The sequence below is a fragment of the Gracilibacillus sp. JCM 18966 genome (assembly GCF_055392695.1).
Window position 1 is genome coordinate 3,402,620 of record NZ_AP043883.1, and the last position, 57,671, is coordinate 3,460,290.

The 57,671-nt window shown below is 36.5% G+C and carries 61 protein-coding genes (2 of these 61 running past the window's edge); 1 reads left to right on the forward strand and 60 read right to left on the reverse strand.

Translation table 11 applies throughout. The features are described from left to right. The 35 genes from ACZ5N5_RS16525 to flhA form a co-directional block, all read right to left on the reverse strand. On the reverse strand, nt 1-91 hold the start of the coding sequence (locus tag ACZ5N5_RS16525) for a YlmC/YmxH family sporulation protein (RefSeq protein WP_109984404.1). It extends 143 nt beyond the left edge of the window; 91 of the gene's 234 nt are visible here — the first part of the coding sequence; its start codon is at nt 89-91; the stop codon falls past the left edge of the window. Nucleotides 92-118: 27 nt separating this feature from the next. Further along, a complete protein-coding gene (locus ACZ5N5_RS16530; RefSeq protein WP_464367997.1) occupies nt 119-1,333 on the reverse strand; it encodes a M16 family metallopeptidase in 1,215 nt (404 codons plus the stop codon). A gap of 147 nt (nt 1,334-1,480) precedes the next feature. After that, complete coding sequence (pnp, locus tag ACZ5N5_RS16535; RefSeq protein ID WP_277677864.1) at nt 1,481-3,589, reverse strand: polyribonucleotide nucleotidyltransferase; 2,109 nt, start codon at nt 3,587-3,589, stop codon at nt 1,481-1,483. A 341-nt stretch (nt 3,590-3,930) separates the two neighbouring features. Continuing rightward, entirely contained in the window at nt 3,931-4,200 is a 270-nt protein-coding gene (rpsO, locus tag ACZ5N5_RS16540; RefSeq protein ID WP_054788862.1) for a 30S ribosomal protein S15, read from the reverse strand. Between the two features lie 123 nt (nt 4,201-4,323). Next, complete coding sequence (ribF, locus tag ACZ5N5_RS16545; RefSeq protein WP_464372793.1) at nt 4,324-5,268, reverse strand: riboflavin biosynthesis protein RibF; 945 nt, start codon at nt 5,266-5,268, stop codon at nt 4,324-4,326. 133 nt (nt 5,269-5,401) lie between these two features. Next, complete coding sequence (gene truB, locus ACZ5N5_RS16550) at nt 5,402-6,295, reverse strand: tRNA pseudouridine(55) synthase TruB (RefSeq protein ID WP_277677862.1); 894 nt, start codon at nt 6,293-6,295, stop codon at nt 5,402-5,404. Between the two features lie 132 nt (nt 6,296-6,427). Continuing rightward, on the reverse strand, nt 6,428-6,781 hold the full coding sequence (rbfA, locus tag ACZ5N5_RS16555) for a 30S ribosome-binding factor RbfA (protein ID WP_054788996.1): 354 nt from the start codon (nt 6,779-6,781) through the stop codon (nt 6,428-6,430). A 69-nt stretch (nt 6,782-6,850) separates the two neighbouring features. Next, the gene (locus ACZ5N5_RS16560; RefSeq protein ID WP_054859471.1) at nt 6,851-7,129 is read right to left on the reverse strand and encodes a DUF503 domain-containing protein; all 279 of its coding nucleotides are present in this window, start codon (nt 7,127-7,129) and stop codon (nt 6,851-6,853) included. Beyond that, nucleotides 7,129-9,240: a translation initiation factor IF-2 gene (infB, locus tag ACZ5N5_RS16565; protein ID WP_109984409.1), complete on the reverse strand. Its 2,112-nt coding sequence runs from the start codon at nt 9,238-9,240 to the stop codon at nt 7,129-7,131. The genes ACZ5N5_RS16560 and infB overlap by 1 nt, the downstream gene beginning before the upstream one ends. Before the next feature lie 4 nt (nt 9,241-9,244). Further along, nucleotides 9,245-9,565 carry a YlxQ family RNA-binding protein gene (locus tag ACZ5N5_RS16570; RefSeq protein WP_464367995.1) on the reverse strand — a complete coding sequence of 107 codons (321 nt, stop codon included), beginning with the start codon at nt 9,563-9,565 and terminating at the stop codon, nt 9,245-9,247. A 1-nt stretch (nt 9,566) separates the two neighbouring features. Continuing rightward, nucleotides 9,567-9,836: an RNase P modulator RnpM gene (rnpM, locus tag ACZ5N5_RS16575; protein ID WP_464367994.1), complete on the reverse strand. Its 270-nt coding sequence runs from the start codon at nt 9,834-9,836 to the stop codon at nt 9,567-9,569. A gap of 12 nt (nt 9,837-9,848) precedes the next feature. Continuing rightward, the gene (gene nusA, locus ACZ5N5_RS16580; protein ID WP_109984412.1) at nt 9,849-10,997 is read right to left on the reverse strand and encodes a transcription termination factor NusA; all 1,149 of its coding nucleotides are present in this window, start codon (nt 10,995-10,997) and stop codon (nt 9,849-9,851) included. Nucleotides 10,998-11,017: 20 nt separating this feature from the next. Further along, nucleotides 11,018-11,488: a ribosome maturation factor RimP gene (gene rimP / locus ACZ5N5_RS16585; protein WP_054859473.1), complete on the reverse strand. Its 471-nt coding sequence runs from the start codon at nt 11,486-11,488 to the stop codon at nt 11,018-11,020. A 303-nt stretch (nt 11,489-11,791) separates the two neighbouring features. Then, nucleotides 11,792-16,081 (reverse strand): PolC-type DNA polymerase III, encoded by a 4,290-nt coding sequence (locus tag ACZ5N5_RS16590; RefSeq protein ID WP_464372794.1) that lies wholly within the window; start codon nt 16,079-16,081, stop codon nt 11,792-11,794. A gap of 89 nt (nt 16,082-16,170) precedes the next feature. Further along, on the reverse strand, nt 16,171-17,868 hold the full coding sequence (locus ACZ5N5_RS16595; RefSeq protein WP_464372795.1) for a proline--tRNA ligase: 1,698 nt from the start codon (nt 17,866-17,868) through the stop codon (nt 16,171-16,173). A 118-nt stretch (nt 17,869-17,986) separates the two neighbouring features. Beyond that, nucleotides 17,987-19,243 (reverse strand): RIP metalloprotease RseP, encoded by a 1,257-nt coding sequence (gene rseP, locus ACZ5N5_RS16600; RefSeq protein WP_109984415.1) that lies wholly within the window; start codon nt 19,241-19,243, stop codon nt 17,987-17,989. Between the two features lie 52 nt (nt 19,244-19,295). After that, nucleotides 19,296-20,447 carry a 1-deoxy-D-xylulose-5-phosphate reductoisomerase gene (locus ACZ5N5_RS16605; RefSeq protein WP_277677857.1) on the reverse strand — a complete coding sequence of 384 codons (1,152 nt, stop codon included), beginning with the start codon at nt 20,445-20,447 and terminating at the stop codon, nt 19,296-19,298. 24 nt (nt 20,448-20,471) lie between these two features. Next, nucleotides 20,472-21,257 (reverse strand): phosphatidate cytidylyltransferase, encoded by a 786-nt coding sequence (locus tag ACZ5N5_RS16610; protein ID WP_109984416.1) that lies wholly within the window; start codon nt 21,255-21,257, stop codon nt 20,472-20,474. A gap of 13 nt (nt 21,258-21,270) precedes the next feature. Further along, nucleotides 21,271-22,035, reverse strand: a complete 765-nt coding sequence (locus ACZ5N5_RS16615) for an isoprenyl transferase (protein ID WP_109984417.1) — start codon at nt 22,033-22,035, stop codon at nt 21,271-21,273. A 223-nt stretch (nt 22,036-22,258) separates the two neighbouring features. Then, complete coding sequence (gene frr, locus ACZ5N5_RS16620) at nt 22,259-22,816, reverse strand: ribosome recycling factor (RefSeq protein ID WP_109984418.1); 558 nt, start codon at nt 22,814-22,816, stop codon at nt 22,259-22,261. After that, nucleotides 22,816-23,541 carry a UMP kinase gene (gene pyrH, locus ACZ5N5_RS16625; protein WP_109984419.1) on the reverse strand — a complete coding sequence of 242 codons (726 nt, stop codon included), beginning with the start codon at nt 23,539-23,541 and terminating at the stop codon, nt 22,816-22,818. The genes frr and pyrH overlap by 1 nt, the downstream gene beginning before the upstream one ends. Before the next feature lie 129 nt (nt 23,542-23,670). Then, nucleotides 23,671-24,558 carry a translation elongation factor Ts gene (tsf, locus tag ACZ5N5_RS16630; protein WP_054859479.1) on the reverse strand — a complete coding sequence of 296 codons (888 nt, stop codon included), beginning with the start codon at nt 24,556-24,558 and terminating at the stop codon, nt 23,671-23,673. Between the two features lie 217 nt (nt 24,559-24,775). Beyond that, on the reverse strand, nt 24,776-25,540 hold the full coding sequence (gene rpsB, locus ACZ5N5_RS16635) for a 30S ribosomal protein S2 (protein WP_464372796.1): 765 nt from the start codon (nt 25,538-25,540) through the stop codon (nt 24,776-24,778). A gap of 151 nt (nt 25,541-25,691) precedes the next feature. Then, nucleotides 25,692-26,204 (reverse strand): DUF6115 domain-containing protein, encoded by a 513-nt coding sequence (locus tag ACZ5N5_RS16640; RefSeq protein WP_054859481.1) that lies wholly within the window; start codon nt 26,202-26,204, stop codon nt 25,692-25,694. Between the two features lie 11 nt (nt 26,205-26,215). Beyond that, nucleotides 26,216-26,521, reverse strand: a complete 306-nt coding sequence (locus ACZ5N5_RS16645; protein ID WP_054789001.1) for a hypothetical protein — start codon at nt 26,519-26,521, stop codon at nt 26,216-26,218. 26 nt (nt 26,522-26,547) lie between these two features. Beyond that, a complete protein-coding gene (locus tag ACZ5N5_RS16650; RefSeq protein ID WP_464372797.1) occupies nt 26,548-27,918 on the reverse strand; it encodes a DUF342 domain-containing protein in 1,371 nt (456 codons plus the stop codon). A gap of 24 nt (nt 27,919-27,942) precedes the next feature. After that, nucleotides 27,943-28,695, reverse strand: a complete 753-nt coding sequence (locus ACZ5N5_RS16655; RefSeq protein WP_109984423.1) for a FliA/WhiG family RNA polymerase sigma factor — start codon at nt 28,693-28,695, stop codon at nt 27,943-27,945. Nucleotides 28,696-28,726: 31 nt separating this feature from the next. Then, the gene (locus ACZ5N5_RS16660; RefSeq protein ID WP_054789004.1) at nt 28,727-29,221 is read right to left on the reverse strand and encodes a chemotaxis protein CheD; all 495 of its coding nucleotides are present in this window, start codon (nt 29,219-29,221) and stop codon (nt 28,727-28,729) included. After that, a complete protein-coding gene (locus ACZ5N5_RS16665) occupies nt 29,218-29,853 on the reverse strand; it encodes a chemotaxis protein CheC (RefSeq protein ID WP_109984424.1) in 636 nt (211 codons plus the stop codon). The genes ACZ5N5_RS16660 and ACZ5N5_RS16665 overlap by 4 nt, the downstream gene beginning before the upstream one ends. Then, a complete protein-coding gene (locus ACZ5N5_RS16670; RefSeq protein ID WP_054789005.1) occupies nt 29,853-30,326 on the reverse strand; it encodes a chemotaxis protein CheW in 474 nt (157 codons plus the stop codon). The genes ACZ5N5_RS16665 and ACZ5N5_RS16670 overlap by 1 nt, the downstream gene beginning before the upstream one ends. 11 nt (nt 30,327-30,337) lie before the next feature. Continuing rightward, nucleotides 30,338-32,341, reverse strand: coding sequence for a chemotaxis protein CheA (locus tag ACZ5N5_RS16675; RefSeq protein WP_109984425.1), 2,004 nt, complete (start codon nt 32,339-32,341; stop codon nt 30,338-30,340). A 19-nt stretch (nt 32,342-32,360) separates the two neighbouring features. Then, on the reverse strand, nt 32,361-33,419 hold the full coding sequence (locus ACZ5N5_RS16680) for a protein-glutamate methylesterase/protein-glutamine glutaminase (protein WP_464372798.1): 1,059 nt from the start codon (nt 33,417-33,419) through the stop codon (nt 32,361-32,363). A 29-nt stretch (nt 33,420-33,448) separates the two neighbouring features. Beyond that, complete coding sequence (locus tag ACZ5N5_RS16685) at nt 33,449-34,309, reverse strand: MinD/ParA family protein (RefSeq protein WP_464372799.1); 861 nt, start codon at nt 34,307-34,309, stop codon at nt 33,449-33,451. After that, nucleotides 34,310-35,398 (reverse strand): flagellar biosynthesis protein FlhF, encoded by a 1,089-nt coding sequence (gene flhF, locus ACZ5N5_RS16690; RefSeq protein WP_054859488.1) that lies wholly within the window; start codon nt 35,396-35,398, stop codon nt 34,310-34,312. Then, a complete protein-coding gene (flhA, locus tag ACZ5N5_RS16695; protein WP_054789006.1) occupies nt 35,395-37,428 on the reverse strand; it encodes a flagellar biosynthesis protein FlhA in 2,034 nt (677 codons plus the stop codon). The genes flhF and flhA overlap by 4 nt, the downstream gene beginning before the upstream one ends. A 383-nt stretch (nt 37,429-37,811) precedes the next feature. Between flhA and ACZ5N5_RS16700 the strand changes: the two genes are divergently transcribed. After that, on the forward strand, nt 37,812-39,047 hold the full coding sequence (locus tag ACZ5N5_RS16700; RefSeq protein ID WP_464372800.1) for an IS110 family RNA-guided transposase: 1,236 nt from the start codon (nt 37,812-37,814) through the stop codon (nt 39,045-39,047). 168 nt (nt 39,048-39,215) lie between these two features. Here the strand turns inward: ACZ5N5_RS16700 and flhB are convergent, their stop codons facing one another. From flhB to hslU, 25 genes are all read right to left on the reverse strand, one after another. Further along, entirely contained in the window at nt 39,216-40,292 is a 1,077-nt protein-coding gene (gene flhB / locus ACZ5N5_RS16705) for a flagellar biosynthesis protein FlhB (RefSeq protein ID WP_464372801.1), read from the reverse strand. Nucleotides 40,293-40,296: 4 nt separating this feature from the next. Further along, a complete protein-coding gene (fliR, locus tag ACZ5N5_RS16710; RefSeq protein WP_277677850.1) occupies nt 40,297-41,067 on the reverse strand; it encodes a flagellar biosynthetic protein FliR in 771 nt (256 codons plus the stop codon). Between the two features lie 3 nt (nt 41,068-41,070). Next, nucleotides 41,071-41,340 carry a flagellar biosynthesis protein FliQ gene (gene fliQ, locus ACZ5N5_RS16715; protein WP_054787554.1) on the reverse strand — a complete coding sequence of 90 codons (270 nt, stop codon included), beginning with the start codon at nt 41,338-41,340 and terminating at the stop codon, nt 41,071-41,073. Nucleotides 41,341-41,358: 18 nt separating this feature from the next. Continuing rightward, nucleotides 41,359-42,036 (reverse strand): flagellar type III secretion system pore protein FliP, encoded by a 678-nt coding sequence (fliP, locus tag ACZ5N5_RS16720; protein WP_181397502.1) that lies wholly within the window; start codon nt 42,034-42,036, stop codon nt 41,359-41,361. Beyond that, nucleotides 42,026-42,691, reverse strand: a complete 666-nt coding sequence (locus ACZ5N5_RS16725) for a flagellar biosynthetic protein FliO (protein ID WP_464372802.1) — start codon at nt 42,689-42,691, stop codon at nt 42,026-42,028. Before ACZ5N5_RS16725 ends, fliP begins: the two co-directional genes overlap by 11 nt. Before the next feature lie 4 nt (nt 42,692-42,695). Continuing rightward, nucleotides 42,696-43,058, reverse strand: coding sequence for a response regulator (locus tag ACZ5N5_RS16730; RefSeq protein WP_054787556.1), 363 nt, complete (start codon nt 43,056-43,058; stop codon nt 42,696-42,698). Between the two features lie 26 nt (nt 43,059-43,084). Beyond that, the gene (fliY, locus tag ACZ5N5_RS16735; protein WP_464372803.1) at nt 43,085-44,242 is read right to left on the reverse strand and encodes a flagellar motor switch phosphatase FliY; all 1,158 of its coding nucleotides are present in this window, start codon (nt 44,240-44,242) and stop codon (nt 43,085-43,087) included. Continuing rightward, nucleotides 44,232-45,233, reverse strand: a complete 1,002-nt coding sequence (gene fliM / locus ACZ5N5_RS16740; protein WP_109984433.1) for a flagellar motor switch protein FliM — start codon at nt 45,231-45,233, stop codon at nt 44,232-44,234. Before fliM ends, fliY begins: the two co-directional genes overlap by 11 nt. A 27-nt stretch (nt 45,234-45,260) precedes the next feature. Then, nucleotides 45,261-45,674 (reverse strand): flagellar basal body-associated FliL family protein, encoded by a 414-nt coding sequence (locus ACZ5N5_RS16745; RefSeq protein ID WP_054787621.1) that lies wholly within the window; start codon nt 45,672-45,674, stop codon nt 45,261-45,263. After that, complete coding sequence (locus ACZ5N5_RS16750) at nt 45,664-45,885, reverse strand: flagellar FlbD family protein (protein WP_054859496.1); 222 nt, start codon at nt 45,883-45,885, stop codon at nt 45,664-45,666. Before ACZ5N5_RS16750 ends, ACZ5N5_RS16745 begins: the two co-directional genes overlap by 11 nt. A 48-nt stretch (nt 45,886-45,933) precedes the next feature. After that, complete coding sequence (gene flgG / locus ACZ5N5_RS16755; protein ID WP_054787557.1) at nt 45,934-46,821, reverse strand: flagellar basal body rod protein FlgG; 888 nt, start codon at nt 46,819-46,821, stop codon at nt 45,934-45,936. 82 nt (nt 46,822-46,903) lie between these two features. Next, nucleotides 46,904-47,263 (reverse strand): TIGR02530 family flagellar biosynthesis protein, encoded by a 360-nt coding sequence (locus ACZ5N5_RS16760; protein ID WP_054859497.1) that lies wholly within the window; start codon nt 47,261-47,263, stop codon nt 46,904-46,906. A gap of 12 nt (nt 47,264-47,275) precedes the next feature. Beyond that, on the reverse strand, nt 47,276-47,770 hold the full coding sequence (gene flgD, locus ACZ5N5_RS16765; protein ID WP_054787558.1) for a flagellar hook assembly protein FlgD: 495 nt from the start codon (nt 47,768-47,770) through the stop codon (nt 47,276-47,278). A gap of 9 nt (nt 47,771-47,779) precedes the next feature. Continuing rightward, nucleotides 47,780-49,123, reverse strand: a complete 1,344-nt coding sequence (locus tag ACZ5N5_RS16770) for a flagellar hook-length control protein FliK (protein ID WP_464372804.1) — start codon at nt 49,121-49,123, stop codon at nt 47,780-47,782. 26 nt (nt 49,124-49,149) lie between these two features. Next, on the reverse strand, nt 49,150-49,731 hold the full coding sequence (locus tag ACZ5N5_RS16775) for a MotE family protein (protein ID WP_464372805.1): 582 nt from the start codon (nt 49,729-49,731) through the stop codon (nt 49,150-49,152). 4 nt (nt 49,732-49,735) lie between these two features. Beyond that, the gene (gene fliJ, locus ACZ5N5_RS16780) at nt 49,736-50,182 is read right to left on the reverse strand and encodes a flagellar export protein FliJ (RefSeq protein WP_464372806.1); all 447 of its coding nucleotides are present in this window, start codon (nt 50,180-50,182) and stop codon (nt 49,736-49,738) included. After that, on the reverse strand, nt 50,179-51,498 hold the full coding sequence (gene fliI, locus ACZ5N5_RS16785) for a flagellar protein export ATPase FliI (protein WP_109984437.1): 1,320 nt from the start codon (nt 51,496-51,498) through the stop codon (nt 50,179-50,181). The genes fliJ and fliI overlap by 4 nt, the downstream gene beginning before the upstream one ends. Continuing rightward, entirely contained in the window at nt 51,476-52,228 is a 753-nt protein-coding gene (gene fliH / locus ACZ5N5_RS16790) for a flagellar assembly protein FliH (protein ID WP_464372807.1), read from the reverse strand. Before fliH ends, fliI begins: the two co-directional genes overlap by 23 nt. Continuing rightward, nucleotides 52,221-53,234, reverse strand: a complete 1,014-nt coding sequence (fliG, locus tag ACZ5N5_RS16795) for a flagellar motor switch protein FliG (protein ID WP_054787564.1) — start codon at nt 53,232-53,234, stop codon at nt 52,221-52,223. Before fliG ends, fliH begins: the two co-directional genes overlap by 8 nt. A gap of 17 nt (nt 53,235-53,251) precedes the next feature. After that, nucleotides 53,252-54,841, reverse strand: coding sequence for a flagellar basal-body MS-ring/collar protein FliF (gene fliF / locus ACZ5N5_RS16800; protein WP_464372808.1), 1,590 nt, complete (start codon nt 54,839-54,841; stop codon nt 53,252-53,254). Nucleotides 54,842-54,883: 42 nt separating this feature from the next. Further along, complete coding sequence (gene fliE / locus ACZ5N5_RS16805; protein ID WP_464373793.1) at nt 54,884-55,159, reverse strand: flagellar hook-basal body complex protein FliE; 276 nt, start codon at nt 55,157-55,159, stop codon at nt 54,884-54,886. A gap of 62 nt (nt 55,160-55,221) precedes the next feature. Further along, on the reverse strand, nt 55,222-55,680 hold the full coding sequence (flgC, locus tag ACZ5N5_RS16810) for a flagellar basal body rod protein FlgC (protein WP_464372809.1): 459 nt from the start codon (nt 55,678-55,680) through the stop codon (nt 55,222-55,224). Nucleotides 55,681-55,682: 2 nt separating this feature from the next. Further along, nucleotides 55,683-56,078: a flagellar basal body rod protein FlgB gene (gene flgB, locus ACZ5N5_RS16815; protein WP_054859504.1), complete on the reverse strand. Its 396-nt coding sequence runs from the start codon at nt 56,076-56,078 to the stop codon at nt 55,683-55,685. Nucleotides 56,079-56,372: 294 nt separating this feature from the next. Beyond that, on the reverse strand, nt 56,373-57,140 hold the full coding sequence (gene codY, locus ACZ5N5_RS16820) for a GTP-sensing pleiotropic transcriptional regulator CodY (protein ID WP_054787566.1): 768 nt from the start codon (nt 57,138-57,140) through the stop codon (nt 56,373-56,375). A 16-nt stretch (nt 57,141-57,156) separates the two neighbouring features. Then, nucleotides 57,157-57,671, reverse strand: the 3' portion of a protein-coding gene (gene hslU, locus ACZ5N5_RS16825; RefSeq protein ID WP_464372810.1) for an ATP-dependent protease ATPase subunit HslU. The gene runs 886 nt beyond the window's last position; 515 of the gene's 1,401 nt are visible here — the last part of the coding sequence; its start codon lies off the right edge, out of view; it ends in the stop codon at nt 57,157-57,159.

A 57,671-nucleotide genomic window follows, 5' to 3' on the forward strand; every position in this document is an offset into this window, starting at 1 on the left:
CAATTTCAAGATCTGTTTGACCTAGCACTCCCAATCTAGTTCCTGTTGACAGATCGATCAATTCCTTATTACTCAAATCATGAAATCGCATCAACTCACCTCATATTGTTGATTTTATTTATTTCGGTATTATAACAGCACTGCTCGGCCTTGATAATGATAGACGATCAATTAAGTCAACTATTTCCGTAATCTCGACTTGATCGATGTCTTGTATAACATCCTCCATCGTATCGTGATTTTTTAACAGAAGTTCATTTCTTGCATTTCGACTCATCTTACTATTGGTGCTCTCCAAGCTCATCAAATACATACCTTTTAATTGCTGCTTACTATTGGTGAATTCTTTATTCGTTATACCATTTGCCATAATATCTTCTAATATTCTATTGATCATTTCACGAACCATTTCTAATTGATTAGGGGAAGTCCCTGCATATATTGTTAGAAGACCTGAATCAATAAATGCGCTATGAAAGGAATAGATAGTATAGGCCATGCCATGCTCTTCCCTAATTTCCTGAAAAAGCCGTGAACTCATACTCCCACCCAAAATATTATTAAAGATTAACAGAGGATAAATCTGGTCACTTTTGGCATTAACTCCTTCAAAGCCTAAACATAAATGGCTCTGCTCCGTGTCTTTTCTTTTAGAAACCGTTTCTGGAAAAAAGATTGGCTTTGTAACATTCTGGCTAGTTGACTCTACTTCGTTAAAAGTGAATAATTTCTCGATTTCGTAAATGAAGGATGCCTCTATATTGCCAACAATGGAAATAACCATATTCTCTGGTTGATAATGCTGCTTGTAGAACGCAAATAAATCATTTTGAGAAAAATGTGTGATCGTGTCCTTTGTTCCTAGAATTGGATAGGATAATGGATGGTGCTGATAAGTGGATGTCGCTAAGTAATCATGTATAATATCGTCCGGAGTGTCTTCTGTCATACTGATTTCTTCTAAAATCACTTTCTTTTCGCGCATAATTTCGTTTTCATCAAACACGGAATGCATCACCATATCAGCTAAAATATCCATAGCAACATCGATATGCTCATCGAGAACTTTTGCATATAGACAGGTATATTCTTTGGAGGTAAATGCATTAATTTCGCCTCCAATTGCATCAAAGGCTTCTGCAATATATTTTGCATGATATTTTTTTGTACCTTTAAATAACATATGCTCAATAAAGTGTGATATACCATTCATTTGTTTACTTTCATTTCTTGATCCCGTTTTAATCCATATTCCAATCGTGATGGACCTTACTGTATTCATTGGCTCTAATACAATTCTTAAGCCATTATTACATGTATGTCGATATAACAATCCCTAATCCCCCTGACTACTTCACCTCTTGGTTGGCAACTGCTCGGACATATTTAAAGCCATAGTAGTTTTTCTCATCGATATCTCATTTGCTAAAATATATCCTTCATAATGAAAAAAGAAACTGGTTTGCCAGCTTCTTCTTTCCTATTGATTCTTTTCTTTTTGTTCCATTAACACGGCTTTGCGAGATAAATTAATTCTTCCCTGACGATCAATTTCTTTCACTTTTACCATAATCTGATCACCAATAGCGACAACATCTTCCACTTTTCCAATTCTCTCCTCAGCAAGCTCTGAAATGTGAACAAGTCCTTCTTTGCCTTTAAATAGCTCAACAAATGCTCCGAACTTTTCAATACGTTTGACTGTTCCTAAGTACATTTGGCCAACTTCTACTTCTCTCACAATATCTTCGATAATTTTCTGTGCTTTTTTATTCATTTCCGTGTCAGCAGAAGAAATGAAAATGTGACCATCCTGCTCAATATCGATTTTAACGCCTGTTTCTTCAATGATTTGATTAATTTGTTTTCCACTTGGCCCTATGACATCTCGAATCTTGTCTGGATTAATATCCATCGTTAGGATCTTTGGAGCATAGTTAGATAGCTCATTCTTCGGTTCACTGATTGTTTCTAGCATATGGGATAAAATATGCATGCGTCCTTTTTTCGCTTGAGTTAGGGCTTCCTCTAGAATTTCTTTTGATAACCCTTCAATTTTGATATCCATTTGTAAGGCTGTAACACCTTTTTCCGTACCAGCTACTTTAAAGTCCATATCGCCCAAAAAGTCTTCCATCCCTTGAATATCTGTTAAGATCGTATAATCATCTCCCGACTTTACAAGTCCCATTGCAATACCAGCAACAGGGGCTTTGATCGGTACTCCTGCATCCATCATGGCTAGTGTACTAGCACAAATACTTGCCTGAGAAGTGGAGCCATTAGATTCTAAGACCTCAGATACGAGACGAATCGTATATGGGAAATCTTTTTCATCTGGTACAACGACTTCCAGTGCCCTTTCTCCTAATGCACCATGTCCGATTTCACGACGCCCTGGTCCACGAATCGGTCCTGTTTCACCGACACTAAATGAAGGGAAATTATAATGATGCATAAACCGCTTGGACTCTTCTGCATCCAGTCCATCTAAGATTTGAACATCTCCAAGTGCCCCTAGTGTACAAATGCTGAGAGCTTGTGTTTGTCCTCTTGTAAATAATCCAGAACCATGCGTCCTTGGTAATACACCAATGCGGGAGGATAATGGACGAATTTCGTCAATCTTACGACCATCTGGTCTCACTTTTTCTTTTGTAATAAGACGACGTACTTCTTCTTTTACAATTTTATCTAAAACATTGGATACTTGCTTTAATTTTTCATCATCTGCCTCTTCTTCTTGATAGGAAGCAGTGATTTTTCCCTTCACTTGATTAATGGCCTCTTCACGCGCATGTTTCTCCTGCACTTGAATAGCTTCAAGTAGAGGTTTTTTGGCTTTCTCTTCTACTTCAGACACCACCGCTTGGTCTAGCTCAAATAAAGTAACTTCCATTTTTTCTACAGCCATTGCTTGAATAATTTCTTCTTGAAAAGCTACTAGTCGTTTAATTTCTTCATGCCCAAACATAATTGCTTCTAACATAATTTCTTCTGGTACTTCATCAGCACCAGCTTCTACCATGTTAATCGCATCTTTTGTCCCAGCTACGGTTAAATCAATATCACTTTTTTCTCTTTCTTCTAATGTTGGATTGATGACGAATTCACCATCGACTCGACCAATTACTACTCCTGCAATTGGGCCTCCGAATGGAATATCAGAAATTCCAAGTGCTAAGGATGAACCAATCATTGCAGCCATCTCAGATGGTAAGTTTTGATCCACACTCATTACTGTACTAATTACTTGTACTTCATTTCGAAAACCATCAGGAAAAAGTGGTCGAATGGGACGGTCAATTAGCCTTGAAGCTAAAATAGCTTTTTCACTAGGTCTACCTTCTCTTTTAATAAATCCACCAGGAATCTTTCCAACAGCATATAATCGTTCTTCATAATTAACGGTTAAAGGAAAGAAAGGTAAATCCTTCGGTTCCTTCGAAGCGGTAGCTGTAGCTAATACAGCTGTATCACCATAGTGAACCATACAAGCACCATTAGCTTGTTTAGCGAGTTCACCAATTTCTACTCGAAAGCTTTGACCAGCAATCTCTGTAGTAAATACTCTTTTTTCATCTACCATTATGTATCGTACTCCTCTCAAAAAAGCATGAAGCTTTTTCAGACTATCAAAATTAGATAAGAACTATAATCAATATCCATTTTAACACTTCGTCCACCATCCGTGTAGTTTGATCTACGAATCCAGTAATATTTTAGACGATAAGGTGTGCTATTAATATAATCGACCAAAAATCGTTTTTTTATTAGTAAGTCGTCCAAATATACTCAATGAATGCAGTGCATGTAGCCTAAAATAGATAACTAAAACCATAAAGGCGCTTTGGATGTTCTATTAGCATCTCTAATCAATTCTATTTTTACATACAGAAAAAGCGGGATAAATCCCGCTTCTTAACCGGCTTATCGACGTAAGCCTAACTTTTGAATTAAATCACGGTAACGAGAAACATCTTTGTTACGTAAGTAGTTTAATAAATTACGGCGTTTCCCTACCATTTTCAATAGACCACGACGAGAGTGGTGATCTTTCTTATGAATTCGTAAATGATTATTCAAATTATTAATTTCCTCTGTAAGGACAGCAATTTGAACTTCTGGAGAACCTGTGTCGCTCTCATGTGTTTTAAATTCATTAATTAGTTCATTTTTACGTTCTTGAGTGATAGCCATCCTATTCACCTCCTATAATGTAATGAAACCCCAATCCCCTAGCAATCGTCGGAGAATTCGAGTTGCCAAGTGGATGGTTCCGTAATTAAGAGTACAACTTTTTAAGCTCAAATGCAAGTATTTTCAGTCATTTAATGAAAAAAAATGACGAACGTTTTTTTCATCTTGACGTATTTGTTCGACAAGCTCTTCTATAGATGAGAACTTAACCTCATCACGAATATAGCTTTTCCAATTCACCTGCAAAATTTCACCATACAAATTCTGATTTAGATCAAATATATTAACTTCTAGTTTTGGATCAACGATCTGATCCGTAAAGGTAGGATTGTAACCTAAATTTGCCATACCGTAAAAAACGTTGTTCTCCATTATCACTTCTACTGCATACACACCAACGCGGGGTAAAAAGTAGGGTTCAGTGATTTTGAAATTAGCAGTTGGAAAACCAATCGTTCGCCCTCTTTGTTCTCCCCTTACTACTTCACCCACTACAGAGTATGGTCTTCCAAGTAATTTTTCTGTTAATTCAAGATTTCCTTCTTTTAGAAGGGAACGAATTCTTGTCGAGCTTACCTTTTGATCATGATAGCTTATTTTCTCCACCTTTGTAATTGCTAGAGGCTTGTCTATAAAAGTTTGAATATTAGACATGTTCCCTGCCCCTTTAAAACCAAAAGAGAAGTCGTATCCAGCAACAAGATGATCAATATTTAGCCCCACTATAAAATGCTCTAAAAATTCCTTTGGTGATAGTTGAGATAAGGTTTTATCAAACCTAATAATATAAAGATAATCAACATCTAGTTGTTCCATCAAGCTCTTTTTTACCGTTAATGGTGTCAAATATTGTACATCTGTCTTTTCTTTTTTTAAGACAACAGATGGATGTGGATCAAAGGTAATAACGGCCGATTTCATGTCTTGTTCCTTCGCTAGTAATTTAGCTTGATCGATTACCTTTTGATGGCCAATATGAATCCCATCAAAAAAACCAATCGCAGCAACGGTATTCGGAATCGATTCTTTTTTTAACTTATGTGGATAGGTTAAAGATATGAGTTCCATATCAATCACCTGCTTTCTAATTTTATTTCACTCGACCATTATATTACAGGTTTAGGAGATTGAAAAACCATATGAACTTGGAAAAACTTTTTTATGTACATAGAGTAGCTTTTCTGCAAACAACAATCCGAATTTATTTATTCGAAAATACTCGAGCAGGTTTTATCTCTTTTTGATTCTCATGGATATGATAAATAGCAAGAAGCATCCCTTTGTGTTCGATCCGGAAATACTTAGTTTTTGGTGTAGTGGATGGTAACGATAGCTTTTGTCCATTTTTCACCTTTTTCATTGTCTGCTCATCAACCTCTATAGCATCTAAATGAGCCAACCCGTGTTTTAAAGGAAGTAGCACCGTTTCATTCGTGTCATTTTCTAATTCCTCGAAAGTCCATGTATCTCCACTAGTAAAATGCCCGCTTCTTGATCGAATTAGGTTGGACATATGTGCAGGGAATTGTAGTTTTTTTCCTAAATCTAGGCAAAGGGTACGGATATAGGTCCCTTTTGAACAGGTAACCTCGAATTGTATCGACTGGAACTGTCCTTTTTCATCATAGGAAGTAGTTATCAATCTTATATCCTCAATACAGACAGAACGAATAGGCCTTTCCACTCGTTCATTGTTTCTGGCATATTCATAAAGTTTTTTGCCATTTACTTTAACAGCTGAGTAATAAGGTACTTGTTGCTGAATTTTCCCTTGAAAAGAGTCGAGTGTCTCTTCTATCATCGTTGAGGAAAGCTTACTACTAACAGGCTTTCGTTCGATTATTTCTCCCGTATGGTCCTCCGTTGTTGTGGAGGTTCCTATCGTTGCCGTTGCGATGTATGTTTTAACGGTATCTGTTAAAAATGGAACAATCTTCGTGGCCTCTCCGACACAAATCGGTAAAACACCTTCTACCTCTGGGTCTAGTGTCCCGGTATGACCTACCTTTTTCGTTTTAAAAAGCTTTCTAATTTTTATAACACAGTCATGGGAAGTCATTCCCTTAGGTTTCCATAATGGTAATATCCCGTTCATTCATACACCTCCGTCTTTTATAAATTAGAGAAAACCCTTGTTGATCGACAAGGGTTTTCTAAAATTGAAAGAACGGTAAAAAGTAAAAAGTGGAGTGTTTCGTTTTCTATGCACTCTCTATTTTTTAGATAATTATTGTTCATCTGGATCATTGATTTTTCTCAATAGATCCTCAATTCGATTACCTCGTTCAATGGTATCATCAAAATCAAAAGACAACTCAGGAGTTTTGCGAAGGCGAATTCTTCGCCCTATCTCGGAGCGAATAAAGCCTTTTGCTTTTGCCAAACCGATCAAGGTTTCCTGACGTTTCTTTTCGTCTCCAAATACAGAGATAAATACCTTAGCTTGTTGCAAATCACCTGTTACTTCCACATCTGTTATTGTTACAAATCCTACTCGCGGATCCTTTATCTTTCGTGAAACGATATCTCCGAGTTCTTTTTTCATTTGTTCTGCTACACGATTTGCTCGTAATTCATTCATGACTGTCACCTCTTCCTACAGTGAAACATCATCTTTACTATCTGTCATAAAATATGCGACAGAGCATTATTATCGTTCTTCTACATCTGTTGTTGTTCTTTCTATTTCAGGAAAGGAATCCATCAAAGCAAGTGCTTGCTGGATCACTTTTTCATTGATTACTTTGGCATCTGAGACCGTTACAATAGCAAAGGCTGCTCTTTGCCATTGATTTTGATGGTCTATTTCTGCAATTGCTAAGTTTAAGTTCTTATTGAGACGATTTTTTAATCGTAATAATATAGATCTTTTTTCTTTTAGTGAATGGCAATCATATAAAATAAACTCAATCTCAGCATAAAGGAGCATTAGACTTCAATTTCCTCCATAACATAGGCCTCAATGACATCGCCCTCTTTTATATCATTGTAATTCTTGATCGTTATCCCACATTCATAATTCTGCGCAACTTCCTTTACGTCATCCTTGAAACGTTTCAATGTATCAATTTCTCCTTCATAGATGACCACTCCGTCACGAATCAAGCGCACACCGGAATCTCTTGTTATTTTACCATCTGTTACATATCCACCAGCAATCGTACCAATACGTGACACTTTAAAGATTTCACGAACCTCTACTTGACCAATAACCTTTTCTTCATATTCAGGGTCAAGCATTCCTTTCATCGCAGCTTCCACTTCTTCAATGGCCTTATAAATGACACGATGGAGTCGAATTTCTACATTTTCAGATTCTGCAGCTTTTTTAGCATTGGTATCTGGTCGTACATTAAACCCGATCACAATAGCATTAGAGGCAGATGCTAATATAATATCTGATTCCTTAATAGCACCAACACCTGTATGGATGATATTCACCTTTACTCCTTCGACATCGATTTTTTTCAATGATGCTGCAAGAGCTTCAACTGATCCTTGTACGTCTGCTTTCAATATAACATTAATATCTTTGATTTCACCTTGTTTAATCTTTTCAAAAAGATCGTCTAAGCTTACACGTGCTTTATCTCCACGCTTCTCTTCAATTTGTTTTTGTTGTCTTAATTCACCAATTTGACGTGCTTTTTTCTCATCCTTGAAGACAACAAAACGATCTCCAGCTAATGGAACGTCATTAAGACCAGTAATCTCAATTGGTGTGGACGGTCCGACAGATTTTACTCGTTTACCAAGATCATTTACCATTGCACGAACTCTACCAAACGTCGTTCCAACAACAATTGGATCACCTACTTTTAGTGTACCATTTTGAACGAGTAATGATGCAACAGATCCACGACCTTTATCTAATTGTGCTTCAATCACCGTACCATCAGCTAAACGATTAGGGTTAGCCTTTAATTCCTCAACTTCTGCAATTAACAGGATCATTTCTAACAAGTCATCAATACCTTCACCTTTTATTGCAGACAGTTGTACAAAAATAGTATCTCCACCCCAGTCTTCAGGAATTAATTCATGTTCTGTTAATTCTTGCATGACACGATCTGGGTTGGCTCCTTCTTTATCGATTTTGTTAACAGCTACAATGATTGGAACCTCTGCTGCTTTAGCATGATTGATAGCCTCAACGGTCTGTGGCATTACCCCGTCATCTGCTGCTACAACTAGGATGGCAATATCTGTTACTTCTGCACCACGTGAACGCATGCTTGTAAACGCAGCATGACCTGGGGTGTCTAGGAACGTAATTTTTTTCTCATTTGCTTCCACTTGATATGCACCAATATGCTGAGTAATTCCACCTGCTTCCCCTTCTGTTACTTTTGTGTTGCGGATGGAGTCAAGTAAAGTTGTTTTACCATGATCGACATGACCCATGATTGTTACAACTGGTGGACGTTCCATTAAGTTCGAAGGATCGTCTTCTTCAATATATGTTAAGAGATCCGTTTGATCTATTTCTACTTCTTGTTCAACCTCAACCCCATATTCACCACAAATCAATTCAATAGCATCTTCATCCAAGTCTTGGTTTTTATTTGCCATTACACCTAATAATAATAATTTCTTGATTATTTCATTTGTTGGTTTGCTTAGCTTTTCAGCTAATTCTGCCACAGTAATCGAACCAGAATAGGTAATTTTATTTGGTTCCTGTTTTTCTTCCTTCACTTTAGCCTGTTCTTTTTTCGGTTGATTAGGCTTATTATGATGTTTGTTCTGGTGTTTGTTATGGTTTTTGCTTTGTTTTTTCTTATTGTCATTAGGTTTGTTTGGTTTGTTCTGTTTTGATTGTTGCTGTGGGTTATGGTTCGATTTTTCTGATTTTTCTTGTTTCGTAGCTTTTTCTTCTACCTTAGGCTTAAAGCTTTGCTCTAATTTTTCCTTCATTTCGTCTGTAATTGTTGACATATGGTTACTAACTGGTAAATTAAGCTCTTTTAATTTTGTGATGACTTCCTTACTTGTTTTATTTATTTCCTTTGCATATTCATATACTCGTATTTTCGTCATACGTTCACCCCCGATTATTGTTGTCAAGTAGCGTTTTTAGCTTTTTTGCGAAACCTTGTTCATGGATCGATACTGCTACTCGACCGGTCTTACCTACTGCATGTGATAATGTCTTACGATCATCAATAAAAAAATATGGTATTTGATAGTATTGACACTTATCTGTAAGCTTTTTCTTCGTTTGGTCGCCTATGTCATTTGCTAGTAAAACAATTTTTGATTTTTTGGATTGAATTTCCTTCACAATTAATTCTTCTCCAAATGTGCATTTTCCGGCTCTATTTGCAATACCTAATATATTTAAATAAGCTTTTGGATCAGCCACTTTATGCTCCTTCTATTACTTTCTTTAATTCATCATAAATTTCATCTGGAATTGGAATTTCAAGATGCTTTTCAAGTACCTTCGTCTGTCTTGCTTTATCGACAACATCTAATTGTTTAGATATATAAGCTCCGCGTCCGTTTTTCTTGCCAGTTGGGTCAACAAAAACTTCCCCTTCTTTTGTTTTCACAATACGAAGCAGCGACTGCTTTGCTACCATTTCTTGTGTTACTACACATTTTCGCAAAGGTATTTTCCGTTTTTTTGGCATATGAAATCCTCCTTATTTAAACAAATCTTCATCCAAATCTTCCAAGGATTCATCATATTCCGATGTGTCATCATAATGAATGCTTTCTTTACTTTTATCAACATCTCCTGCTACTATTAATCCTTCATCTCTCGCTTCTGTTTCACTCTTTATATCGATTTTCCAGCCTGTTAATTTAGCTGCTAATCTAGCATTTTGACCTCTTTTTCCGATGGCTAGGGATAATTGATAGTCTGGAACAACAACCGTTGTCGCTTTATTTTCTTCATCCACAATTACCCGTACTACTTTAGAAGGGCTAAGTGCATTCGATACATAGACAATAGGATCCTCTGACCATTCCACGATATCAATCTTTTCTCCTTTTAATTCATCGACAATGGTTTGTACACGTTGTCCCTTTTGACCAACACAAGACCCAACTGCATCAACCTCTTCATCGCGAGCATAGACCGAAATTTTTGATCGATCCCCTGCTTCTCTTGCAACCGATTTGACTTCAACTGTACCATCATATATTTCGGGTACTTCCATTTCAAATAATCTCTTTAAAAGTCCTGGATGTGTACGTGAAACGAAAATATTAGGCCCTTTACTCGTATTTTCCACCTTTGTCACATATACTTTGATACGGTCATGAACCTGATAGGTCTCAGTTGGCATACATTCCGATTCTGGCAGTTTTGCTTCTACTTTTCCTAAATTCACATAGATGAATCGTCCATCCATGCGTTGAACAGTACCGTTCATAATATCATCTTCGCGGTCAATATATTCATTAAATATAATACCACGTTCTGCCTCGCGAACCCGTTGGGTGACTACTTGCTTAGCTGCTTGCGCTGCTATGCGACCAAAGTCTCTTGGTGTCACTTCAATCTCCACCACATCTCCCACTTCATAGGAAGGGTTGATCTGTGATGCCTCTTCAATCGAAATTTGTTGTTGAGGATCGTCGACTTGTTCCACAATTTCTTTTTGTGCATATACACTCATCTTACCGTATTCCTCGTTTAGATCTACTCGCACATTCGTAGCGGACTTAAAATTTTTCTTATATGCTGATATTAGCGCTGCCTCTAATGCTTCAATAAGTATACTTTTATTAATACCTTTTTCTTTTTCCAAAAAATTTATTGCCTCGAACAATTCTTTGTTCACAACTCTTCTCCCCCTTTGATTTAGAAAGTTACAGCTAAATGGGCCTTAGCAATTTTGTTAAATGGAATTTCTACTTCTTTTGTTTTTGTTTTTACTTTGTAGGCTATTTTCGCTGTTCCATCCATAAACTCCACTAACTCACCAGTAAATTCTTTTTCACCATCTATTGGTTCGTATACCTTCACATATACATTTTCACCAGTATATTTCTGAAAATCCTCTTCTTTTTTCAAGGGTCTCTCTACACCTGGTGAGGAGACTTCTAGGAAGTACGCCTGTTCAATTGGATCTGTTTCATCTAATTTCTCACTTAGCTTCTCAGAAACCTGCCCACATTCTTCAATATCTACTCCATTTTCTTTATCGATATAAACTCTTAGAAACCAATTTTGTCCTTCCTTTTCAAACACCACATCGACAAGCTCTAATTGCAGTTCATCTAATATCGGTTTCACTAAGGTTTCGGTTTGTTTGGTTACATTTTGTGCCATTCGCTGACCTCCTTTAATTGTGCTTTATGCATCTCTCGTCACATTACTATAATTCCCCAATTTAATCGAGCTTACACAAATAGAATCGTAAGCAGTCATTAGCACCACTTCTTGGGAATGTTAACGTGATAAATCCCTTGCCAGTGCTTGGCAAGGGATTTAATAGATGCCCTATTTGATCCGCTGGTTTGATAACTATGAAGAAAGAGTGGGGTGTCCCACTCTTTCTCCGTTCGTCTCAAATGAATTCTTTATAAAATATAACATGAATGGAGAAAAGATGCAAGCCATTACCTAGATGGATTAAAACAAGGATAATTGGTTCTTTTCTTCCATTCCTTCCAAACAACCATGTTGATCTAAATATTCTAAGACCGTTTTAGAGATCCTACTACGCTCTCTAAGGTCTTCCTTAGATAGGAACTCGCCATCCTCTCTTGCTTTTTCAATGTTGATCGCTGCATTGGTTCCTAAACCATCTACTGCATTGAATGGTGGGATTAAGGAATTACCATCTACTAAAAACTCAGTTGCTGAGGATTTATATAGATCAACCTTTTGAAAATGAAAGCCTCGCTCATTCATTTCGAGAGAAATTTCTAAAACGGTTAGTAAACTTTTTTCTTTAGGGGAGGCATCGTTACCCTTTGCATTAATTTCTTTTATTCGATTCTTAATCGCTTCAGAGCCTTTTACCATCGTATCAAGCTCAAAGTCATCTGCTCGGACAGTGAAGTATGCTGCATAGAATAAGATCGGATGATGTACCTTGAAATAAGCGATACGTACGGCCATTAAAACATAGGCAGCAGCATGTGCTTTCGGAAACATGTATTTAATTTTTTTACATGATTCAATATACCAATCTGGTACATCATGTTTTTTCATCTCAATAATCCATTCATCTTGTAGACCTTTACCTTTACGAACAAATTCCATGATTTTAAAAGCTAGCGAAGCATCTAGACCTTTGTGCATTAAATAAACCATAATATCATCACGACACCCAATTACATCAGGCAATTCACAAATTCCTTTATCGATAAGCTCTTGGGCATTTCCGAGCCATACATCTGTACCATGACTTAACCCAGAGATGATCACAAGTTCTGCAAAAGTTTTCGGTTTTGTATCTTCTAACATCTGTCTAACAAATCGTGTACCAAATTCAGGGACACCTAGTGTACCAGTCTTACACATAATTTGTTCTGCTGTAACTCCTAACACCTCTGGACCAGAAAATATTTTCATCACTTCCGCATCATCCGTTGGAATCGTTCTAGGATCTATACCACTTAAGTCTTGTAGCATCCGAATCACAGTTGGATCATCGTGTCCTAGTATATCGAGTTTCAACAAATTATCGTGAATAGAGTGGAAGTCAAAATGTGTCGTACGCCATTCTGAATTTCGATCATCCGCAGGAAACTGTATCGGTGTAAAGTCATAGATTTCCATGTCGTCAGGAACAACAATTATACCACCTGGGTGCTGGCCTGTAGTCCTTTTAGCACCAGTACAGCCTTTAACTAAACGATCTACTTCAGCATTTTTAATTACCATATTATGATCGCCTGCATAACCTTTCACATAGCCATATGCTGTTTTTTCAGCAACTGTACCTATCGTTCCTGCACGATAGACATTATCCTCTCCGAACAATACTTTCGTATAATTATGGGCTCTTGGTTGATATTCACCAGAAAAGTTCAAGTCAATATCGGGAACCTTATCTCCTTTAAATCCAAGGAAGGTCTCAAACGGTATATCTTGTCCATCTTTCTTAAGAGGAACCTCACATGTAGGACAATCTTTATCTGGCAAATCAAATCCACTACCTACAGAACCATCATTAAAAAATTCACTTTGTTTACAGTTAGGACAGACATAGTGTGGTGGTAATGGATTTACTTCTGTAATCTCCGTAAATGTCGCAATTAATGAGGAACCAACCGATCCTCTGGATCCAACAAGATAACCATCATCTAAAGATTTTTTTACCAGTTTATGTGAAATTAAGTAGATGACTGCAAATCCATGTCCAATAATACTTTTTAATTCTTTTTCGATTCTTTGTTCAACAATTTCAGGTAATGGGTCACCATAAATTGATTTTGCAAAAGAGTAGCTTAGCTCCCTTATTTCTTCTTCTGCACCATCAATATTTGGGGTGTATAAATCATCTTTAACAGGCTTTACATCTTCAATTTGCTCGACAAGTTGATGAGGATTAGTAATGACAATTTCCTTGGCCTTTTCTTCTCCTAAAAAGTGAAATGCCTCTACCATTTCATTCGTTGTTCTGAAATAAGTATTTGGCAATGTTTGTCGATTTAATGGATTTCCACTTTGAGAGGCAATTAATATTTTTCGATAAAGTCGGTCATTTTCTTCTAGATGATGTACATTACCTGTTGCCACACAAGGTTTTCCAAGACTATCAGCCATTTCGACAAGCTTTCTTATAATATCATAAAGCTGTGCTTCATTTTGCACCAGCTCTTTGTCCAATAAATGTACGTAATTTGCCGGGGGTTGTACTTCGATATAATCATAAAATTTAGCTACTTTTTCTGCTTGCTCCTTTGATTTTTGCATCATTGTTTCAAAGACTTCTCCTTGGTCACACGCAGTACCAATTAGTACACCCTCACGATGCTCTTGGAGTTTGGACCTCGGAATACGAGGTACTCGGTAGAAGTAATGAATATGAGCAAGAGAAATTAGTTTAAAAATATTTTTAAGTCCTACTTCATTCACTGCAAGTAATGTAGCATGAAATGGTCTTAAACGTTGATAGGCATTACCTTCCCCCATATGTTTATTGAATTGATTATGATTTGTAATGCCATTTTCGTGAGATAGTTTAATAAATTTCCATAATAAATAGCCAGTAGCCTCAGCATCATAGATAGCACGGTGATGTTGGGTTAACTCGATGTCTAGCTTTTTACATAAGGTATTTAAACGATGATTCTTCAGTTCTGGAAATAGAAATCGAGCTAATTCCAATGTGTCTATGACAGGATTTGTGGCTTCCTCTAGTCCAATTTTCTTGAAGCCTGTATTGATGAAGCCCATATCAAAATCTGCATTATGTGCTACCAGAATATCATTCTCCATCCATTCATGAAAATCCTTTAAGACATCCTCTATTTCCGGCGCATCCTTCACCATTTCATCAGTAATTCCCGTTAAATTAATTGTTGTTTCCGATAATGGATGATGTGGATTGGCAAAGGATTCAAATCGATCAATGATTTCGCCATTTTTCACCTTTACGGCTGCAAGCTCAATTATTGTGTCATACACAGCTGATAAGCCGGTTGTTTCGACATCAAACACGACATACGTATCATCTAAGAGCTCTCGATTTGCAGCATTATAGGCAATAGGAACACCATCATCGACAATATTTGCTTCCACCCCATAAATAATTTTAACTCCGTGTTTTTTCCCAGCTGCATAAGCCTCTGGATAGGCTTGTGCAACAGCATGATCGGTTATGGCAATCGCTTTGTGTCCCCACTTACCTGCTTGTTCGATTAATTTAGACGCAGATACGACAGCATCCATTTGACTCATTAATGTATGTGTATGCAGTTCAATCCGCTTCTCACCATCTAATCCGTTATCTTCTCTAGTAATGGAGGGGATTTGTTGAATGTCCTTTGCCATCATGGTTAATTCGTTGGAAAAGGTATCGGTTTGTATCATACCTTTAGCTTTCAACCACATACCAGCTTTCAATTGCTTATACTTTTCAACATCTTGATCACCTTTAGAGAACATTTTAATTTGAAAAGAATCGCTATAGTCCGTTAATTTTAACATCAATAAGTGACGTCCAGACCGTAATTCCCTGATTTCCACATCAAATAAGTATCCTTGAAAAACGACATTTTTCTCTTCTTCTATGATGTCTTTCATTTGTACTGGTTCATCCTTAATCGGATAACCAATTAGTATAGGGCCAGTGTCCTGTTCTTCTTTATTTTCTTTCACTTTTTGTTCTTGTTGTTTAAAAGCTTCCTCCACACGTTTTCTATCCTCTAAGGCTTTTTCTTGTTGAAATTTTTCCAACTCTGCCTGCTGATCTACTACTTCCATTTCGACCATTTTTCGTTCTGTGCCAATTTTTACACAAAATTCATCCAATTTTGTTTGTAGCTCTTGCTTTAATGAATGTAGTTCAATTTCATTGCTTACAGTTAACATAATGTTATTATCGTTAACTAACGGCCTTTTATTCTCTAATGCTCGATACTTAGGTGAATGGTGGATTAATTCTGAATAGAAAACACTCCAATAATTTCCCCATTCCTCATTGGATAAGATAGAGTTTTGGGTTTTAAATACCCAAGATACTTTAGCGATTGTCGAAAATGCTTCGGTTAGCTTCAGTGCAAACAGTTGATAAGCTTCCGCTGGTAATACATTTTCGATAAGTAAATGAAACTGCCAGATTTTTGATTGGCGATAAACCTCTAATTTTTCTATTGATCCATTTTGGAAATATTTATTTTTCATATCATCAGGTATACCGATTTGCTTCATTAATAATTCAAATCGTTCTTTATTCGTTGTATTCATGTTCTCGCCCCCTCGCCTTCTAAACATTGAATATTTGTGTCCTAAATGATAATTCCCTTGTCTTATTATAAAGGACAAGGGAATATATTTTAAGCTAGGAGTGATTGAATTTTCGACATAATTTCTGATTCATGAAGATCAAATTGCTCCCCAGTCGTACGTAGCTTGCATTCAACAATCCCTTCATTTGCCTTTTTACCAACTGTAATACGAATCGGTAAACCAATGAGATCACTATCTGCAAACTTTACTCCCGGTCGTTCTTTACGATCATCATATAAAACAGATACGCGCTGGTCCATTAATTGATTATATAGCTTATCTGAAAGCCTGCTTTGTTCTTCGTTTTTAGGATTCACTACAATTAGATGTATATCATATGGACTGATTTCTTTTGGCCATGTGATGCCTTTCTCATCATGATATTGTTCTACGATAGCAGCGAGTGTTCGAGAAACACCGATTCCATAACACCCCATCATCATAGTCTCTTGTTTACCTTGTTCATTCAAATAGGTCGCACCTAACTTATCTGCATACAGCTGTCCTAATTTGAAAACGTGTCCCACTTCAATCCCCTTAGCAAATCTAATCGTACCTTTACCGTCCGGAGATGGATCTCCTTCCTGAATAAAGCGTAAATCTTCATAGCTTTTGACTTGAAAATCACGAGATGGATTGACATTGATAAAGTGTTTATCGTCTTCATTTGCCCCACAATAACCATTGACGATAAATTCCACAGCATTGTCGGCAATCACTTCTACATTACTTACATTGATCGGGCCTAATGAACCTACCTTTGCACCTAATACTTGAAGAGCCTCTTGCTCTGATGCTAATTCAATATCTGTTGTTTGATACAAGTTTTTCAACTTTATATCATTGATTTCATGATCACCGCGTGAAAGAACAAGGACAAATCGTTCATCTACTTTAAAGAGGATGGATTTAATGCCTTTATCTAACGGTTTGTTTAGATATTGCGAAACCTCTTGCATCGTTTTATAGCCAGGTGTTTCCACCTTGTCAAGTGACATTAACTCTTCGTTTTCTTTTCGATAATCAACAAGAACTGGTGCCATTTCAATATTGGCTGCAAAATCAGAGCTATCAGAATAGGCGATTGTATCTTCTCCAATTTCGGACAGAACCATAAACTCATGTGTATCTTTGCCACCCATTGCACCAGAATCAGCAATCACTGCGCGAAAATCTAGTCCACAACGCTCAAAAATAGTAGAATAGGCTGTCACCATCTTGTCATAAGCTTCATCAAGGCTTTCAAAGGAATCATGAAAGGAATAAGCATCCTTCATAACAAATTCCCGACCACGCAACAAACCAAAACGCGGTCTTTTTTCGTCACGGTATTTTGATTGGATTTGAAATAAAGTAATTGGGAGCTTTTTATAGCTTTTTACTTCATCGCTTATTAAGTTAGTAATTACTTCTTCATGAGTTGCCCCTAGTGCGAACTCTCGATCATGACGATCATTAATTCGCATTAATTCTGGACCAAACGTATACCATCTACCTGTTTTTTTCCACAGATCCGCAGGCTGTAATGCTGGCATGAGCATTTCTGCCGCTCCTGCCTTCTCCATTTCTTCTCTAACAATATTTTCTACCTTTTTTAATACTTTATTTCCTAATGGAAGGAAGCTGTATACACCAGATGCTGTTTGACGTATAAAACCTGCTCGAACTAATAGCTGATGGCTTTTAATTTCGGCATCTGCTGGAACTTCTTTTAATGTTGGAATGAGTGTTTGACTATGTTTCATCTCGAAAATTCACCTCAAGCTTAAAAATAAAATTTACAAAAAGAATTATTTCTCTGTTCACCATATCATAATCGTCATCATGAAAATAATCTTTAATGATGGGTAAAGCAATCTTCACCTAAAGAAAGAGTCGTTGGATATCATTCCATGTTACGACAATCATTAGTAGCATTAATAATGCAAAACCTATGAAATGAACGACACCTTCTTTCTGAGGATCGATTGGCTTTCCTCTTACTGCTTCTAATCCAACAAATAATAAACGTCCGCCATCTAATGCAGGTAATGGCACTAAATTAACGATCCCTAAGTTAACACTTAATATAGCAGTCCACATCATAAAATTCATAAATCCTGTCTGAACGACTTGATCTGTCGCATCATATATACCAACTGGTCCTGATAACATATCAATCGAGAACTGACCAGTAACTAATTTTCCTAGATTTGTTAATATCAATGTAGACCATTCATAGGTTTGCTGAAAACTATATGGAATAGACCGAATAAATGATTTTTCAGAAGCTTGAACAACACCTACTTGCCCAAATGACTCCTGTTCTAGTTCAACCAAAGCTGGAGTAACCTCTAAAGGAATCTTTTCCCCATTTCTTATTACAACCATATCTACTGATTCTTCTGGACTTGCTTGTACAATTTCTTCAAATTCGGACCATTTTCCAACAGATTCACCGTTTATTTCAACAACCTTATCTCCTGCCTGGAAGCCAGCTTCTTCTGCTGGGCTGTTCTCCACAACAGAACCAATTTCAATATCTTTCACAGGTACACCTTGAATCATTGCTAACCCAGCAAAAATTACGATAGATAATAGAAAGTTCATCATAGGACCAGCGAATAATTGCATTGCTCGCTGCCCAACTGTTTTGGATGCAAATTGCCGATCGTATGGAGCAATTTGGGTTGGTTTTTCATCCATAATAAAATGAGCCTTTTCGTCTACTTGGAAGGAGAAATGTTGTTCATCTCCTACTTCATAGCCTTCCATTTTCAATCGGTGGTCTAGATCAATATTTTCTACTTCTATCACTAGCGCATCTGGGTGCTTATCTTTGTTATTGACAATAATTTGATTGACTTTTCCTGCCTCATTAAAAGTAACACCAATATGCTGACCTGGTTTTATATCAACAATTTCCGGATCATCACCAGCAACTCGCACATAGCCACCCATAGGCAACAAACGAATGGTATACAGGGTTTCATTTTTCGTTGTAGAAAAAATTTTAGGCCCAAATCCAATGGCGAACTCTCTTACTAGCATACCTGCACGCTTTGCGAAAATAAAATGACCAAATTCATGAACAAATACTAAGAGTCCGAACATTAGAATAAACGCTATGATCGTATTCAATCAACATACACTCCTTCCATTTCTTTACGGGGGATAGATAATTTGAAAATTCTTACTTATACTGCGATAAAATCCTCATTCTAGTGCTTTGATCAACTTCTTGGATTGTAACTAAATCTGGATCTTCAATTGATTGATGGTCGCTGATTGCTTTTTCAATAACTGATTCAATTTCTAGAAAACTAATGTTTCCTTTTAAAAATAAATCAACAGCTATTTCATTTGCTGCATTTAACACAGTGGGCATCGTTCCGCCTTTTTTCCCTGCATCATAGGCATATTGTAAGCAGGGAAAACGTTGCAAATCCATTTTTTCGAAATGGAGCTTGCCTACTTCAAGCAAATCTAAGCTTTCTGTTTGAGAGAATGGTAATCTATCTGGATAGGTTAGTGCATATTGAATTGGGACCCTCATATCAGGCGTACCAAGCTGTGCGATGACACTCTTATCAACAAATTCAACCATAGAATGGATGATGCTTTCTTTATGTTGAATAACGTCAATTTTTTCATAGGGTAAACCAAATAGCCAGTGTGCTTCCATAACCTCTAATCCTTTATTCATCATAGTGGCAGAATCAATCGTGATTTTTGCCCCCATGCTCCAGTTTGGATGATTCAATGCATCGGCTATGGTTACTTCTTCAAGGTCGGCTCTTGATTTGTCACGAAAGCTTCCTCCTGATGCAGTCAAAATAATTCTGCTTACTTGGCTAGAAGCTTCTCCATTTAATGCTTGAAATATTGCAGAGTGTTCACTGTCAATTGGTAGTAAGTCTACACCATTTTCTTTTGCTTTTCTCATAACGAGATGTCCTGCAGTGACGAGAGTTTCTTTATTTGCGATAGCTATTTGTTTCTTTTCGTCAATAGCGGCTAGTGTTGCGGCAAGTCCAACACTTCCCATTACCGCATTAACTAACACATCTGTCTTGGGATGACAACTAATTTCTACTAGTGCTTCTTCACCAACTAATATTTCTATAGATGTATTATTAGAAGGTGAAAATAATTCCTTTTTTACTTTTTCATTTTTTACGACAATTTTTTCTGGCTGAAATCTTTCCAAAATAATTTTTGCCTTTTCTATATTTTCTCCAAATGAGATAGCAAATAGTCGGAAATCTTCAGGATGCTCAGCGATAACATCCAGAGTTTGCATACCAATGGAACCCGTAGCTCCAAGTAGTGTAATATTTTTCATATCTGAATAACGCCCCAGTATAGTTTATTGTATAAAATTAATAAAATGAAGTAATGGAAAGACAAATAACCAACTATCAAATCGGTCAAGTATTCCACCATGACCAGGCAATAATTTTCCTGAGTCTTTCACATTGTAATATCGTTTAATAGCCGATTCTACCAAGTCACCAACTTGTCCACCAATCGATGCTAAAATCGTAACTAATATAACGATGATTAAAGAATCATGCACGGGGAAAAAGGTATGAAAAATGACAGCAACAACACAGGCTATCAATATCCCACCAATGGCACCCTCGATTGTTTTATTAGGACTGATTTTTGGCCATAGCTTTCTCCTTCCAAATGCCCTTCCAAAAAAATACGCTCCCGTGTCCGTTGAAAGTATAACTAGAATAGCATAAAAGATATAGACAAGTCCATCATTGTCAACATCTCTCGTTTGGATAAAATAATAAAAGCCAAGTCCGACATAAATGGTTGATAATATTAAAAAACCCGCATCCTCAAACGTGAATTTATTCTTCACTAAAACAGTATAAGCGAGCAATAACAGTACAAAAAACATTAACAGTTCGGTTCTAGTAGAGAAAAAGATAAATTCACCTTGAAAAAGTAATCCCCATAATAATATAACTGTTAAAATAGTTGGAATTGGATATGAGGTAGTTTTTCGCATATGTAATAATTCTAATAACCCTATAGTCGCAATGATATACATTGCAATCTGAAATGGTAAGCCATTCATAAACACTAAGGGAAAAAAGATAAGTATAGCAACTATTGCTGTAATTATTCTAATTTTCATCAATATTCACACCTTAAATTCCGCCGTAACGACGTTTTCGCTTTTGAAATTCGTTAATAGCTTTTTCAAAATCTTCTTCATTAAAGTCTGGCCATAATGTATCCGTAAACCATAATTCTGAGTATGCTGATTGCCAAAGCAAGAAATTACTTAATCGAATTTCACCACTAGTCCTGATTAAAAGATCTGGATCAGAAATATCAGAAGTATATAAATGACGGCTAAACATTTGCTCATCAATTTCTTCTATGGAATAATTCCCTTCTAGAACCTCCTTACAAATAGCTTTTACAGATTGGATCATTTCATAACGGCTACCATAATTTATAGCTATATTTAGGATCAATCCAGTATTCGCAGAAGTCTTATCAATTGCACTCATAATGGCTGCACTTGTTTTATTAGGAAGGTGCTCTAAATCACCAATCGTTTCTATTTTTACATTCTCTTCCATTAATTCCGGTAAATAATGCTGAAGAAAATCTATTGGTAGTTTCATTAGATATTCTATCTCATTAGACGGTCTTTTCCAATTTTCAGTCGAGAATGCGTAAAGGGTGAGAATCTTCACATTATAAGAATTGGCAATTTTCACGATCCTTTTAACATTATCCATCCCCTGTCTATGTCCCGCGACACGAGGTAATCCTTTATTTTGAGCCCATCGCCCATTTCCGTCCATAATGATGGCGATATGTTCAGGTATTCTCTCTACTTGTAGCTCAGGCCTTACTAAATTTTTTTCTTTTTTTAAGAAAGGAAGTTTAAACAAAGCCATTTTTGATCCTCCATTGTTCAACACATTGAAATACTTCTTCATTTCATATAGAGACTACTTAACGAAACTATAGCTTGCTCCCCTTATCTACTATGTACGTTAACGTATTATTATTCTTACCATTACTTTTTTCATACTCTAATGGGAAGAAGCGATAAAGTGGAAAAACCCTCTTCTTCACAAGAGGGTTTATTCTCACATTTTCATTCTACCTTTTTTTAGCTTATACTTCCATAATTTCTTGTTCTTTTTCTTTTGTTAATCCATCAATTTGGCTAATGTGCTCATCAGTAGCACTTTGTACTTCGTCCTGATAACCTCTTAATTCATCTTCTGTAATTTCACCATTTTTTTCGTCTTTTTTCAATTGGTCATTCGTATCACGGCGAATGTTACGAATTTGTACTTTGGACTCTTCCGCAAATTTACCAACAACTTTTACCAATTCTTTACGTCGTTCTTCGGTAAGTGGCGGAATACTTAAGCGAATGACATTTCCATCACTAGAAGGTGAAAGGCCTAAATCAGCCTTTTGAATCGCCTTTTCAATATCACCAATAGACGATTTATCAAATGGAGTGATAAGAAGTAAACGCGCCTCTGGTACTGTAATGGATGATAACTGATTTAATGGGGTAAGCGCTCCATAGTATTCTACTTGAACACTATCGAGAAGAGCAGGATTTGCTCTACCAGCTCTTACCGTTGCTAAATTTTTAGAATAAGCCTTTACTGCTTGTTCCATTTTTTCCTTCGTTTCTTTTAACAATACATCTGACATTATTCTTTCCCCCTTATAATGGTACCGATATTTTCACCAACTACTGCTTTTTTAATATTTCCTTCTTCTGATATTGAAAATACTAGTAATGGAATATTGTTATCCATACAGAGAGAAGAGGCTGTAGAATCCATTACACCTAATCCTTCATTTAAAATTTCTAAATAAGATAATTGATCATATTTCTTAGCATCCTTATCCACCTTCGGATCAGCTGTATAAACCCCATCGACGTTATTTTTCGCCATCAAAATAACATCTGCTTCAATCTCTGCCGCTCTGAGTGCTGCTGTTGTATCTGTCGAGAAGTATGGGTTACCTGTACCTGCTGCAAAGATAACTACCCGTTTTTTCTCTAAGTGTCTGATTGCTTTACGTCTTATATATGGTTCTGCTACTTGACGCATCTCAATAGAGGTTTGGACCCTCGTTGGTATACCGAGGTTTTCTAGACTATCCTGCAGTGCTAGAGAATTCATGACAGTAGCCAGCATGCCCATATAATCTGCATTTGCTCTGTCCATTCCCATCTCACTTCCGATCTTACCTCGCCAAATGTTTCCACCACCAACCACCACAGCAACTTCAACACCTAATTCCACGACATCCTTGACCTGTTTCGCAACAGATTGAATGATAGATGGTTCGATTCCAAAACCTTGTTCACCACTTAAAGCTTCACCACTTAATTTTAACACAACTCTTCTGTAGTTAGCAGTAGCCATAATAACCTCCGTATATGTAAATATTATAATAAAAATACGATTTGATCGCAAAACGTTTCTTATTCATCGATATTACTTTTTTACAGTGCAAAGAAAAGGGACACCTGGTGCCCCTCCAATTTGGTTAAATTATTTTTTATTAACTTGGCTCATAACTTCTTCAGCAAAGTTATCTACACGCTTTTCAATACCTTCGCCAACTTCATAACGAACAAAAGATTTTACTGAAGCATTTTTATTTTTCACAATTTGTTTTACTTTTTGATCAGGGTCTTTGACAAAGCTTTGCTCTAATAAACAAATTTCTTCAAAGAATTTTCCTAAACGACCTTCTACCATTTTTTCTACAATATGTTCAGGCTTTCCTTCGTTTAAAGCTTGTGTTTTTAATACTTCTCTTTCTTTTTCAACATCTTCTTGAGCTACCGCATCACGAGATAAGTAGCGAGGGTTTACGGCAGCGACATGCATTGCAATATCTTTAGCAAGCTGCTCGTCTGTTGTACCTTCCAATACAGTTACAACACCGATATTCCCCCCCATGTGAATGTACTCACCAAATACATCTTGATCTGTTTTAGTGAAAAGGGCAAAACGACGTAAAGAGATTTTTTCACCAATCTTAGCAATGTTAGAATTAATAAATTCTTCCACTTTTTCACCTTCACCATTTAAAGGTTGTGCTAATGCTTCTTCTACACTACCTGGCTTTTCAGATAAGATGTGCTTAGCTAATGCTTGTAGAAGTGATTTAAATTGATCATTTTTAGTGACAAAGTCTGTCTCACAGTTAACTTCAAGAAGCACTGCATCGTTACCCTCAACTTCAACATATGCTGAACCTTCTGCTGCAATACGGTCTGCTTTTTTCGCTGCTTTTGATATACCTTTTTCACGTAGGTAGTCAATCGCTTTATCGATATCACCATCTGTTTCTTGAAGTGCTTTTTTACAATCCATCATACCTGCACCAGTTTTTTCTCTTAATTCTTTTACTAACTTTGCAGTAATTGCCATAAATCTTCCTCCTTTAAGTAATGTATACTTATTGTCTATTGCTTTAGAAAAACTCGCATTCGCTCTTCTTTTGCGAATGCCTAGTTTTTGTTTATACTTGGCACCTTAAAATGTAGCTGCGTAGAAACTTCTGCTGTGTAAAATTTTATACTTACCTAACGTGTAAAAAAGGTGATAAAAGGTCCCCCTCTTATCACCCAAAACCTTCTTTACTCTTTTACTCTTCTGCAGTTTCTACTTCTTCTGCATTTGCTTCTTCTTGTTCTTCCGCTTGCTCTTCAGCAACTTCTTCCGTTACTTCACCTTGTTTTACTTCTAAAATAGCGTCAGCCATTTTTCCAGTAAGTAATTTAACTGCACGGATAGCATCATCATTAGCTGGGATAACATAATCGATTTCGTCTGGATCACAGTTAGTATCTACGATCCCTACAATTGGAATATTAAGTTTATGTGCTTCCGCAACTGCAATGCGTTCTTTTCTTGGATCAATAATGAAAAGAGCATCGGGAATTTTGTTCATTTCTTTAATACCACCTAAGAATTTAACAAGTCTTTCTTTTTCTTTTAATAGACCTACTACTTCTTTTTTAGGAAGTACTTCGAATGTTCCATCTTCTTCCATTTTTTCGATATCTTTTAAACGATTAATACGTTTACGAATAGTTTCAAAGTTTGTTAATGTCCCACCTAACCAGCGTTGGTTTACATAAAACATTCCTGAACGGATTGCTTCTTCCTTCACTGATTCTTGTGCTTGCTTCTTGGTACCTACAAATAAAACAGTACCATCATTTTCTGCGATTTCTTTAACGAAATTGTACGCTTCTTCTACTTTCTTTACGGTTTTTTGTAGGTCAATAATGTAAATACCGTTACGTTCTGTGAAGATGTATTTTTTCATCTTCGGATTCCAACGACGAGTTTGGTGACCAAAATGCACACCAGCCTCTAATAGCTGTTTCATTGAGATTACTGCCATTTTCTTTCCTCCTGTAAATTGGTTTTTTATCCTCCATTTGTATCATTAGATAAAAGGACTAAATCAATAGCACCACTTTTACCTTCCACAAACGTGTGTATTTAACACCATGAACAAATATAACATATTGATTTTATGCAATCAAGCTATTTTATCTGTTTTTTTGTTGAAATTTTAATAATAGTTCTATTTCTGTCTTTCCTTTATCCAATTTCTTAGCAATTTCATCAGAAGTCATGCCTTTTTGAGAAAGGTGGAGAATTTGTGCAGTCAAGGATTGTTCTACTGTGTCTTTTTGTATCCCATCTGTAATCGGTTGATAGTCTTCGTATTCATTATCTTTGGGAATTCTCACAGTTCCTTCTTCTGGTTTATTCGGTTGAGGTACTTCATTCGTTGTCTTCTTTTTTAGTTGATTTTGTTGAACAGCTTCTGTTATCTCCACTGATGGATTGTCCATTGAATCTATTTGCTCCAAGAATTTCTGATTCTCTTCTTTCATTTCTACTAAATATAATGCCAAAGAATCCTCCATTTTTTCCACTTGCTCCAAGACATTTGCTTCAATATCTTCTATGTTTTGTTGTTTCATTTTTAAATGACGAATAACAATAAATGTAATAATATGAATAAGAAAACTTAATAATAGCAATAAATATATCATAAATACCCTTCTTATCTCTTAATATCAATCCGCTTTCCTAAATAAGGATGTTGCTGGTTCGCTTCCTTTTCCTCTTCTGTGGAAGGAGAACGTTCATTATCATGATGACCCTTTTCTTTTTGGTTATTTTTCAATCTCAATTTCTCTGATTCTTGTTGCTTGATAACTCGCTGTCTTTTTCTGATCTCTTCTAATACTTGAGATTGGGCCAATTGTTCCTGGCCTAGTCTTCCTTGCTGCTGTAAGTGCTCTTGGATTTTCCCTGCATCCTGTGTTCGCGGTAACGCTACTTGCATCTCTACTGATTTCCAACTCACTCGGAATCAATCCCTTGCTCCCATATTTAAAGTGGTTCCATCACGATCTCCATGTCTTTTAAATAGGATTTAAAACGACTATGTTCATCCTTTAAGAGACGACTATATTTACCGATATTTAATTCAACATTTCCGAATGCTTTTCCGTAAACATTAATCGACATTTCTGTAAAATTACCGATTGTCCATTGCAATTCTGTCATTTCTAATTGTATTTGTTCTATATCTTTCGTAACCTTCTCCAATGAATGACGTTGTTTTAGTAGGACAATTCGTTCTTTTGTATTCAACCCACTCTGTTTTTTCTTTTTCTGTAATTGGTTACCGAGTAAAACCAATTTGTTTTGATTATCCTTTAATGCCGACAGCTGTTCATTCAATTGTTCCACCTGTTCACTAACTTTCTTGTTAATTCCCAAGGCTAATTCTGTCTTTGTAAAAGCAAAATTACCCACATTCTTTACTTCAATTTGTCTTCCTGCTGAATTGGAACCGCCAATAATACTACCATTCTGACATATAATATCTCCTTCAGCAACACAATCACTATGAAGAATCGACTTTTTTACAACAAGATTATTTCCTGTTTCTATCTTCGCCTGATTAATGTAATTGGTTTCAATATTTCCTTCAGCTTTAATGTAGGCTTTATCCATACCTGAGATTCCTTCATTGATAACAATATTTCCCCCTGCTTGTAGAAATGCCCCTTCCACAAGACCACTGATGAACAAATCTCCTTTTGCTTTCACAGAATAGCCTGTACCAACATTTCCTCTTATCGTAACAGAACCGACAAAATCGATATTCCCTGTTTCTAGAGATAAATCTCCGCTTAATTCATATAGTGGAAATACATGTATAAATTTTGTCGTGATGGATAACTGTCCTTCAGCAGTTGCAACAAATACATTCGTTTCTTCCTCTATCTCTACATTTTTTCCTGCTTTCGTTCTAACCCCGACCCCTTTTTTCTGACGAATAGGATTACCGAACACATCCGTTCCTTCTTTCCCCTCTGTTGCAGGTACTATCGTCGCAATCTTGTCACCTTTATTAACACTTGGTATTTTGGTCACATCACGAAAAGAGAATTTTTCTTCCTCAGAAATAGATGAATTTAATGTTATTTTCCATTCTAAATAGCCATCCTCGCCATTCTCGGGTGGAATCCCTTTTGCAATTATTAAAGGTTGATGATTAGCAAGGATCTGTTTCCAATCTGATTGTTGCCATTCTACTAAACCAAAGTTGATTTTTGCTTTTTCTATTAAAAAACCTACATCTTCCTCTGTAACTTCATCGAAAAAACTTGAATCGAGCAATTCAATCCAAGCCTTTAACTTATCCTTTGAATAATTCACGCGAAGAACATCTTTAAGTTCCATCTTATTCATGCCCCATTTACACATTATTTTATTCTAGGAGAACATCTGTCTGATTTTAAAAATTGCCTGTTTATGAATTTGAGAAATTCTAGAGGTTGTTAAGCCTAAAGCTTTGCCAATCTCTGTGAAGGTCAATTCCTTATCATAGAATAAACTTAGAACCAATTGCTCGTTCTCATTCAATTTTTGAATATGTTGACTTAATTGATGAAGTTTTTCCTGCTTTAATACATTTTCTTCAGGCGTTAGTTCTTTTTCGTCTGGTATATGATAACCAATTCCTTCTTTATATTCATCATTTGCCCCTTTGTCCTCCATTGAAAGTAAGTTGGAAAAGAAACTATCCTTAATTACTTCCTCAACTTCTTCTTTTTTCATTTTTAGATGTGCAGCAATTTCTTCAGCACTTACTTCTCTTTGAAGTTGTTGTTCTAATGCTTCCACAGCAAAATCAATCTTTTTCACTTTTTCTCGAGCTGATCTCGGTAACCAATCTTCCTTGCGTAGGCCATCGATAATGGCACCTTTTATTCGAAAGGATGCATAGGTATCAAACTTCAAGTCCCGATTTGGGTCAAATTTAAGGATAGCATCATATAACCCGAATAACCCCAAGCTTCTTAAATCTTCTTTTTGAACACTTTTCGGCAGATTGGATGCGATTCGTTGGACATGATATTGTACTAAATACATATAATGGTCAATTAATTGATTGGTATTATCTTCGTTTTTATTCTGAATCCATTCGTTCCATATTGACCTTTCTTCAATACCAACCTTTCCCATCTAACCACCTCTTTCCTTAATTTCTTCTATCTTAGATACATTTCATTTCACTATTAACGGTTTTGATTGATAGTAGACCAGTATCTGGATCAAATTCTATTGTTCTACCTTTATTCCCACCTACATCCTGCGCAAGAATAGGAATATTTAGTTGATTAAGTTTAAGAATAACTGCTTCCACATTCCGTTCACCTATACGAAGCATTTGGTTGTCCGAACGAAAGGCAAACATATGAGCACCACCAGCTAATTTCGCTTTTAGGGAATGCTTATTTACTCCCTGCTTTATAAGTAATTCCAATAATAGATCAATTCCCGTATCAGCATATTTCATTCCATTTCTATTCTCTCTTTTTGATGCAGTAGAATCTGGTAACATGATATGAGCTAGTCCTGCTACTTTTAGCTTTAAATCATAAATAACGACTCCAACACAAGACCCTAATCCTGACGTTTTTAAAAGGTGAGGAGCGTTCGCTACTTTTACATCAGCAATTCCAACCTTTACTATCGTTGAAGTTATCATTGATTTTGTACTCCTAACGCTCGGAAGATTTTAGCAAAGGATTCTGGATCAGGAAGCAAGAAAAAATGCCCTTTTACTTGTGTTCCGCCATTTTCCCCTTCTTCAATCATCGTATCAATCATAATGGCGTAATCACTCTCTTGCGATATTTCTACTAGACCTTCCATCAATATAGCGGCAGCCATATCTATGACAAGTGTTGGGACAGTTGGTTGAAGGTTCAGTGTTGTAAAATCGGACAAGGATGATAAATACGATCCAGATAAAATATTACCAACCTCTGACAATGCCGAATAGGCAAGGGGGTTATCCTCCATTAAAGTCGTTTGGAAATGATTATCTCCTGTTAATTGCTGTACGAGTGTATCTGCTTCCTCTGGTGAAAGGATGAAAAACATACTCCCAGGTGCATCACCTTGAATTCGCAAAAATACCGCAACGATCAGTCTTTCCGGCCCACCAACCAAATCTATTAACTCATTAAAATCAACAATCTTTATATACGGGATGGACATATCGATTTTTTTATTTAATAGCTCAGATAAGGCTGTCGCTGCATTTCCTGCACCTATGTTGCCAATTTCTTTTAATACATCAAGATGTATTTGGGTCAACTGATCTAAACGATCCATTATTTTTGGACCTCTTCTGCTTCTATCTTCCCTTGATAGGAATCAGCTGAGAGTACCTTTTCTAAATTCAATATCATGACTAATCTTTTGCCTATTTTCGCAACACCTTCTATATAATCCACATCTACTGTGCCAACTACTTTTGGTGCAGGCTCTATGTCTTCTGATTGTATATCTATGACATCGTAGGCAGCATCTACAATAAGTCCAATGTTGTATTTATCCTGATGAATGATGATAATCCTTGTGCTATCTGTTTGCGGAATACGATCCATGCCAAATCTTTCACGAAGATCAATAATTGGTGTGACAACTCCACGTAGATTAATGACACCTTTTACAAATTTCGCAGTTTTAGGAACTCTCGTTATTTGTTGCATTCGCTCGATTCCACCAATTATTTCAACTGGAAGTGCATATTCTTCCTTATCAAGTTCAATGATGATCGATTTTTTCACTTGCTTTTCTTCCATGACGACACCTCCTAACTAATTAATGTATTCGTATCTACAATCAAGGCTACCTGACCATCGCCTAAAATGGTTGCACCAGAAATCGCAAATACGTCCCCTAGATAATCCCCTAGTGATTTTAAAACAATTTCATGCTGTCCAATAAATTTATTTACAATTAAACCAGCCATTTTCTCCCCTTTGCGAATGATGACAACCGAATAATGCTCCTCTTCGGTTTCTCCAGCTGGTATTTCAAACACATTTTTCAAGGAAACTAATGGTACTACCTTTCCTCTAAAGTCAATGACTTCTTTATTATGGGCATTCAGAATATCGTTCTTGTGAATGATTGCTGTTTCAATAATAGATGAAAGTGGTATGGCATATTTTTCTTCTTCCACTTCAACGAGCAACACAGAAATTATGGATAAAGTTAGTGGCAATTGAATCGAAAATAATGACCCTTTTCCTTCTTCAGATTCAATGGTTAAAGTTCCACCAAGTGATTCAATAGTATTCCTTACAACATCTAATCCAACACCTCGTCCAGAAATGTCTGAAATCTTATCAGCCGTAGAAAAACCACTTGACATAATTAATTGATGTACCTGTTGATCAGTCAATGTTTCTGCTTCCTCTGAAGTAATTACCTGATTGGCAATAGCTTTCTCAAGTACCTTCTCTCGATTAATACCCGCACCATCATCTGCTATTTCGATAAAGACATGGTTACCACTGTGATATGCCTTTAATGTCAAATGACCCTCTTCCTGTTTGCCTTTAGCCTTACGCTTTTCAGGAGTTTCGATCCCGTGGTCTAAAGAATTGCGAATTAAATGAACCAAAGGGTCACCAATTTCATCAATAACCGTACGATCTAATTCTGTTTCGGCACCAATTATTTCAAGATTAATCCTTTTACCTAAATCCTTCGACAGCTGTCGAACCATTCTTGGAAATCGATTAAATACTTGCTCTACAGGAACCATTCTCATATTCAAAATGATGTTCTGCAAATCACCAGTTACTCTTGTCATTCTCTCCACCGTTTCGGATAGATCTGGATTCTTTAAGTTTGTAGCGATTTGTTCTAGCTGGCCACGATCAATGACTAATTCCTCAAAAAGGTTCATTAATCCATCTAGACGATCGATATTCACTCGAATTGTTTTGCTCGTAACTGCTTTTTGCGTGTTATTTTTTTCAGACTCTTTTTCTTGTGGCTTGGATGTTTTTGGTTCATCTTTAGCTTTTGGTGGTTCTGATTGGGTTTGAAATGAAAATTCTCGAACAGTTACTTTATCGATTTCCGATACTTTCCTTACTCTTTGTTCAATGTCATTTGCATCGTGTTTTGTAATAAGTAATACATGAAAATCTAAATCAAAATTTTCTTCTTCTAATTCTTGAACAGCCGGTTCTGACTTAATTACCTCACCGACTTGTTCTAACACCTCAAAGATCATATACACTCGAGCTGCTTTTAGTAAACAATTATCATTTAATTTGACGTATACTTCGAAATTCTTAAAGTCCTTCTCTGCTGATTGTTGGAGAACAGCCATTTCAAATTCATCGAGTTTACTGAAATGGACATTATCACTAGTAGTTTGTTCGCTTTCTTCAATTATTTGCACCTCACGATCTGGTGCCTCGTTGTTTTCAATCTGTTGAAGCTGTTTGACAAGCTGTTGTACATCAGAAGAACCATTTCCTCCCTCAGCAATATCGAAAACCATACCTTCTAACTGGTCAACCGCTTGAAATATTACGTCAATCATCGTAGAGTTGACCACTATCTTTTCATTTCTTACAGCATCCAATACATTTTCCATTTTATGTGTCAAATCAGCAATGTCTTGAAAGCCCATCGTAGCAGCCATGCCTTTAAGTGTGTGTGCTGAGCGAAATATTTCGCCAATTGTATTCAAATTAGTAGGTTCCTTTTCTAGAACAAGCAGCTGATCATTTAGGGACTGGATATGTTCTTTACTTTCTTCGATAAAGACTTCTAAATACTCATTATTTTCCAATTTCCTCACCTCTCATATGTTAGACTTTTTCCTGCAAGATTGTGCTTATATCTTGGATATCTAAAACATAATCTACTAAACTAGTTCTTTCGGCGGCTTGTGGCATTCCATAAACAACACAGGTTTCTTTAGATTGGGAAATGGTAATCGTTCTCGGATGCCTCTGTTTCAATTGAACTATACCATTAGATCCATCCTTCCCCATTCCTGTTAGAATAATAGAAAGGGGATGACAATGAGGTAACCTTGCAATCGAACCAAACAAGACATCCACTGAGGGTTGGTGACCATTTACCGGTTCGCGCTTTGACACTTTAGCAATCAATTCCGCCCCATTCCCTATCACCTCAAACTGTTTCCCACCTTCTGCTATGTAGACCTTACCCTTTTCAATTAAATCACCGTTTTCCACTTCTTTTACTTCTACATTGGATAATTTATTCAAGCGATCTGCAAGTGATTTGGTAAAACCTTTTGGCATATGCTGCACAACTACAATTGGTGCCTTAAAATCACTTGGTAAATTGGTGATAATCTCCTGTAATGCTCTCGGACCTCCCGTTGAAGAGCCAATCGCAATGATCGGATTGACCATAGGACGATTACGTTTTAGAAATCGGCTTTCTGTATCCAAAGAGACCGATTTTGTTTTCTCTCTTTTTTGAAAGGTGGATATGTTAGAAACTACTGCCTGCTCGACTTTACTGATAATCTCTTGTTGAATCTCTTTAATATTCAATGAAATCGAACCAGATGGCTTTGCGATAAAATCAACTGCGCCTAATGACATTGCTTCCATTGTTTTATCTGCACCTATTTTAGTCAAACTGGATAACATAACAACTGGCGTTGGACTCTTCTCCATCATATGAGTTAATGTCGTAATCCCGTCCATAATAGGCATTTCGACATCCATTGTCACTACATCAGGCTTCCACTTTTCTACTTTTTCGAGCGCATCTTCTCCGTTTCTCGCTGTAGAAATCACCTCGATTAGTCTAGATTGATTAATAATATCTGTGATCATCTTTCTCATGAATGCTGAATCATCTACAACTAACGCAGTATATTTTTTCATTCAGTTCTACCTTCCTGTCATTGGCTAAGTTAAAGTCGAGATAAATATTGTTTCAATTCCTTTAGAAAATCTTTACCTTTCCGCTTTTTTCTTGGCGCGATTCCTAAAAATTGGTCAGTGATTTGATCAATGGCCACAGATGCCTTCGATTTTGGGTTCTTCAGTAAAAAGGGATGCTGTTCGATAACTGCCGACATCACGACAGGATCATCCGGAACCATACCTAAAGGAAACATATCATACTCAAGAAAACGTTTAATTGCCGTAATCATACGATTCGTTATCATATCTCCTTGTTGCTTATTCATCACCCTATTTAAAATAAGATGGACCTGTGTTTTTTTATACGATAGAATATGTTTCACCATTGAATAAGCATCTGTGATCGACGTTGGTTCAGGTGTCGTTACAACAAGACAGTCATCCACAGCCTTCATATAATGAATCGTTTCTTGTGTTACACCTGCTCCCAAATCAAATATTACATAGTCGTAGTCATTAAGTATTAGTTCTAATTGTCCTAAAAAATGGGCTAATTTCTCCTCACCCAGTTGAAAAATACTTTCTTGTGCATTCCCGCCAGGTATATAGGACAGTGTATTTGGTCCTGATTCTATAATATCATAAATAGACGAATTTTTCTCGAAAATTTTAAGGATAGAATGCTCAGATGATCTTCCAAGTAATATTTCGATATTCCCCATCCCGATATCCAAGTCAAATAATAGTACTTTTTTACCTTTTTTTGAAAGAGAAAGGGAGAAGTTAAGTGCGATATTTGACTTACCTACCCCTCCTTTTCCACTTACAACCGCAATTGTTTTAGCAAGATTTTGATGATGGATTCCTTTCATTTTAGCTCTTAGGTGTGATGCTTGATCTGTATTCATTTAATCACCAACTATAAGTTTTGCAATATGATCAATCGAAGCTTCTTCTATGTCATCCGGTACATCTTGACCTGTTGTTAGGAATGCTATTCCAATGTTGTGTTGCAAAGATAAATTTAGAGCAGCACCATAAGAAGTTGTTTCATCCTTTTTTGTGAAAATAATTTGTTTAACAGGAACATGACGAAATTGGTCATAAATTGCCTCGAGATCATTACTTTTTGTTGTTAAAGATAAAACTAGATAAGTATCTACTTCTTCATTTAAATCCATTACATTGCCCAATTCTTCCACATATTTTTCATCCCTGAAATTACGACCAGCTGTATCAACAAAAACGAGATCAAAATCTGAAAATTTTTCTCGTGCTTTGTTGTAGTCCTCGAGATTATATGCAACTTCTATCGGAACATCTAAAATTTTTGAATAGGTTTTCAGCTGTTCGATTGCAGCGATTCGATACGTATCCGTTGTAATAAGCGCCACTTTTTTACGTTCATTAAGAACACTGTGTGCTGCAAGTTTGGCAATGGTCGTTGTTTTCCCAACACCTGTTGGTCCTACAAGATGAACGAATTGATTTTGATAATCTGATTTTCCAAAGCTTCCTTTATTAGCTAATCGATGCTTTATTTCAAATGCTAGCTTTTTCTTCAGTTTCTCCATATCCTCTTCCTGCTCGTTGCTCGTATGGATTGTGTCCACTAGCTCCATTGCTATGTCTTTATTTACTTCTTGATTTTCTAAATGGTCAAGTAGTTCTTGATAAGGTAAAGGAAACGTGTGATCTTGATTTTTTTGTTGAATTAATCGCTTCATATCTTTGATTTCTTTTAATAGATGATCCTGTTTGCCTTCTGCTAATACTGAACTCATAGGCTTTGCAACTACTGGTTTAGATGGAACAGGCTTTTTACGAGGACTATCAATTCCAGCCAGTACTTCTAACTTTCTTTTTTTAAATAGTCCTAAAAAACCCCCCTCATGAATGACCTTAGAATTCAGAATAACGGCATCTTCTCCTAATTCTCGGCGAACTATCTGCATTACTTCCGGCATTGTCGAACCTTTGATTTTTTTTATTTTCATGCTACATTCACCACTCCGATGCTTTTTATTTCCGCTGTTGGCTCGATTTCGTTATAGGAAAGCACAATCACCTGTGGGAAAAATCGATCCAATAATTGCTTCATATACATTCTTATAGTAGGAGAACATAGAATAATAGGATTTTCTTCCTGAAGTGACATAACTTCCACATTTTCAGAAACAGACTGAATAACTTGCTGTTGCGTATCAGGATCCATTGCTAAATAACTTCCATGTTCTGTTTGCTGGATATGTTCTGCGATCACTTTCTCTACCTCACCAGCTACAGTAATAACTTTTAGTTCATTTCTACCTTGTAGCAAATCAGCGGTAATTTGGGCGGAAAGAGATTGTCTAGCATATTCAGTTAGTAAATCTGTATCCTTTGTCATTTTTCCAAAATCCGCTAATGTCTCAAAAATAACAGGTAAGTTCTTAATCGAAACATTTTCTCTCAATAACTTAGCCAATACCTTTTGTACATCTCCAATTGCGAGCGGTTCTGGTGTAACCTCCTCCACTAATATTGGATAACTCTCCTTTAGATGATCGACCAATTGCTTTGTCTCTTGGCGACCAAGAAGTTGGTGAGCATTGCGCTTAATAATTTCCGTAATATGTGTGGAAACGACAGAAGGTGGGTCCACTACTGTATATCCAGACAATTCGGCATCATCCTTTGTTTCTTCTGTAATCCACTTTGCTGGAAGTCCAAAGGCAGGTTCAGTTGTTTCGATTCCATCTAGCTCATCATCCTCAATCCCTGGACTCATTGCTAAGAAATGATCTAGTAACAATTCACCACTTGCCACTTCATTTCCCTTTATTTTTAACCGGTATTCATTTGGGTTTAATTGAATATTGTCTCGTATTCTGACAACAGGGATAACCAGTCCTAGTTCAATAGCAAGTTGCCTTCTAATCATGACAATTCGATCTAGTAAATCCCCACCTTGATTGGAATCTGCCAATGGGATTAAACCATACCCAAATTCAAATTCAATTGGGTCCATGTTAATCAGACCTACAACATTTTCAGGTGCTTTCATTTCTTCAGATTCCGATTCATCTACCTCTGATTCGGTAACATTCGCTTCTTGTTTAGCTTTTTTAGATATCATATAAGCAGTACCAATTAATACTATCGCAATAAGGGTTGTTAAGAAGGGATTAATTGGTGTCAGTCCTAGTAAGAAAATAGTACCCCCCGCAATATAAAGCAAGTTAGGATAACGTAACAATTGTTGACTAACATCCGCACTCAAATTACCATCAGAGGCTGCTCTTGTTACTACAATACCAGTCGCAGTTGAAATCAATAATGCAGGTATTTGACTGACCAAGCCATCTCCCACTGTTAATCGCATATACACATCGATCGCTTCATTAAAGCTTAATTCTAATTGCATCATACCGATGATTAAACCAAAAATAATATTAATTAGAACAATAATAATACCAGCAATAGCGTCACCTTTGACGAATTTACTCGCACCGTCCATTGCTCCATGAAAATCTGCCTCTTGTTCAATTTTTTCTCTTCGTTCTTTAGCTTGCTGTTCATTAATCATACCGGCATTTAAATCTGCATCTATACTCATCTGTTTTCCTGGCATTGCATCTAATGTAAAACGTGCCGCAACCTCAGATACACGCTCACTACCCTTAGTAATAACTAGAAATTGAATAATAACTAGAATAATAAAAACAACAAATCCTACTAATGGGTTATCACCAATAACAAATGTTCCAAATGTATCCACAACATTTCCTGCATCCGCTTCAGATAAAATGGACCTCGTTGTGGAAACATTTAATCCTAGTCGGAACAATGTTAACAATAATAGCAATGACGGGAATACCGAAAATTGTAAAGTGTCAACCGTATTCATTGAAACAAGGATAACGATTAATGCTAGAGATATATTTGTTAAAATTAATATACTTAATAACCACCCTGGTAATGGTATAACTAACATAATAATGATGAGAATAACACCTAGTAAAACGGAAAAATCTCTAGCTTTCATGTCATACAACTCCTCGTATATTATATTTAAGCCCATCTGTTGGACTCACTATTTTCCTCATTTGACCTGCAATAAATTTCAAAAAACACTTGGACGTCTTGTGATGTTCCTAGATAATGGTCTTAAGGATCATTTGGGACAATTCTGTCATCTCCTGTGGCTAACCACATTTAAAGACTGTTTCCCAGTGTACGTGCAGACCTTCCTACTCGCAGGCTGTGCACTCTGTCCCTCGAACTTGGATGGTAGTAGCTCCAAGGCGGCTTTCGATACAGAGATAGTACTGATACACGAGGTTGTTGATCGGCGTTCACACTAGGGATATCCCGAGGCGTCCAAGATAGGTTCCAATGATTCTAATTTAGAAAGGAGGGGAATTCCCCATGCGATTATTTGTCGGATTAGATGTTAGTTCTTTTGATATCAAGGTTTGTTTGTTAGATAGTGAAGGTGTAAAGTTATCTTCCTTCACCGTGTCGAATGATTTACCTGGTGCTACTGCTTTACGTGAAGCTATTTTTCGTACCATGGATGGACAATCTGTGGAAGTATTAAAGATTGGCTTAGAATCCACTTCCGTGTACAGTTTTCATCCAGCGATGTTTTTTCATCAGGATGAAGAGCTCCGTAAGCTTGGTGCACAAGTATTTGTGATGAATCCAAAACAGATTGCCAACTTCAAAAAGAGTTATCCAGACATGGACAAGACCGACGAGATTGATGCATTTGTGATTGCCGATTATTTACGATTTGGTCGTTTATCGATGTCGGTGGTCAAAGAGAGTCAATACGTTGCCCTACAACAGTTGACACGCTCTCGCTACCAACTCGTACATCAGATGACCAAAGAAAAGCAACATTTTCTTCAACACTTGAGTTATAAGTGTAATACGTTGCAAGAAAACGTCGAATCTTCCGTGTTTGGACAAGCTATGATGGACTTATTCTTTGAAAAATATAGCCTGGAAGAACTCGCTCAGATGTCGATCGAAGACCTAGCTGATTACCTCCAAACCAAAGGTAAAAATGGTTTTCACGACCCTGAAAAAGTGGCCAAGTCCATTCAAAAAGCAGTACGTTCTTCCTATCGTTTGGATAAGGTAGTGGAAGACTCGATTGATCTCATCTTGGGCACTATTATTGAGCTGATTCGCACCATGAAGGCACAAATCAAGCAAATCGATAAAGCGATCACTAAAATCATGGCTGGCTTACCCAATACCCTGCAATCCACACCCGGAATTGGACCTGTATTCGCTGCTGGTATCATCGCAGAAATCGGTCAGATTGAACGATTTGAAGCAGAGGCCAAAATAGCCAAATATGCAGGACTATACTGGCGAAAACACCAATCAGGCAGGTTTACGGCAGATGATACTTCCTTATCTCGTAACGGGAATCAGTATTTGCGTTATTACCTTGTTGAAGCCGCCAACTCGGTGAGAAGGCATGTACCTGAATACCAAGCTTATTACGAGAAGAAATACCGTGAAGTACCGAAACACCAACATAAAAGAGCACTCGTCTTAACCGCTAGAAAATTAGTGCGTTTGGTGGATGCGCTACTACGCAACCATCAAATCTACACGCCACAAGGGAGCGTGAAACATGAAGCTTAGAAAGTAGCTTCTACAACCCTTGTGTAATTACCATTAATTTACATTTGATTAATGGTCTAGTTTCCTATTGCCTTTTTTAACAAAATTGCACCTTGATATCTAAATCTTTTTTATTTTGTATCTTGACATATTACCGCAGGTCTTTAAGCTTACAAAACATAAACATGGTTAAATTTTCTTCTGAACTCGATATACATAGGCAAGTATTTCAGCCACTGCCTGAAAATACGCTTCATCTATTACCTCGCCTATTTCAGTTTGACTATATAATGCTCTTGCTAGAGGACGATTTTCTACCATGACAATCCGGTGATTACTAGCAATCTCTTTAATTTTCATTGCAACAAAATCAACACCTTTAGCAACAACATACGGAGCGTCTGCCTTCGATTCGTCATATTTTAATGCAATCGCATAATGAGTTGGGTTTGTAATAATGACATCTGCTTCAGGAACTTGACTCATCATCCGTTGCATAGCCATCTGCCTTTGTTTTTCCTTTATTTTTGACTTAATTAAAGGATCCCCTTCTATATTTTTGTACTCATCCTTCACATCATCTTTTGACATTTTATTTTGTTTCTCAAAATCGAAACGTTGATAGGCATAATCAAAAACCGATACGATTAATAGACCTATAGCGGCAGCAATCCCCATTTGAATAGTCATACTTCCAAAAAAGGCTAACGCACCATGTACATCCTTATCAACAAGCATTAGCATTTCATCCTTGTTTATCCAGATGATCGCAAAGGTAATAGCCCCAACAACTAAAATCTTTAATAAAGACTTCACTAATTCCACTAGAGCACGTACGGAAAAAATTCTTTTTGCACCTTGAATTGGATCAATCTTACTTAGCTTCATTTTCAACGGTTCTGTTGTAAACAAAAAGCCAACTTGTAAGAAATTAGAAGCTAATCCTGCCACAATAGCAATAAGTAGAATTGGTGCAATGGTTAAGGCAATCTGCCATCCGAAATCTAAAAAGATTTCAAAAACTTGATCTTCCGTAACTTCTAAATGGATATATTCCGTGAATGACTTGCTATACATATCTGTCATCATTGTTTTAAAACTATTACCAGTTACAAATAGTACAATAAAAACTAAAAATAATAGAATAGCAGTATTCACATCTTGGCTTTTTGCCACTTGTCCTTTCTTTCTAGCATCTTGACGCTTTTTTGGAGTTGCTTTTTCGGTTTTTTCTCCAGCAAAATACTGCAGATTAAGTTTTAACATTTTGTTAAGCACCTCCAAATAAATGAATCAATCCTTCCATTGTGTCAAGGGTCAAGGAGAACAACTGTTGTACCATGGCAATATAAAAAGGAATAAACATGAACAACACTAGAAAAGATACGAGTATTTTTAAAGGTAATCCAACAACAAATACATTCAATTGAGGGACTGTTCTTGCAATTATTCCTAATGCTACGTCTACAAGAAATAAGCAACCGACAATAGGAATGGATAGTTGAAAAGCAATTAAAAACATTTTACTAAAAGTTAATAAAATAAAATCAAGGTTGCTAAATGAAAAAAATTGATCCAAAGGAATAACTTCAAAACTATATACTAAGCCATTAAGGAGTAAATGGTGACCATCTACTACTAAGATAAAGAGAATGGCGATAGTATAGAAATACTGCCCTATTAACGGACTTTGTGCTCCTGTTTGAGGATCGACGACATTCGCAATTGCAAACCCCATTTGAAAATCGATAAATCCACCAGCTATTTGTATTGCAGCCAAAATGATATAGGCGATTAGTCCTAAAAGTAACCCGATGATCGCTTCTTTTATAATAAGCAACACATATTGGTCATCAAAAGCTAGTTCTGGTGTTGGTATAGTATACAGCATGATCCATGCTAAAAAGATTCCCATTCCGATCTTTAAAGGTAAAGGAACATTACGATAAGAGAATACCGGGATGGTAACGAAAAAAGCTATTATTCTAACTAATATTAAGATAAATGCAGGCAGGATATTGATGTCTATTAATTCAAACATAGGCTATCCTACAAACTGATTTAGATTTTGAAATAAATTAGCAGCAAATTCCACCATTGTTGACAGCATCCATGGTCCAAAAATCACTAATCCAACTAAAACCGCAACAATTTTTGGGATAAAGGCTAATGTTTGTTCTTGAATTTGCGTTGTTGCTTGAAAAATACTAACAAGTAGTCCTACTGCCAGTGCTAATATTAATAATGGTCCTGTTACCATTAAAATGGTATAAATCCCTTGCTCTGCTAATGATATTACAAATTCACCACTCACTCGTAACTTCCTTTCTTATCATAATGGCAAAAACCCATCCAATAAAGAATGCGTAATTAAGTACCACCCGTCCACTAAAACAAAAAGTAAAATTTTAAATGGTAATGAAATCATTACTGGTGGTAACATCATCATACCCATAGACATCAAAACACTTGCCACTGCCATATCAATTACTAAAAATGGAACAAAGATCATAAATCCCATTTGGAAGGCTGTTTTTAATTCACTAATAGCAAATGCTGGTACAAGTGTTGTAAGTGGTATATCCTCAACCGATTCTGGTTCTTCAATCGATGCATAATTCATAAAAAGAGCCAAATCCTTTTGTCTTGTATGCTTTGCCATAAACTCTTTTACTGGAGCACTAGCATTATCATAGGCTTCTTCCAGTGATATTTCTTCATTGAAAAGAGGCTGCAATGCTTGCTCATTAACCTCCTGAAAGGTTGGGGCCATAATAAAAAAAGTCATAAACAAGGCTAAACCAATCAAAATTTGATTTGGAGGCATTTGCTGAGTCGCCAATGATGTTCTCACAAAGGATAGTACGATAATGATTCTAGTAAAACAGGTCATTAAGATTAGAATGCTCGGTGCTAACGATAATACGGTAAGAAGCAAAAGCAATCTTACAGAAGTTGAAATATTTTGTGGATCCGTACCTGAGAAAACATCAATTAAACTAATTATCATGATGCTTCTTTATCTTTCTCATTTTTTGCAATATTTGCTTTCTTCCTTCTTTCATCGTAGTAAGCTCCTTCTTAAATAATTGACCAAATTCTTTACTAGCTTGACTCTCAACCCTGTTTTGCTTTACACTTTTGTCTTTTATCCATGGCATAAAATCCATCGATTTATTGCCTTCATTCTCATTCTTTTTTAATTGCTCCATTGTCTCCTCATCCGTAATTTCTAATAGTAACTCGATATTGTCGCCTACCCCTATGACATAATATCTATCACCAATACGGATGGTTTGGAGGGATTTGTTTGCCCCGACAGAAATCCCACCATAGTTCTCTATAATACCTTGCTTTCCTAAATATTTATTTTTATTTTTTAAAAACTTTGAAATGAAGATTATTAAAGCAATGATGACACCAAGCGCTAATACTAGCCTTAATAAACTAATGATAAAATTTGGTGACTCTACTTCCGCTTGCTCGACTTCAGTAGACTCATTTGTCTTTGTTTCTTGTTTTTCCATCTCTTGATTTTCCTTTTCTTGATTTTGATTAAAGTATTCCTCCACACTTTGTGAAGCATAGGTAGTGATGGAGGATGTTAAGAAAAGAGCACAGATCAAGATAGAGAGAATAACTCCTTTGCGGTTAATTGTCACCACCTCTTTAACCTATTACTTTCGAAATTGCCTCAATGACACGATCTGCTTGAAATGGCTTTACAATAAAATCTCGTGCACCAGCTTGAATAGCATCTATTACCATTGCTTGCTGTCCCATTGCTGAGCACATAATAATATTTGCCTCACTGTCTTTTCCCTTTATTTCCTTTAATGCCGCAATCCCATCCATCTCAGGCATCGTAATATCCATTGTCACTAAATCTGGTTTTAATTCATCATATTTTTCCACCGCTTCTACGCCATCTTGTGCTTCCCCAACAACTTCGTATCCGTTTTTCGTTAAAATATCTTTAACCATCATTCTCATGAAAGCAGCATCATCTACTATTAATACACGTTTTGACATCTCACTCAATCCTCTCTAAAATCAAATTATTTAAGTTGTTTAATTCGAGCTTCTTTACTCACAATATCTGTTACTCTAACTCCGAAATTCTCATCAATTACGACAACTTCCCCTTGAGCAATTAGTTTATGATTAACTAATATATCTACAGGTTCCCCTGCTAATTTATCTAATTCCAAAATAGACCCAGAGGTAAGTTCAAGTATTTCTTTGACGTTTCGCTTCGTTCTACCAAGCTCTACAGTGACCTGTAATGGTATATCCAGCAATAAATCTAAGTTTCTTCTCTCTTCCTTTGGTAATGGTAAATCTTCAAAGTCTGAGAAGGAGGCTGATTGAACTTCTGCTTTACTATTACTATTTGTCCCCATTTTTCTTGGTTCAGTCGGTTGTTCTACTGTACCTACAGAACTATACGATTGACTATGATTCTCATTTTCTTTTACAGGTTCTTTTCCTTCATCTATCACTTGTTCCTCTTCGGATGCATTCAAAAGACTATCCACCAGCTCTTTACCGAACGAAATTGGCAATAACTGCATAATTTTCGAATCAATTAAATGACCAACCTTTAATTGGAAAGAGACTTTTATCACAACATCATTATCTTCTTTTAAATATTTGTTAGCTTCTTCCTCTGTGACATCCATAATTGATATGGTTGGAGGAGAAATATCTACTTTTTTATGGAAAATAGTGGACATACTCGTCGCCGATGTGCCCATCATTTGATTCATTGCTTCTTGGACTGCGCTTAAGTGTATATCATTTAACTCATTATCTGCGGCCTCTCCCGTACCTCCTAGCATCAAGTCAGCAATCACTGCTGCATCCTTTGATTCGAGCATAAATAAATTAGCTCCACTGAATCCCTCTGTATATCTTACCTCCACACCAACATAAGGCACAGGGAATTCTTCCTCTAATAATCCTTTTTCAATAACCGAAATGGTAGGTGTAGTAATTTCTACTTTCTGATTCAAAAGAGTAGATAATGCGGTAGCAGAGCTACCAAAGGATATATTCCCAATCTCACCTAAAGCATCCTTTTCTAATGAGGAAAGATATTCGTTAGAGGAAGGAGTATTAGTGTCATTAGTATGGTTTGGGTTCTCATCTTGATCATCACTACCATTTAATAGTGCATCGATTTCATCTTGTGATAACATTCCGTCATTCATCATTGAAATCCCCTCCCTTAATCTCTTCTAATATTTGAACAGCAAGTCTATTTTTCTTTTTCCCTGGCTGAACATAAAATTTAGGTACTTTATCTACTTGCAAGACCAGCGGCTGTTCAATGGATTGATTTAAAATGATGGTGTCCTTTGCACTTAAAAACATCAGCTCCTCTACAGATATTGAGCTTTTACCAAGTACGACAGATAGGTCCATTTTTGCCTTCTTAATATTTTTTGTAATTAATTCATATTCTTCTGGCTTTCTTTCCTTCGAACTCTCATTTTGCATCCAATAGTGTACGGATAGTTTAGGAATAATTGGCTCCAATACAACGTGTGGAATACAAATATTGATCATTCCACTACTATCACCAATGGTTGTATCTAATGAAACAACCACAACCGTTTCATTTGGTGATACTAATTGTAAAAATTGTGGATTCACCTCAAAATCCTCGAGGATCGGGTCAATTTCCGTAATTGAACTCCATGCTTCTTGTAAATTATCTAATGCTTTTACAAATAATTGAGACATTAAGGTTGTTTCAATTTCGGTTAAATTCTCTATGTTATTTACGCTTGTCCCTTTTCCACCTAGAATTCGATCAAGCATCGCATAGGCAATGTTTGGATTAAATTCAAAAATGATCCTTCCATCCAATGGGGCAACACTATAAACATTCAGAATCGTCATCGCTGGAATCGATCGAATAAATTCTTCATATGGTATCTGATCAACTGAAGCAACCGATATATCTACATATGTACGTAATTGAGCTGAGAAATAAGTTGATAGTAATCTTGCAAAATTATCATGAATTCTTGAGATGTTTCGAATTTGATCCTTCGAAAACCGTAATGCTCTTTTAAAATCATATACCTTTACTTTTTTATCTTTTTCTTCTTCTTTTAATTGATTAGCATCCATTTCACCAGATGATAATGCAGACAAAAGTGCATCAATTTCACTCTGGGATAATACCTCATCTGCCATTCTTCCACCTCCATTCCGGAGCAATTATTACTGAATAACCTTGCTTGTTATTAAAACATCCGTTATTTTGCCTTCTGTCATCTTTTTACTCATTGCTGCTTGAATATTATCTTCTAATTGCGCAAGATTTTCTCTAAAGTCTTTTTCTGTTAGATCCACTGATTGTTTGATGAATTCATTCTTTACTTGAAATTCACGTTTTGCAATTTCTTCGGCACCAGCTTTACTATCTGTGATGAATTGAAACTGGATAAGAACAAAATTTCCGTCTTTTAAATCCGTTCGCATCTCCTCTGTGGTATAAGAGAACTCTACCATTTGATCAATGGTTAATTCACCACCGGTGTCTTTACTATTTAATAAGAAGTAAAGGGTAATACCACCACCAATAGTAATAAGAATTAATATGATAACTAATGATTTTACAAATTTAGGATTCATCTTCATCACCTATTTCTCTTTGAAGTTGATTCAAGCCAATTAATTGAAAATATTCGGTTACTAGTTTTTTTACTTCTTCCTCTGATTCCTTAACAAAGACTTTTTTTTGATTCACTAGAGTTATGGTGGTATCAGGGAATGATTCAATTCTCTCAATATATAGAGCATTCAATGTTAGTCGGTCATTATTTAATTTCGTTAATGTAATCATGCGTGTAAGAAGGTTAAGGGGTCATCACTTAACCTTCTTCCTCCCTTTTTATCGTTTTAAATTAACTAATTCTTGTAGAATCTCATCAGATGTTGTGATAATTCTAGTGTTTGCCTGGAAGCCACGCTGTGCTGTGATCATTTCCGTGAATTCTTCTGATAAATCAACGTTTGACATTTCCAGTGCTCCTGACACGATAGAGGCTGTTCCTTCACCCTCTGGAGCAAATAAATCCTCTAATCCATTAATATTACCTGTTCCATCATCAGTGAAGGCACCGTCATTGACCGTTGTACGATACATGTTGCCACCTACTTTTTCAAGACCACCAGGGTTAGAAAACTTGGCTAACATTATTTGACCTGCCTCCTGTGTTTGACCATTTTCGTCCACATAAGTCACCGTACCATCACTTTGAAAACTTAGACTTTCCGCATTTTTAGGTATTTGAATTTTAGAGGAAACCACATTTCCATTTTCGTCCGTTGATTGACCAACTAAATATTGACCATTTGCATTTACTAGATAATCGTTAGCATCAAAATACAAGTTACCCGCCCGAGAAAAATAAATATCTGAATCTCCTATATTAATAGTAGTAGCATCTTCCGCGACATCTTGTGCAAAGACAAACATTCCGTCACCTTCTAATTGTAAATCTAAAGGTCGACCTGTCGTTTGTCGGTAACCTTGCGTATGAACATTATCAATAGTTCCTAGTTGGACGCCTGTACCGACTTGAGATGGATTCATCCCCCCTCGAATATTTGTAGGTGCGCTCGCCCCGTTTATCGGTTGACTCATCATATCTTGGAAAACGGTACGTCCCTTTTTAAAACCGACAGTATTGACATTTGCAATGTTGTTCCCCACAACATCTAATTTTGTTTGAAAAGCCTTAAGTCCAGAAATTCCTGAATACATAGATCTTAACATCTCATTCAACTTCCTTTCAGATTAAAGTTTAGTAGCTACTTCATTCAGTCCATAGCTATAAGCCTCCCAGCAAGGGTCCAGCTTAATCAATAAGAATGGTTCCATTAATATTAGTGAAGATTTTATTTTTCATTTCTTCTGTTTCCATTGCAGTTATAACGGTTTGATTATCAGCATTCATGATAAAGGCTGTATTTTGTACTAGAACCAATGAGTCCTTGACTCCTTTTTGCTTTGCTTCTGCTAACTTAATGGTGATTTGATGCCATTGTTCTTCCGTAAGTTGTATTTTCCTTTCCTGCATTCTCTCCCTTGCATGCTTCGTTATCGTCAGTTCATTTGTTTGATGTAAAAGGTCAGCAAACTTGACCGTTGACTTTTTTGATAAGGATGACTTTGTAGGGATAAGAGCATGATGTAGGGCATGAATTTTATTATCCATTGCTTTGCTCCCCTATTCAGAAGGATTAGTGTCTTCCGTCTTATCTGGTTCCGTATTAGAATGAACATCACTCGTAATACGAAGCACTTCATCTGTATAGATTTTTGTTCCATCTTCAAGTTCTAATACTGCGAAGCCTTGCTGCTCTGAAATGGCCTTAACCTTGCTACTAACAATTTCTTTCGGCTCTGCTATTTGTCCTGTTTCCTCATCAATTTTATAATAGTCAACTTCCTTACCGATTAGATGACTATATTGAATAACAGGAGAGATCGTTTGATTTGCGACTAGCTGTTCTATAGAATTTGACATATTCATCATTTGCTCGAGTGATGAAAATGTCGCCATTTGTGAAATAAATTCCTTATCGTCCATAGGGTTTAAAGGGTCTTGGTTTTGTAATTGTGTCATTAGGATTTTAAGAAATTCATCCTTCCCCAAGCTCGTATTGATCTCCCTCGTTTGTGACTGATTAGATAAATAGTAGCTAGGATCGATTGCACTCATTATATTCACCTACACTTTCGCGTCCATTAATAGTTGATGAAAATCTGTAGCTTCCTCATTTTCTCCACCATGTTCTTCAGAAAAACTGTTTTGCTCGTCCTGACTATTTTCCTCATCATATTGTTCGGCTAGATTCATTTCTTCCGAATGGGCTAATAGATTAGAGCTATCCTGCTTTTCAATCAAAACTTGGTGTGGTGAAAACATATGTCTAAGCTGTTGTAGATTCCCTTCAAGTAAATCCTTTGTTGCTTGTGATGATACGATCATTTTTACTGTCATTTCTCCATTAACTTGGGTTAGCTTTAATGTAATATCACCTAACTGCTCTGGGTGTAATCGTACCATTAGTTGGTTTATACCATTACCTCGTTGCAAAAAGTTACTTTTGACCATTATCTGCTGAAATTGATCTAATAACTGTTTCTGCACCATCTCATTATCGGTATTGGTTTGTTGCGTATAAATAATGTATTGCTGAATTTTTGAATGCACAGGACCTGTAGAGATAATAGGCGAAGTCTGTTTAAGTGAGTTACTTTCACTTTGTGATTCATAGCTTTGGATAGCATGCTTCATCCAGTTTACTAAATCCTGTTGGGTTACTTTTTTATTCCCTCCATAATGCTCCGTTAAAGAGGAACGACTCTGATAATTTTCTATAAGGGAACTCCATACCTTAGCTACTTTGCTCTCTTGTAAATCACTCATGATCGTCTGGAGAGCTTGTGGGTTTTGCTTTTGAAAATTGCTCCACTGTTGCAAATAAAGAAACATCTGCTTTTGTTCACGCAAGGTAATAGAACCATTTTCCATTTTATTAAGGAGTTTCTGAATCCCTTCCCATGATGTCTGAATTTCCTTTTTATCTAACGTTTGCTCCATAGGCACAAGTGCGGATGAACCTACCACTGTACTAGAATGGTTCGTTATCAGTAGATTTTGAAAAAACTTCTCAGGAGAACGAATATCTTTACTAGTTTCTAAGCTTGTTAAAAGGCTTATTAGTTCTTCCAATGCTTCGGTCTCTGATAAAGGATTTGATGCTTGAATTTCATCAACGAGTTCTTTCACTCTTTTTTGCATTTCTTCGTCCAATTCTAGTAGTTGGAAGAGGTCTTCCATTAGGATATCTCCTGATTTAAGTACATTTACTAGGTCTTCACTCAATAATTTCTCTCTTATGGAATCCTCCTGGTTAACCATTGTATCTGATGGCATCTTATCTACACTCAAGTCAGATGTGCTATTCGCTAGTAGTATATTTTTAAATACCGATGCTTCCCTTTGATCTTGCTTCAGAGAAGGTTCCATTGACTTTGGTGCCATGATGGATACATTTGGTGTGATCATTGGTGTCACCTCCTTTCTAATGTGTGTTACTCAACTAGGAACGACTCTGTAAAAGAAGCTGCTATTTCTGGATCCATTGCTGCAAGTATTTCACCGCGAACCTCTGCATCCACTTGTTTCAAGATAGAAATAACGATGTTTTTTTCCATTTTTTCTAAAATAGAGGCAGCATTTTTTGGTTTCATCTCACTATATGATGTAGCCACTTCTTTCCATTTCTCATCTGGCTCCTCAGTTGCTTCCTCTTCACTTTCTTTCATTTCTTTCGTTAGTCCTGCTACTTCTTCTTCTAAATCCGTGATTGTTTGTTCTTTTGATTCAACCTCTGCTTCTAATCCTTCCACCTGTTGTTGCAACATATTTAGTTCCTCATTCTTTTCGGAAAGCTGACGTTCGTGTAAGGCCTCAAGGTCTGTCGTTACCCTTTCTTCCAAGAAAGGGATTTTGTTTAAGGCTTCTTTTGTTTTTCCGACCACATCTACACCCATGATATTTAGAATGATTAGTGCAACAATTAGAGCAAATAATAATGGAACAATGATAACGATTAGCCACTGAAAAAACCCTGGTTTTTTTTCTTTTTTGTCACGATTGGGATTGGTAGCCATTTCTTCACCTACCCTTATTGATCAAATACTTTCTCATAGATATTTCATCCATTTGAATAGCTTCCTGTCTTTTCTCGTTTTCGACCCTTGTGATTTCTTTTTTATGGATCAATTTCTCAATCTTTTTCAATTCTTGAAATTGATTCGTTAAATTCTGCTGAAAATATTGCATTTTATCTCTCGCATTTGCGACTTGCTTTTGTAACTCAAGGATGGAAGGTGTTAAATAATTTAAATAATCATTATAGGACTGAAGCATTTCTGCACTTGTCCCTGTCGTTAGGGATTGTGTGTACTTGTCTTCAATGGTTTCTTTTCTTTTTAATAAATCAAAAAGTTTTTGAGCTTTTATTTCAAAGTCATTGACTGCTTGCTCATAAATCATTTGTGCTTGATTTTTTTCGTTGTCTCTTATTTTTCTTATTTTTTCAAGTCCAACTGTATTTCTCAAAAGCTATTCCCTCCTGAAGCTAAAGCCTTCAATTGCTTAAGGGCATCTTCCCTGTCAATATTTTCTTCCATCCGCTGTTTAAGAAACTCTACTATTTTGGGCTGTAATTGAATTGCTTCATCTACTAGTTGATTGGAGCCTTTTTTATAAGCACCGATCTGAATTAATTCTTCATTGTCCTCATAAGTAGCAAGCACTGATCGGATTTTTTGTACATGTTTTAACACATCAGGATCAATGATCTCATTCATCACACGACTTACAGACTGTAAAATGTTAATGGCCGGAAATTGTCCTTTTCCTGCTAGCTTCCGATCTAGGATAAAATGCCCATCTAAAATCCCTCTTGTCGTATCAGCAATTGGCTCATTGAAATCATCTCCGTCTACCAAAACTGTATAAAATGCTGTGATGGTACCTTTATCACTCGTGCCTGTTCGCTCTAACAAAGAAGGAAGTAATGCAAAGACTGATGGTGTATATCCTTTCGTTGTCGGAGGCTCTCCAATAGCAAGCCCAATCTCTCTTTGGGCCATTGCTACCCTTGTCACAGAATCCATCATTAAGTTTACTTGATATCCTAAATCTCGGAAATACTCACTTATCGAAGTTGCTGTGTAAGCACCTTTTATTCGCATTAATGCAGATTGATCGGAAGTTGCCACAACAACAATGGATTTTTTCAATCCTTCCTCACCTAGATCCTTCTCAATAAATTCATTAACCTCTCGACCACGTTCACCAATTAATGCAATCACATTCAGATCGGCCTCACTATTACGTGCAATCATCCCCATTAAGGTACTTTTACCTACTCCGCTTCCAGCAAAAATACCAATTCTCTGACCTTTACCAACCGTAAGCATTGTATCAATTGCCTTGACCCCTACTTCAATAGGCTCACTAATCCGGGGTCTACTCAAAGGGTTAGGTGGTGCTTGTTCTGTCGGATAATCAATGAGGCCTTTTGGTAATTTTGTCCCGTCTAATTGATTTCCAGTCGAGTCAATTACCTTCCCAATTAAAGATCTTCCCACTTTAATGGAGAGAGATTGCTTGGTTGCTTCTACTAAGCAACCTGAAGAAATATTACTAACTGCCGAATATGGCATTAAAAGCACCTTTTCTTCATCAAATCCAATTACCTCTGCCGTAATTTTTTCTGAGCTTTTATCTGTATGAATGTAACAGACTTCGCCGATTCTTGCTTTAGGCCCGCGTGACTCAATTAGTAGTCCTACAACTCGTTCTACCTTTCCAAAACGTTTATAGGAATCAATTTGTTCAATTTCATCAAGGATTGCTTGGATGTTCACGGCTAATCTCCTCCACTACATTAAAAAGCCTATTTCTTATTTCATTTAATTGAGTCGTGATAGATGCATCAATCCTACCATAAGGTGTCTCGATGATTACTTGTCCTTTTTGAAGCTCTGGATCTGTGAAAATAATTAACTCTGCTTGTTGATTCGTAATCGCAACTAATTCATCCTTACTATCCAGAAGGAGTGAATAATCCTTATCGTGAACATAAACCTTTATAACCGGCTGTTCTTTCACTATCTCGATGACTTTATGTACAATATTTAGGAAAGAATGACTATTTTCTGTTAAGGTCTGATTCATTATTTTCTCTGCAACAGTCATCGAAATTTGTAATATTTTCTCATCACTTTGAGACAGTATATTATCGGCATCGATTTGTGCCTGCATAATGATTTGGTTCGCATGATCTATCAGGTTACGATATTGTTGAATGCTATCCATTTCCCCTTTTTCGAAGCCTTTTTTATAACCTTCCTGTTGTGCTTCTTCTATATAACGAGTTCTTAATTCTTTCCACTCTTCTTTTTGTCTAGCTATCTCTCGTTCAGTACTTGCTAATTTATCGTTTATCTCTCTTTCTTTTTTTTCTATTTCTTCCATGCGGAATTGTAAATCCTTCTCTAATGTATCTGTGTTTGAAGTATCCTTCTTAACAGAAGTTTGGATTTTCTTAATCTTAATTTTTTTTGTAGGGAGAGCTAGTTCGTCTTGATTAGACAATAATATCATCCCCTCCACCTCTTGCAATCACAATTTCTCCAACTTCTTCTAATCTTCTAACAACAGAAACAATACGGGATTGAGCTTCCTCCACATCACGTAGTCTAACTGGACCCATGAATTCCATCTCTTCTTTAAATGTTTCTGCCATCCTTGTAGACATATTGTGGAACATGATTTCTTTAACTTCATCACTTGATACTTTAAGTGAAAGGCGCAAGTCATCATTGTCGACCTCACGAATAACACGTTGAATTGCTCGATTGTCCAAGGTTACAATGTCCTCAAATACAAACATACGTTTCTTGATTTCTTCTGCGAGTTCTGGATCGTCTATTTCTAAAGCATCGAGAATCGTTCGTTCCGTGCTCCTATCTACTCCATTTAGAACCTCCACAACAGCTTGAATCCCACCTGTTTGTGTATAATCTTGTGTCACAGTAGTAGACAATTTTCGTTCCAATATTTGTTCAACCTCGGAAATGATTTCAGGTGAAGTAGAATCCATAAGTGCAATCCTCTTCGCAATACTTGCCTGTAGCTCTGTAGGTAAATCTGACAAAATTTGTGCTGCCTGCTCCGAATCTAAGTAAGATAGAACTAGGGCTATTGTTTGTGGGTGTTCATTTTGAATAAAATTGATGATTTGCGATGGTTCTGCCTTTCTCGCAAAATCAAATGGCTTCACCTGTAACGAGGAGGTTAGTCGATTTAGAATATCGGTTGCCTTCTCTTCACCTAATGCTTTTTCTAATACGGTTTTGGCATAGCCAATCCCACCCTGTGAAATATAATCTTGAGCCATAGCTATTTCTTGAAATTCTGCTAATATATCATCTTTTTGTGCTGTGTCTACCTTCTTGACGGAAGAAATCTCAAGAGTTAGTCTTTCAATTTCTTCAGGTGTTAAATATTTATATACTTGAGCTGAGACATCTGGTCCTAGAGAGATTAACAAAATAGCAGCTTTTTGTTTACCAGTAAGTGCTTGTTTTCGTTTCGCCATTTACATTAACCCCCTTCTTAATCCTCTGAAATCCAACTGCGAAGTAATTTAGCAAATTCCTCTGGTTTATCCTGTGCATATTTTTCTAATTGTTTTCTTCTTTTCGAGCTATCAGAATTATCCTCTTGCATAAGTGGAGGTAGCTCTTCCTGGAACACTTCTTCTGTTTCGATTTCTTCAATTTCTTCTGGTGTTGGTTTTCTTCTTAACAACCAAATTAGCAGGATAATCACCGCCAATAGTACACCACCAACGATATAGACCCAAATCGGAATAGATGGTACCGCAGTTTGTTCTAATGATTGATCTGTTCCACTAAATGGTTGGAAGACGATAGAAACGGCTTCTTCTGGTGTTGCTTCTTCATATGTTTGGTCTACCGTCGTGGAAATCATTGAGTTTAATATAGAAGCAACACTATCTTCTACTGCCTGTTGTTCGGTTGCACTTAACTGTTCTACTTCTCCATTTTCTCCGATCCTGGTGTTATCTATCGCTACCTGTATTCCTAAATCTCGAATTTTATAGGGACTTTCTACTATATCTCGTTGAATTCTATTAAACTCGTTGTTAACAGATTCCTTTACCATTTCATAATCCCCAACTTGTCCTTCTGTACCCGCGGGGTAGTTGGCAATCTCCCCCTCTTCTACCCCAACTGCACCTTCCTCAGGCTGAGCACCAGTAAAGGATTCTGTAATGGTCTCAATACTAACTGGAAGTGTATCGTTCTCCTCATCGACCGGTTCAACTAATTGCTCCACTCTTTTTTCTTGGGTAAAATCGATATCTGTTGTCACTGAAATGGCGACCTTATTCATACCAATCATCATCCCAAGCATTTTTTGTACCCTTTTTTCGATGTCTCGTTCGATATCATTTTTCATTTCTAGTTGATTAGTAAATGAGCTTCCTTCCGTTGCATAATTTTGACTATTTAGATCGTAATATTCAAAATTTTGATCCATGATGACAATATTCTCAGTTGGTAGATTTGGTACAGATTTAGAAACAAGGTGATACAGGGTATTAATTTGACTTGGTTCAAATTGATACCCCGGCTCTGATTGAATGACAATAGATGCGGATGCCTCTTGTTGCTGATCACTGACAAAAACAGGATCCTTCGGGACATTGATCATTACTTCTGCACTTTTAATTCCATTAACTTGTGAAATTAAATTCGCTATCTCTGTTTGCATGGCATCTAGTTTCATTACATCGAATTCATTATCTGTCACTCCCCATGAGCTGTTTTCAGCAAAGAAGGAATAATCGATACTACCACTATCAGGAATTCCCTGTGCGGCAAGATCAACGAGTAAAGATTCCGCCTGTTCCTCAGGTACTTCAATCGTTGTACCAGCTTCTGTTAGTTCGTAAGGAATAGATCTTGCATCTAACTCTTCCTTAATTTGACCTACTTCTTGAAGAGACAATTCATTATATAAAGGTACAAGCTTATCGGAATTTGATAGAAAACTGATTACCAAAAGTAGTATGATAATAAAACCGAGTCCACCAAAAAGCACACCTTTCTGCCACTTTGCCATGGACTTATAATATTCTTTGAATTTTAGACTATATTGCTTCAATTTCTCGTTCATTTTTTGCCCCCAGAAACTAGTTACTTACATCATTTATGTAGATTAAACCTGCATTCTCATTACTTCATTGTAGGCATCGATAACTTTCCTTTGGACTTCAACTCCTGTTTGCAGTACGATACTAGCTTTTTGAGCAGTAATCATAACATCATGCAAATCGTCAATTTGGCCTTTGGCTAATGCTTCTGTTTTTACATCTGATTCATTTTGAGCTTTATTGATTTGTTCAATGGCATTTTTTAAACTATTAGAAAATTGCTGCTGTGCTTCACCTACAGAAATGAAACTGCTCTGATTGGATTGATTAGTTTGATTCATATTTGAGACATGATTAATATTTAAAAAAGTGTTAGTTACCAAAACTTATCCCTCCCCTGCTATTACCTACCTATTTCCAATGCTTTCATCAGCATGGTTTTGGATGCATTTAATGCTGTGACATTAGCCTCATAAGATCTTGTGGCACTCATCATATCGACCATTTCTTTAAGTGGATCGACATTAGGCATTTCTACATAACCCTCTTCATTCGCATCAGGGTGATTCGGATTATAAACTAATTTAAAAGGCTCTGTTTCATCCTCCGTAATTTCCGTCACTCTAACACCACTTCCCCGGGTTGATTGACTGTTTCTAGCGGATTTGAGAAGTGTAGAGAATCCTTCCCCTCTTTGCTGAAATACGGTCATTTTTCTCTGGTATGGTTCATATTCACCATTTTCATTGACTGTTGCACGAGTAGTATCCATATTTGCAATATTTGAAGAAATGACATCCATTCTTAGTCTCTGTGCTGTCAAGCCACTCCCACTTGTATTAATAGAATGAAAGATCGACATAATTACCTTCCTCCCCTTATAACTGTTTGTAAACTATTAAACTTCCCATTCATACGGTCTACCAATGCCTGATAATAGATTTGATTTTTAGCTAATTCCGTCATTTCTTTATCTATATCAACATTATTGCCATTATGGTTATAAGTTGTGGAACGATTAGTTGTAATTGTATAAGGTTGTGCTTCTTCTGATCCAAAAGAAATATGTCGCTCGTTTGTTTGAGTGGGTGAAAAATCACCTTCTAAAGTCTTATTTAGGACATTTTTAAAATTCACATTTTTTGCTTTGTAGTTAGGTGTATCTGCATTAGAAATATTATTAGCTATTGTACTATTTTTCATAGAGGCATAATCTAAAGAATTTTCTAGGGAATTTATCGTATTTCCGAAAAAAGACATGCTAATTTCCTCCTTATTTCTCTAAAAACCGACATAAAAATAATGCGCCTATCGAATATTGTAAGATAAATATTACCTATTGTCTATGACAAATTGTAATATTTTTGTTAAAGTTTGATTTATTTTTACATTTTAGTCTTTAAGGCTTAATTTATATAGGTATATAATACCATTATTGTAGGCTTTTAATCAGGAATTTGTCAAAAAAAAAAGAAAACTGCCTAGGAGCAGATTTCTTTTTCTGTATGAAAGCGTGAAATTTTAACTAGAATATATTGAATCCTTAGATTTTTCTTATAATTTGAGTTCCTTTAGGAAATAATCATTTAGTACCTTAATGTAGGTCCCTTTCATCCCAAGAGACCTAGATTCGATGACACCAGCACTTTCAAGCTTTCTTAATGCATTTACGATAACAGATCTTGTAATGCCAACCCGATCTGCAATCTTGCTAGCTACTAACAATCCTTCCTTACCATCAAGCTCTCGAAATATATGTGAAATAGCTTCTGATTCACTATAGGAGAGCGAATTAATCGCCATTTGCACAATAGCAGTCCTTCTGGCTTCTAATTCTATTTGCTCTGTTTTCTCATGGAGAATCTCCATCCCAACTACTGTCGCGCCGTTTTCCGCTAAAATTAGATCATCCTCATTAAAGCTATCAGATAAACGACTAAGAATTAAAGTTCCTAGTCTTTCTCCACCACCTATAATTGGTACTATAGTCGTTAGCCCAGTTCTAAAAAGCTCTTTATTCTCAACAGGAAAAGCTGTATATTCACTGTTAATATCTAAATTAGTCGTGGTTGAAGTAATATGAAATAAATTTTCCGTATATTCTACTGGAAATTGTCTCTCCTCTAGCATTTTCTTCATACGTTCATTTTCGATTTGTTGATTAATGGAAAATCCTAAAAGCTTACCTTTACGACTAACGATAAATATGTTTGCATCAATTACGTCTCGTAATGTATTTGACATTTCTGTAAAATCAACTGATTTTCCCCTCGTCTTCTGAAGCATCGCATTTATTTCCCTTGTTTTATCTAATAATTTCATTTATTGCACCTTCCATCTATAAAATAAATTCGCTTAAGTCTTTATTTTTCGCAATAGATTTAAGTTTCTCATTGACATAATTTTCAGTAATTTGTATATTGCCAATCCCAATCTCTGAAGCTTCAAAAGATAGTTCTTCTAGTAATTTCTCTAGGATAGTATGCAACCTTCTTGCACCAATATTATCTGTCTCTTGATTCACCTCATATGCGATTTCTGCTATTCGAGTAATCGACTTTTGGTCAAATTCTATGGTAATTCCTTCCGTTTCTAACAGTGCCTTATATTGCTTTAATAACGCATTAGAAGGTTCTATCAATATTCGTTCGAAATCTTCTACTGCCAATTTCTCAAATTCTACACGAATGGGAAACCTTCCTTGAAGTTCTGGAATTAAATCCGATGGCTTTGCCATATGAAACGCCCCTGCTGCAATAAACAACATATGATCCGTTTTTACTGGTCCATATTTCGTTACAATGGAGGATCCCTCGACAATTGGTAAGATATCTCGTTGGACACCTTCTCTAG

Bases quoted from the DNA above. Each gene is read 5' to 3' on its own strand.
- pnp (WP_277677864.1), bottom strand. From the start codon at position 3,589: ATGGTAGATGAAAAAAGAGTATTTACTACAGAGATTGCTGGTCAAAGC.
- rpsO (WP_054788862.1), bottom strand. From the start codon at position 4,200: ATGGCTATCACTCAAGAACGTAAAAATGAACTAATTAATGAATTTAAA.
- ribF (WP_464372793.1), bottom strand. From the start codon at position 5,268: ATGGAACTCATATCTTTAACCTATCCACATAAGTTAAAAAAAGAATCG.
- truB (WP_277677862.1), bottom strand. From the start codon at position 6,295: ATGAACGGGATATTACCATTATGGAAACCTAAGGGAATGACTTCCCAT.
- rbfA (WP_054788996.1), bottom strand. From the start codon at position 6,781: ATGAATGAATTACGAGCAAATCGTGTAGCAGAACAAATGAAAAAAGAA.
- ACZ5N5_RS16560 (WP_054859471.1), bottom strand. From the start codon at position 7,129: ATGCTCCTTTATGCTGAGATTGAGTTTATTTTATATGATTGCCATTCA.
- infB (WP_109984409.1), bottom strand. From the start codon at position 9,240: ATGACGAAAATACGAGTATATGAATATGCAAAGGAAATAAATAAAACA.
- rnpM (WP_464367994.1), bottom strand. From the start codon at position 9,836: ATGCCAAAAAAACGGAAAATACCTTTGCGAAAATGTGTAGTAACACAA.
- rimP (WP_054859473.1), bottom strand. From the start codon at position 11,488: ATGGCACAAAATGTAACCAAACAAACCGAAACCTTAGTGAAACCGATA.
- ACZ5N5_RS16590 (WP_464372794.1), bottom strand. From the start codon at position 16,081: ATGAATACAACGAATAAAGAACGATTTGAATTATTAATGAAGCAAATC.
- ACZ5N5_RS16595 (WP_464372795.1), bottom strand. From the start codon at position 17,868: ATGAAACATAGTCAAACACTCATTCCAACATTAAAAGAAGTTCCAGCA.
- ACZ5N5_RS16605 (WP_277677857.1), bottom strand. From the start codon at position 20,447: ATGAAAAATATTACACTACTTGGAGCTACGGGTTCCATTGGTATGCAA.
- ACZ5N5_RS16610 (WP_109984416.1), bottom strand. From the start codon at position 21,257: ATGAAAATTAGAATAATTACAGCAATAGTTGCTATACTTATCTTTTTT.
- ACZ5N5_RS16615 (WP_109984417.1), bottom strand. From the start codon at position 22,035: ATGGCTTTGTTTAAACTTCCTTTCTTAAAAAAAGAAAAAAATTTAGTA.
- frr (WP_109984418.1), bottom strand. From the start codon at position 22,816: ATGTCAGATGTATTGTTAAAAGAAACGAAGGAAAAAATGGAACAAGCA.
- pyrH (WP_109984419.1), bottom strand. From the start codon at position 23,541: ATGGCTACTGCTAACTACAGAAGAGTTGTGTTAAAATTAAGTGGTGAA.
- tsf (WP_054859479.1), bottom strand. From the start codon at position 24,558: ATGGCAATTACTGCAAAGTTAGTAAAAGAATTAAGAGAAAAAACTGGT.
- rpsB (WP_464372796.1), bottom strand. From the start codon at position 25,540: ATGGCAGTAATCTCAATGAAACAGCTATTAGAGGCTGGTGTGCATTTT.
- ACZ5N5_RS16640 (WP_054859481.1), bottom strand. From the start codon at position 26,204: ATGATATATTTATTGCTATTATTAAGTTTTCTTATTCATATTATTACA.
- ACZ5N5_RS16650 (WP_464372797.1), bottom strand. From the start codon at position 27,918: ATGAATAAGATGGAACTTAAAGATGTTCTTCGCGTGAATTATTCAAAG.
- ACZ5N5_RS16655 (WP_109984423.1), bottom strand. From the start codon at position 28,695: ATGGGAAAGGTTGGTATTGAAGAAAGGTCAATATGGAACGAATGGATT.
- ACZ5N5_RS16660 (WP_054789004.1), bottom strand. From the start codon at position 29,221: ATGATAACTTCAACGATAGTAAAGGTTGGAATTGCTGATGTAAAAGTA.
- ACZ5N5_RS16665 (WP_109984424.1), bottom strand. From the start codon at position 29,853: ATGGATCGTTTAGATCAGTTGACCCAAATACATCTTGATGTATTAAAA.
- ACZ5N5_RS16670 (WP_054789005.1), bottom strand. From the start codon at position 30,326: ATGGAAGAAAAGCAAGTGAAAAAATCGATCATCATTGAACTTGATAAG.
- ACZ5N5_RS16680 (WP_464372798.1), bottom strand. From the start codon at position 33,419: ATGAAAAAATATACTGCGTTAGTTGTAGATGATTCAGCATTCATGAGA.
- ACZ5N5_RS16685 (WP_464372799.1), bottom strand. From the start codon at position 34,309: ATGAATACAGATCAAGCATCACACCTAAGAGCTAAAATGAAAGGAATC.
- flhF (WP_054859488.1), bottom strand. From the start codon at position 35,398: ATGAAAATAAAAAAAATCAAAGGTTCGACAATGCCGGAAGTAATGCAG.
- flhA (WP_054789006.1), bottom strand. From the start codon at position 37,428: ATGAAAGCTAGAGATTTTTCCGTTTTACTAGGTGTTATTCTCATCATT.
- ACZ5N5_RS16700 (WP_464372800.1), top strand. From the start codon at position 37,812: ATGCGATTATTTGTCGGATTAGATGTTAGTTCTTTTGATATCAAGGTT.
- flhB (WP_464372801.1), bottom strand. From the start codon at position 40,292: ATGTTAAAACTTAATCTGCAGTATTTTGCTGGAGAAAAAACCGAAAAA.
- fliR (WP_277677850.1), bottom strand. From the start codon at position 41,067: ATGTTTGAATTAATAGACATCAATATCCTGCCTGCATTTATCTTAATA.
- fliP (WP_181397502.1), bottom strand. From the start codon at position 42,036: ATGATAATTAGTTTAATTGATGTTTTCTCAGGTACGGATCCACAAAAT.
- ACZ5N5_RS16730 (WP_054787556.1), bottom strand. From the start codon at position 43,058: ATGTCAAAACGTGTATTAATAGTAGATGATGCTGCTTTCATGAGAATG.
- fliY (WP_464372803.1), bottom strand. From the start codon at position 44,242: ATGATGAATGACGGAATGTTATCACAAGATGAAATCGATGCACTATTA.
- fliM (WP_109984433.1), bottom strand. From the start codon at position 45,233: ATGGCAGATGAGGTATTATCCCAGAGTGAAATTGATGCACTTTTGTCT.
- ACZ5N5_RS16745 (WP_054787621.1), bottom strand. From the start codon at position 45,674: ATGAATCCTAAATTTGTAAAATCATTAGTTATCATATTAATTCTTATT.
- ACZ5N5_RS16750 (WP_054859496.1), bottom strand. From the start codon at position 45,885: ATGATTACATTAACGAAATTAAATAATGACCGACTAACATTGAATGCT.
- flgG (WP_054787557.1), bottom strand. From the start codon at position 46,821: ATGTTAAGATCTATGTATTCAGGAATTTCTGGACTTAAGGCTTTTCAA.
- ACZ5N5_RS16760 (WP_054859497.1), bottom strand. From the start codon at position 47,263: ATGGATAATAAAATTCATGCCCTACATCATGCTCTTATCCCTACAAAG.
- flgD (WP_054787558.1), bottom strand. From the start codon at position 47,770: ATGAGTGCAATCGATCCTAGCTACTATTTATCTAATCAGTCACAAACG.
- ACZ5N5_RS16770 (WP_464372804.1), bottom strand. From the start codon at position 49,123: ATGATCACACCAAATGTATCCATCATGGCACCAAAGTCAATGGAACCT.
- ACZ5N5_RS16775 (WP_464372805.1), bottom strand. From the start codon at position 49,731: ATGGCTACCAATCCCAATCGTGACAAAAAAGAAAAAAAACCAGGGTTT.
- fliG (WP_054787564.1), bottom strand. From the start codon at position 53,234: ATGGCGAAACGAAAACAAGCACTTACTGGTAAACAAAAAGCTGCTATT.
- fliF (WP_464372808.1), bottom strand. From the start codon at position 54,841: ATGAACGAGAAATTGAAGCAATATAGTCTAAAATTCAAAGAATATTAT.
- fliE (WP_464373793.1), bottom strand. From the start codon at position 55,159: ATGAATCAAACTAATCAATCCAATCAGAGCAGTTTCATTTCTGTAGGT.
- flgC (WP_464372809.1), bottom strand. From the start codon at position 55,680: ATGTCGATCTTTCATTCTATTAATACAAGTGGGAGTGGCTTGACAGCA.
- flgB (WP_054859504.1), bottom strand. From the start codon at position 56,078: ATGTCTTTTTTCGGAAATACGATAAATTCCCTAGAAAATTCTTTAGAT.
- codY (WP_054787566.1), bottom strand. From the start codon at position 57,140: ATGAAATTATTAGATAAAACAAGGGAAATAAATGCGATGCTTCAGAAG.